Source organism: Vibrio harveyi NBRC 15634 = ATCC 14126 = KCTC 12724 (genome assembly GCF_001591145.1).
GTDB classification, from domain to species: domain Bacteria; phylum Pseudomonadota; class Gammaproteobacteria; order Enterobacterales; family Vibrionaceae; genus Vibrio; species Vibrio harveyi.
Genome location: NZ_BCUF01000009.1, coordinates 1 through 57359 on the forward strand (window position 1 = coordinate 1; position 57359 = coordinate 57359).

The window sequence follows — 57359 nt, forward strand, 5'->3', positions numbered from 1 at the left end:
GCATCTTGAAGTCACTTGGGTATATATCCCGTTAGCTTGCCACACAGTGAACTAAACTTAGCTAAGTTGCTCAAAGTTAAGGGTTCTCAAACAAGGAAGGGAGTGCAGCAGTTGTTAATCTCATTGGCGGTTATCTTGGCGGTTTGTGCCATAGTCATCACATGGAAAGCAGTCGGTCGAATATCAAGGCTCGAAGACGAAGTGTCTCTGCTTCATAAAGAACTGACAGAGCTGCGTGCGCGTTGGTTTGAGGGAGATACATCAACGACTCCACAGCCAGAGCATAAGGTTACAACAGCACTGCATGCGTCAACACCACCAGACAGTCCCGTACCACCTAATGATCCGAAGCCTAAATCAGAGCCAGAGCCAATAACTGCGTCTCTAGCAGCCAAAGAAGTGCCACAACCAATTGTTGAGCCGAGCCTCCCGTCACTCGACGAAGTGCACATTGGTGGTTTAGCCCATAGCAGTGAATCCGTTTTTGAGAAGCAAGCCAATAAACTGCTGACCAACATCCAAGAAAATTGGTTGGTTTGGGTTGGCGCGCTCGCCATGTTGATTGGTGGCGGTTACCTCGTGCAAGTGATTGGCAGTCATATCGAGTTCTCACCAATCATGCGCGTGACCATCGCATTCTCAATCTCCCTTGCTACCGTGATAGCAGGTGAATGGTTCCATCGCCGTGAGCAAAAATCCTCAGACCGAGCAGAACGAGCGAAAGGTTTTACTTACGTGCCTGCTGCCATTACCGGAACAGGGTTAACAGGGATTTACTGCACAGTGATCTTTGCGTTTGTCTTCTATCAGCTATTATCGCCTAGTGCATCGCTGCTGATCTTAGCGGGCGCCGCATTTTCGAGCTTAGCTCTCTCCCTGCGCCAGGGACCTTTAATGGCTGTACTTGGTTTGATCGGCGGCTACTCCGCGCCCCTGTGGATTGGCGGCGCAGAGCCCAACTATTACTTGCTCGCGGGCTATATCACTGCGATTTCAGTTGCCGCGACTTTGTTAATGCAAAAGATCCGACACGCTTGGATTTCACCATCGATGACCGTGCCGCATGTTTTGTGGATGCTTCTGCTGATCGAAAGCATACCAATAGAGCAACTATTCTCTTGGCTTACGCTCTTCCTTTCACTCAGTTTGTACCTGTTGTTTGTCGTACCAAGAATGGGCTGGATGCTCAAACCGCGTTACCGTCATTGCCAAGGTAAGTGGACACATCCGCCAACAGGCATTGCTCTGGCTGTCACGTTGTTAATGCTGTCGGCATTGGCTCGCATGTCTAGCGTTGATACCGCAGAGATGGTTTACTTCTATGTGTTCTTTATTGCCATGATTTGGCTACCAGCCGTTCGAAAGGCTTGGTCGTTAAGAATCTTTTTACCATCAATTTTGGTGGCTTCTACCGCAATCATGCTGCTTTCTATCGCGCTTGAGTCTATCTATATGGCAGAGGGGCAAACACCAGTATTGGTTGCGCTCGGTGTCAGTATTGCGTTGATTGCACTGCGAACATTATTCCAGACCCTAGCAGGTGATCACTCACGGCTGACGGGTATCCTCTTCCTTGTTCTTGCCCCAGCAATGACATTGATTACCCTGCTCTACGCGTACGAGTTTATGAGTCGTCATGTTTTTGCTTGGACACTCTTCACCGCAGTGATTGCGGTTTATTACGCCTTACTCGGACAGAAATTCAAAGCTCTGGCGCTGGAGTGCTCAGCTATCATGCACGCCATCATTGCAGGAACGGCTTTTGTTTGGCTCAATGACACATGGCTTACGACTGCCATTTCGATTCAAGTGGCAGTAATGGCATTACAGACTCAAGCCAACCTGTTCCGCCCTGCAAGTTGGGCAGTGAAAGTTACCATGGGGATCTTGGTCATGCGTCTGACTTTGCTACCATTCATTCCAGAGTGGCAACCCGTTAATGCTGGGCACTGGGCTTGGGTATTGATCAGTTACTTGCCGTCTTTGGCGATTCTTGCTTACGCTCGTACTGTATTACATCACTCAGATACAGAACTCGCCAATTGGTTTGAAGGTGCATTTTTACACGTGTTCTTGATGGCAGCGTTCACTCAGACCAACTACTGGCTGACGGGGCAATACAGCTACCTTGGCTACGTCGATTTCACTTCTGCCATTGTGTTTGCCAACCAAGCGTTAGTGATGGGATTGGTTTACAGCTATCGCAGCAAGTTCGCACAACAATTAGAACGTGTTTATCAAGCTTACAGCTACCTACTTTGGGGTGTCTTTGTTGTGTTGGTGTTGCTACTCAATAGCCTTGAATCACCGTTGATGGTCAATAATGTTTCCGCTGAGTCCATGCCTGTGTTTAACATGCTATCACTCGGCTGGCTACTGCCTGCAATTATTTTGCTAGTAACTACTTACAAACACTGGAACACATTGCAAATCTCACGTCCTATTGTTGCTAGCTTTGGTCTTATCTTAGCGGCAGCTTGGCTAGGTATGTCGATTCGCCAATTCTGGCAGCCTATCTCGATGACGCTAGCTCAACCAACGGGTATGGCAGAGCTGTTTACCTACTCGATTGCTGGTTTGATTGTCGGCGGCTTACTCACTTGGGTAGGCGCAACACGTAAAGCGATGACGATTCAACGCATTGGTTTGGCAGTGTTGGCGTGCGTCGCGCTTAAGGTATTCTTGTGGGATGTAAGCTCACTAGATGGCTTCTGGCGAGCGGTTAGCTTCTTGGGGTTGGGGGCGTCACTGATTGGACTTGGGTGGTTGTTCCAAAAACTCCATCGTTCGGTTGCAGGACCTGTTGAGCAAGCAGAATAGTGTTTGAACAAAGAAAGAGATTCCCGACGTCGCTCTCGGGAATGACCCAGAAGAGTATTGAGCGGTTGACGAATTCTAAAGCGGAATACGCGCCTAATGGTCGTCTTTTCAGAGTTGAGGAATTAAGTGTCTGGAATCTCTCTTTTAATCGCGAACTAGAAAGGCGATTCCCAACTCTTTTCTGGTTTTTGAAACCACATATAGAATCGAGAAGGGAATCTTGGAGTGTTCTTGAAAGGTTATTTCAGAAGCGCCACAACCGTATGGCGACGCACATTCGCTTGTGCATTAAGCGCTTGGAACGTTGAGGTAAATTGATCTGACGTTGCCATAAATCCATCGAGTTTCGAATTCACATCCTCGGCACTCATCTGGTTAGATTTACTTTGCACCGAACGCATCTGAGCACTCAACTCACCGTGAAAAGCTTTGGCTTCTTCCAAGCTGGTTTGCACTTGTCTTAAATGCTGATTCACCTTGGCAATAGTTTGTTTGATGCCATCTCGAGAACCTAGGTCAAAGCTTAACTCTGCAATACCGTCAGGTTCCGATTTTAGGTTCAGAACATTGGCGTGCCCCGCTGGGAATCGATGCCCTTCACCCGTCACCAATACCTTTTGCTGCATTTGCTGATAAGCAGTATCGCGCGCTTCAAATAAAATAGTGCCGTCTTCCGCCAGTGATGCGCGCATTCCCATCGCAATCAAACTGCGATCGAGCATTTTCACCGTACGCGCACCATCCGCCTGACCGTCAAACTGGATCATCACCGATTGACCCTGCGGAAAATCCAAGCGAATTTGCTCTGCTTTTTCACTCAAACGATGTACGTTCAAACCCGGGATAGAGAAGCGGCGAATATCGGCTTTATCCAGTTTTAGGTGCAGTTCGTTATCAATCACCTTTTGTCCATCAAAACGCGCCTGATCAACCACTTGCTGAATGGACGTTTTGGAGCGAACTAAACTGTCTTGCAAACCAGGGACGTTCTGTGTTCCTTGGCTAACGGCTTGAGTCAAACCTCGCTTAATTTGAGTCAGCTCTCTACCAATCACTTGCAGCGATTTTGATGCGATCTGCACAGCAGTTGCTTGTTGCTGACCTTGAGTAAGCTGAATACCGGAAACAGAATAGGCTGACGCGGTGTCAGCCTGAACTTGCCTAGGACGCGGTTTAATCGCACTGCTCGTATCCGCTGAGCGGGTCGGCATGATAGAGGCTTGTTCTTGCCCACCTAAGCGTATACTGTGGGGTCTTACCTCTACTGTGCTCATCACCATATAAAACTTCCTTAAATACGATCAAACAGGTTGAGATCGTTGATCTTAACGTAGCTAGCTTGCGTTGCTTGTAACGCTGCCATGTAGTTGCTCAAACGTACTGATGCTTCACCGTAATCGAGCGCAGACAAATCGTTCGTCACTTTATCAACAAACAGCTTGTTTTCGCCGTGAGCTCCATCCATCAGATCTAGGTTGTTGTGGCGTCCACCAATCTCTGTGATAGCACCTAATACGTTTGCAGAGGTATCATCAATGGCAGCAAGGCTAGCGTCCACTTCAGCTCGAAAATTCGGACTCGGCTTCTCAAATTCTGCAATTAAAGCATCAAGTTGGTTCAGCACATTGTCGCCACTGCCAAGCTCTAAAATGTCTTTAGCGGTCATGTTGGATTCCATGGTGACGCCTTTAGCAACCGTCACAACACGCTTATCGCTGTTGCCGTCTACTTGGTAAACACCGCCTCCGTTACTCACCGCTGGTTTGTCGGTTTGAGTGCCAGAAAACAAGTAATGACCTTCTTCGTCTTGTGCATTAAAGGACGACTGAATGGCGTCTCGGTAGCTTTTTAGTTCGGTAACCATGCCGCTGCGGTCATCATCGGTTAACGAGCCATTTGCCCCCCAAAGCACCAAATCGCGAACGCTTTTCAAGCTTTCATTCACAGAATCCAAATGTGTTTCTTGCGCAGAAAGCGTCGTTTTCAGATTGGCAATATTGCTTTGGTACTGACCGATTGCGCTGTTTTCACGCTCAAGGTTAAGTAGCTTAATGGACGCCATTGGATCGTCTGAAAGCTTCGTCAGTCGATTACCTGTCGACATTTGTTGTAGCACATTCCCCAAGCCTGCGTTGTTGGTTTGCAGACTTTGCAGCATCATTTGGCTAAATTGAGTGTCACTGATTCGCATATCGAGTTCCCTTTAGAAAAGCTGCAATACAGCATCGAAAAGTTGGTTAGCTGTGCTAATGACTTTCATATTGGCATTGTGTGCGTTAGCAAACGTCATCAAGTTCGCCGCTTCTTCATTACTGTTAACCGCACTAACATTATCGCGTGCCGCGTGAGCTTGCTTGTTCATTGCGGTTTTTGCTTCATAATCTGCCGCAGCTTGGCGCGCTTTAATCGCCGTTTCACCAACCATTGCGGTAAATGCATCGTTCAAGCTCAAAGAACCAAAACCTGTAATGGCGACCGGTTTGTTGCTCAACTTAATCAAGTTATTCAGTACGTCGGCATTACCTGGCGCACCATCACTTGAGAATGCCAATTCCTCTGCGCTGATTCCCGTAATTTTTAAGCTAGATGAAGGGTTTGCAGGGTCGTAACTGAACAAAGGTTTGCCCGGGTTACCTTTAAGGTCTTTACCCGTCGCAAGTACCGCGTTGTACTCGTCTGCCATCGCCTTCGCCATATCGTCTAGTGCCACTTGGTTTGGCATTAGGATTTCTGTTTGATAGTCGTTAATCGCTCCCAATTTGCCGCCGACAGATTGATCGAGACCAAAACTTTGAGAAGCAAACTCAACATTTAAATCAGCAAGATAAGGATCGGAAGGATTTGGCTTCGACGTTAGCTGGCCGTAATCAGTCCCCATCACCAAAGGCTGACCTGAAGCGAGTGTCACTTGCATGCTTCCATCAGCTTGATCCGTTGTCTTGATTTCAACGATCTGAGAGAGCTCACCAATCAAAACATCACGAGTATCCATTAGCTGAGCTGGGTTACCGCCCGTTCCCTGCATTTCGACAATCTGTTTGTTTATGTGAGCGATGTTCGTCATCAAGCTATTGGCATGATTTAACGCCGCATTACGTTGCTCACTCATGTCTTTATGCTGATTATGAAGCGACTCGGTTAACGTATTGAAGCGACGCGCTAACGCTTCTGATTCGTTGATAATTTGCTGACGGTATGGAATTGATTCTGGTTTTACTGTGGCATCATTCAAAGCTGCGTTAAGCGAATCCAAGCCCGCAGAAATACTAAAACCATCAGCGCCAAGCGTACTTTCAAGCTGGCTCATTGCGGTAGTGTAACCACTTGAGTATGACGCTAGGCTGTTTGTCGACCAAGTCTGTTTGACCAAAAACTGGTCTGTTACGCGGCGAATACTTGTGACTTCAACACCAATGCCCGGACTGAGCTTGTTGTACTTGCCATCCCCGACAGATGCCATAAGCGCTTGTTGACGGCTGTATCCTGGCGTATTGATGTTTGCCACGTTTTGCGCCGTCACTTCAAGTGCGACTTGGTTTGCGTTCAAGCCTGAAAGGCCGATATTAACAAGGTTCATTTACAGCTCCATTTTTCTGATCAGCGGCTGAGTAAACGCGGTCGTCATACCGGCTTCACCGAGCACTTGTTTAACAGAGGCGACCACTTGCTGCACGGAATTAACTGCATCAGTGACTGTGGCGATATCATCACTTTCAAGTTGTGACTTGCGTTCAAGCGAGGTCACTTTTCCATCATTCGCCGAAGAGATACTGCGTGATTGGTCGAATGCTACCTCACGCATTGATGGACTTAGCTGTTGAACCAGCATATTGGCAATGCCCGCATTTTGCTTTTTAGCAAGCTCCATTGCCAGTTGACCGTCATACATATCGCGAAACACACCTTGTTGTTGGCTAGCAAACGGACTGTCTTTGTCAGCCAACACGTCACTACTGCTGCGCATTTGACGAAGCACCATTTGCAGAAACATGGCTTCAAACTGACCTGCAACCACTTCCAAGGCACCTTCTTGATCACGGCTTCTCTTGATGTTCGCTAGCGCACTATTGTCGTGATACAACATGGAGCTCAGTTTGGCTTGATCGTTACTGGTATCTAATTTCATCTCAAACTCCTTAAATCACGACAAGCTCGGCATTCAACGCACCCGCTTCACTGAGTGCTTGCAGAATCGACATCAGATCCGTCGGTGTTGCACCTAAGCTATTCACTGCATTGACGATGGTGTTCAGCTCCGTTCCCGGCGGCCATATCACCATTTGCGCAAGCTCTTCATCAACGTTAATTTGCGTTTGATCTATGACTTTTGTATCACCACCAGCAAAGGCGTTCGGCTGGCTAACTTGCTGCGATTCCGATATACGGACAGTCAAGTTACCGTGGCTAACTGCCGCTTCGCCCACTTTGACATTTTTACCGATGACAACGGTGCCAGTACGAGAGTTGAAAACAATTCGAGCCGGTTTACGACCTTCTTCCACGCTCATCTCTTCTAGCATCGACATCATGGTTACACGCTGCTGGGTATCCATTGGTGCTCGCATTTCAACGCGTGCTTTGTTGATTGCTTTCGCTACATTTGGACCAAAGGTGTTGTTGATTTCGCGGGCGATGTTTTTTGCGGTAGTGAAACTTGGTTTACGAAGGTTTAACGTGATTTCACCACGCTGGTTAAAGTCTGTTTCGATTTCTCGCTCCAACGTTGCACCGTTTGGAACACGACCTGCAGTTGGTGTGTTCACTTCTACCTTGGAGCCGCTTTTGCCTTCTGCCGATAAGCCGCCAACTACCACACTACCTTGAGCGATGGCATAAACTTCACCATCAATACCGCGCAGTGGTGTAAGTAATAGCGTACCGCCACGTAAGCTTTTCGCGTCACCAATTGAAGAGACTACGACGTCGAGTGTTTGACCCGGTCCCGCCATTGGGTCTACCGATGCAGTAACACTCACCGATGCCACGTTACGTAGTTTCGGGTTCATGCTGTCATCAATTTGTACACCAAATTGGCGTAGCATGTTGGTAATCGATTGAGCAGTGAATTTAACTTGGTTTCGATCACCTTGACCTGCCAAGCCCACTACCAAACCGTAGCCGACCAATTGGTTTTCTCGGATGCCCTGAACATCCACCAAGTCCATGATCGGAATTTCCACTTCAGCTTGCGAAGTGGCAGGAAGTCCCAAGGTCAATGCCAATAGGAAAGAAGAAAAGAATGCGTTAATTGGCTTCATTAGAATGGTACCCATGGGCTGTTGAAGAACTGCGTCAGCCACCCAGCTGCATTGCTGTCAGCTAATGCGCCGCGACCTGCATAGGTGATACGAGCATCTGCAATACGCTGAGAAGAAACTTGGTTGCTACGGTTGATATCATCAACACGCACGATGCCAGTTAGGCGAATAAATTCATCGCCTTGATTAAGTCGCAACCACTTTTCACCGCTAATACGAAGCACACCATTTGGTAGCACTTCATGCACAGTAACCGTGATTGCACCCTGTAATTTGTTGCCCTGTGAACTAGAAGCGCTGCCATCAAAATTACGGCTACCGTCCACGCTTACACCCAATTCATCGATGGTTTTAGTGCCAATGGTTGGCGCAACAAAATTTACAGTTGAGCTTTTACCAAACTTAGTGCCTGCTTTTTTGCTAGATTCCGTCTCTTCCGATAGCTGCACCGTCAAGACATCACCAACACGGTAGGCACGTCGGTCTTGGAATAACGTCATGGTGTATTGGTGACGATAAAGGCTACCTGAGTTTGCTTCTGGCAAGGTGTAATCCAACACCGGCGGCGCGTATTCCTCTGCATTTGGTTCAGGCGGAATAAACTCCTGACGCCCAGCACATCCCACCAGCAACACGACGGCAACTGCCCAACTTTTCGAAAGCCATTTCATTGCTTTTTCCTTCATCATCACCAATTTCTTACCTACATTGCCTGTGCGACAAACTTCAGCATGTCATCCGCTGCAGAAACGACTTTTGCGTTCATTTCGTATGCGCGCTGAGTTGTGATCATGTCGACCATCTCTTCAACAACTTGCACGTTAGAGCCTTCTAAAGCCCCTTGCTTAATGCTGCCCGCGCCATCTTCACCTGCGATTAACTCGTCAGCTGGTCCGCTTGCTGCTGTTTCACGGAACAAGTTGCCACCCACTGCTTCTAAGCCCGCAGGGTTAATGAACTTAGCCAGAGTGATTTGCCCTAGTTGCTGCGGCGTCGGGTCATCTGCTGACGTAGTTGTTACCGTGCCATCCACACCAACAGAGAATGAAATGGCGTTATCTGGGATCTGAATTTGAGGTTCTAGTGGTAGACCTTGACTGTTCACCATCAAACCTTCTGAGTTGATATGGAACTGACCATTTCGGGTGTACATGATCTGACCGTCAGAGTTTTCGATTTGGAAAAAGCCCTGCCCCATTACCGCCAAGTCAAACTCACCAGTCGTATTTTGCGTGTTACCTTGTGTGAAGACTTTTTGCGTCCCCACAACACGAACACCAGAACCCAACTGAACACCGGTTGGTAGCTCGTTAACTTGGTCAACTTGCGCGCCTGGCTGACGCTGAATGCTGTAGAACAGGTCTTCAAACACTACTCGGTCACGCTTAAAGCCGACCGTGTTGACGTTTGCTAGGTTGTTCGAGATGGCAGTCATTTTCGTATCTTGAGCTGCCATGCCCGTTTTACTTACCCATAATGCTGAATGCATTGGTTATCTCCTTTGTGGCAGGAATTATCTAGAAGCACGATTTACGTTGAGCAAAAAGTGTTATCTCGCTGCCATCAATTTGTTTCCGGCTTGCGCCAAGGTTTCTGCGGTTTTCATCATGCGAACTTGCATCTCGAAGTTGCGCGTCAGTGACATCACGCTGAGTAGTTCATCGATGGCTGAAACGTTACTACCTTCGATATGCTCTGGTGCCAATTGCACCGTTTCATCAGCGACAAAAGGCACACCATCAACACTGTGCAGTAAGCTGTCGCTTTCTTTCTGAAGTTGGTTAATGGCAGGTTTCACCATTTTTAAAGTGCCAACTTCAACTTCTGCACCACCGCCCGGTGGGATCACAGACACGCGACCGCGCTCACTGATCTCAATCTTTTGAAAATCAGGCACGATCATTGGTCCGTTTTCACCCACAACGGGAAATCCATTGATACTCATGGCACCAAACGTATCGATTTTGATGTTACCCGCACGCGTGTAAGCCTCATTTCCAGCCGGTGTTTCTACTGTTAGGTAGCCTTCACCCATGATCGCAACGTCTAAAGGACGTCCCGTTTTCATGATGTCGCCAGAATCAAAACGCGTCGATGCAGAGTTCGTCACCACCATGGTGCGACCATCAAAGCCCGCACCTTGCAATTCAACGCTTCGAACACGTTCCATATCCGCACGGAAACCAGCGGTGTCTGCGTTCGATAAGTTGTTAGAACGAACGTGCTGAGCCTTAAGAACTCGGCTCGCACCAGACGTTGCAGTAAATAACAAGCTATCCATGCAATACTCCCATTACACTGCGTTGAACAGAGCTTGAGTTAGCTTGTCGTTGGTTGAGATGGTTTTGGCGTTCGCTTGGTAGTTACGCTGCGCCGTCATTAGCGCGACAAGCTCACTGGTTAAGTCAACGTTAGAGCCTTCCAATGCACCCGGAGTAAGGTCACCCAGTGTACCTGTACCCGGAACGCCCATGATCGGCGCACCAGAGCTAAAGCTTTGTGTCCAAGCGGTACCGCTCACTTTCGATAGACCTTGCGTGTTAGCAAAGTCCGCAAGCACTACTTGACCTTGAAGTTGAGATTGACCATTGGTGTACGTCGCGTAAACCATGCCGTTGTCTTCCACTCGAACGCCAGCAAGTTCACCCGATGTGTAACCATTTGGATTATTGGTGCTCACGCCAAATGCAGCACCAAACTGAGTACTACCTGAAAGGCTAATATCAACGCTCATTGCGTTTGCACCCGCGGCTGGGAATGCCACATTAAATGCGCCAGCAGGAGAAGCTAGCGTACCATCGGTATTGAATTGAACGGTTTGAGCTGTTGCAGGAGTCGTAGGCGCGCCATCCACTTCTACATTCACTTGCCATTCGTTATCTGACGTTTTAGTGAAGTACTGAGTCACCGTATGGGAATTGCCTAGCGAGTCGAAAACCTTGGTGGTGTAAGAAGAGTTGAATGATTTAGGGTCCGAAGAATTAAATGGATAAACCGCTTGATCAATCTTGGTCGCACTTGCATCGAAGTTAGCAACAAATTCTAAGCTGCTTGTTGCTTTAGCACTCAGAGAAGAAGTGGATACCTTGATATCGCCGACTGAACCTGTTTGCAGGTTATTATTGTTGTCAACGCTGTAGCCTTGTAGTTTGGTTCCGTTGTTCGCGGTAACGAAATTGTTCTTATCTGTGCTAAATACACCAGCACGGGTGTAGAGCATTTGACCCATAGAGTCTTTGGTCACAAAGAAACCGTTGCCGTTAATTGCTAGGTCCATTGCTCTGCCAGTACCCGTTACAGAACCGTTTTTTTCGAAGTTCTGAGAGATTGACGCCACTTCTACGCCGCCTGGCTGCATGCCGTTGTAAACCGCCGCGAATTCAGTACGACCGCCTTTGAAACCATACGTCGAAGCGTTAGCAATGTTATGACTGATGGTGTTCAATTCTGTATTGGTCGCGTCCAGACCACTAAGTGCGATGTTAAAACTCATAAATAACCTCTGATTTCCTTATTTGGTTAAGCACCAAACTGAGTAATTTGATAGAAAGGAACGTTGCCAACGCCTTGAACATTGACCAGTGCTGAACCACCTGAGCTTGGAATACGAACCTGCTCAACCGTGCCTGCCAGCAAAACTTTAGGGCTTTTCTGCCCATCTTGAACTTCCACCGCAACGGTGTACTTACCCGGTTTCAAACCGAGCTCTTCAGGATTAATGGAGAATTCCAAATCACCAGCAGCGTGCGCGCCAAGAGGCACTTTCGTTGATTGACCAAACTGGTCTTTCACCACTAACGTTACTTGGTTAGAACCATGCTCTAGTTCTATCTTACCGTTTTGCGCGCCTTCACCGAGTTCAAACTCATTCGATGAAACGTACACGGTTTGACCAACCAAACCAGCGGTCGAAAGCACTTGCATGTTGTCGAGTAACACCATGCTGTTTTGCATTAACTTCGACATGTTTTCGGTACTCTGCACCTGAGAAAACTGCGCAAGTTGACCAACGTACTCGGTTCCGTCTAACGGGTTTAGTGGGTCTTGGTTTTGAATTTGTGCCACCATCAACGAGATAAACTCATTTTGCAGTGAGCTGGCACTGTTCATATCTGACGGGTTAGCAGAGACACTTGCGTCACTGCCAGATTTGGTTGCTACCGGTTTATCGGAAGACAGTGGGGTGTATTGTGCGATACTCATTAGCTACCCTGCCCTAATCGAAGCAGACCTTGCTGCATGCTTTTCACATTCGCCAATACCTCGACATTGGTCTCGAAGCTGCGTGTCGCTGACATCATGTCTGCCATTTCTGACACCACATCAATATCCGGGTAGTACACATAACCTTCATCGTTTGCCAATGGGTTATTAGGTTCGAAGCGCTTCTCTGCCTGCCCTGCATTTTTCACAACATCCACAATGCGAACTTCTGCATTTGGATAAGCACTGTTCTCTGTTGCCATTTGCGTTTTTTGATACACAGTTGCAAACACAGGTTTAAGTGCCTTGTAGGCATCATCTGGGTTGGCAGACACCGCATCGGCGTTTGCAAGGTTACTGGCTACCGTGTTCAGACGAACGGTTTGCGCCGTCATCGCTGAGCCAGTGATCGAATAGATATCAGTAAATGACATGTTTAACGTCCCTCAATCGCTTTCGCCAAGCCACTGAATTTCATGTTGAGAAACGTCAGGCTGGTTTGAAAGTCCATGTTGTTTTGTGTGAATTTGGCTTGTTCAACACCAAGTTCCACGGTGTTGCCGTCTTTGCTGTTTTGGTAAGGCACTGAATATTGCGCCTCTACCTGAAACTTCGGCACTGATTTGCTCACACTTCCCGTCGACATATTGTTCATCACGGTGGTGAAGCTCAGGTCCTTTGCCAAGTACCCTGGGGTATCAACATTTGCTAGGTTACTGGCGAGGACTTTGGTACGCTGAACGCGAAAATTAAGTGCCTCTGGATGTACACCTAACGCATTTTCGAATGTGATCGCCATGCATCTTTCCTTCAAGTCGGCTCGAATACGCCAAGAATGAAACAAGATGCGTGCCATAAAAATTACTTATAAAAATCAATGAATTACAAACAAGGAAGGAAGCCTCGCTTCCGGTTTACGGAAACCACTCAAAACAAGGGGAAAGGTCGATTTCCCCAAATTATGCTGCTTTGTGGTTTGGTTTTGAGTGCCAGTTCGATAAGTGCCGCTGCCGCAGAGAAAACCCTCACGGCGAACGAACTAAAAGTCACCGTCAGTGAACAATTTGAGCAAGAAGTCGCACAAATCGCGCGTTCACACCATTGGGGAACCTATCAGCTCGAATATCGTATTTGGGTTCCGGGTTCTGCCAATCACTTGCCCGCCTGTACGTCGCCTTTGGTCATCGCAGGACGAGATAATCGCCCACTGCCTGTTGGCAATTTGAAGCGCGCGGTCAGTTGTGAGGACATCACCTCTCCTTGGCGAATCAACGTTACAATCAAATCTGCAGTGACACTCCCAGTCCTCGTAGCGACCAGCACAATTGGGCGTAACGAAACGATCTCCGCGACTCATTTAAAATCTGAAACGCGCACGATTTCGCGCCAAGACGACTTCTACACACAAGTGAGCCAAGCGGTAGGATTGGAGACCTCTCGCCGTATTCGCGCCGGACAAATTATTGATCCTTCAAACCTAAGCTCCCCTGCTCTGGTTGAGAAAGGCAACGAGGTGATTATTGTTGCGAGCAAAGATGGATTTAGCGCCAGTACCAAAGGCGTCGCCCTAGAACAGGGAAAGAAAGGTCAGCAGATCGATGTAGAAAACATCAGCTCTGGCAAAGTGATACGAGCAGTCGTGACAGGGTTAAATCAAGTACATACTCAGTTCTGATTTTGGACTCAGGTTATCATTTTTTGATTTTTACACTCGTCAGCACAGGTGAACTTCGAGTACAAAAAATAAATATTTAATGTTCATCACACCCTAGTCGCCTATTCGATTTAGAACATGATGATTGAGGACAACAGCATGAAAATCGACAAAGTCGCGGGCGGTCATGTCCCACAAACGAAATTCCAGCAAGCAAGCAAGAAGCCTGTCGAAACCATCGCACAGAGCAAAACTCGCGAGCCAGCATTCCAAGCTAACACTGCCGCCATCGATCGCGCTCAAGCAGAAATGAAATCACTGCCAGACGTAGATATGGCAAAGGTTGAAGAGATCCGCAACGCATTAGCACGTGGTGAACTGAATCTGGATACCAAAGCACTATCCAAAGCAGTAATGCAGTTCCACACTGGTCACGAGTAACGCAGCGCACTAGGAGTCATGCATGGCAACGGCCGCATCGCAGCACATTCAACAATTTGTTCGTTCCCTAGCGGAAGACATTAAACTCTACCAGCAATTGCTAGAGCTTATTCAGCAACAAAAAATGCTGTATTTGAAGTTTGATGGGGAATCGCTTAGCGAGAACATTCAAAAGCAAACGCCAATTTTGAATCGACTTAGTCGCTCGGCGAGTGAAAGAAGTCAGTTGATGCGCTCGCTTGGACTCCCTTGCAACGAAACCAGTGTGAATCGAATTTTCAATGCTCTGCCTGCTAAAATTGGCACGCAAGCAAGAAAACAATGGGCGCTGTTGGAAACCTTAGTAAAACAATGCCAAACGGACAATCAGAGCAACGGTCAAAGCTCTGCGGCGTTCCAAGAGTTGGTCAGTCAACTCAAGCAACCTGTGCAACACACTTATGAAGAGCGTTCGTTCTAAACAATTCTCGCCTTGCCTACATAATCTTCCTCCATCCAGGTCGATTACTGTGGGCTTTTTTGCGTTTTGGCTCACCTGCTTTTCTTCTCTCTCAATAGCCAAACCCAACGAAGAAACCATTACCCAACAATATCAAGTACTCGCGCCCTACCAGAGCCAAATTGCCAAACGTCTCGATTCTGTTCGCCCATTGCTCGATCATATTTTCAAACAGCTTAAGCAGCAGTCGTTACCGCCCACATTCGTTTTGTTGCCCATGTTGGAATCGTCTTATAACCCTCAAGCCGTCTCACATGCGAATGCTGCCGGTCTATGGCAATTAATCCCTGCCACAGCGACACGATTTGGTTTACAAGTATCAGACACCGATGATGAACGGTTTGATACCAAAGCCAGCACTCAAGCGGCGTTGAAATACTTGGCGTTCCTGTATGAGAAGTTTGATCAAGACTTGGCACTGACTCTAGCAGCTTACAACGCGGGCGAGGGACGCGTATCAAGGGCGATGAAAAATGCGGGTAGTCGACATTTTGATGCGCTCACTTTACCCAATGAAACACAAGAGTACGTCAACCGCTTCTACGCACTAGAGCGCTTGGTTGATGTACAACAACTTCGTACGGATTCTTTTCAGCCTTTGCTGTTATTTTCCGAGCAGTCATCTATCTACACCAAACCGCTTATAGACCTTAGTCGATTACCACCTCTGGTCGAATTGTGACACCTATCACTAAAACTCGACAATGTCAGGTGTTCGTAAAAATACAAGATCCTGTACTGCCAATTTGCAAACTCGTGATCTCGATGCAAACGCGTGCATAAAAGTTAAGGTAATGTATCTCAAAGATAAGAAAGAGCAGTGGTTTGCTGATAATTCACCAATTTGTGCTTGTGTATTGAGTAGAGATGCATCACATTACGGGTGCAAATTCAGTGAAAAACAATGGTTAGACCTATTAATTATTTACACAACAAATATAAAACCGCTATTGTTTTTACAGATTGAAACAAAATACAGAATATCGAGATGACGCTTCGCTTGCGCGTCTGGAATAAGTCCGGGTTCCGGGGGGGAGCTCGGACTTTTTTATTGGCTGGAAGTTACAACTTTGATCGAAGGGTGATTACAACAACTCTTTTGCGATTAGTTGGAGCAAGAAGGTTTCGCGTTCAATGCTCATTCCTTTCTTTGGGCTTTCTGCCATCGTCTTTTCATTATGCGCAATCGCATCATGCACATTCATCCAAACTGGACGCATGCCGTTTTTCACTTCGTAATCTTCATAAGACGTTTCACCTAGCTCACGGTCAATCTTGCACGTGTAGCAGTATGACGTCATGTGCATCACATCCGCATCGTCTTTGTACCAAGGACGAAACTCTTCAAAGATACCAAATGGCTTAATGTTGTGAATGTTTTTCGCACCAGTTTCTTCTTCGAGTTCACGAACCAAACCTGCAATCACGTCTTCGCCTTCATCAATACCACCACCCGGCAGAGTGTAGTCGTGGTAACGTTCAGTGTAGAGGAGAAGAACATCTTCACCATCAAGCACAATGGCACGTGCTGCATTACGCTGAAAGATGATTTTGTCATCCAAATGTTCGATGTCTGGGTGCGTAGTTGTTTTTAAGTGTCTCATCGCAGGATCCGCTGTGAATGTTTTGCGCGCATACTACCGAAATTCATAACTATTCCCAAGTTTCAATTTGCGCAAGCCTACAACAATGCCACCCAAGATAACCTTGAGATACTTGGATATACAGACGAACAGTGAGCAAATTCTAAAATTACACAGAATTCCCTTTCAAGCGTCGTGCTTTTAACAAACATAAGACAGTATTTTTCTTAAACTCTCCTATAATCAACACACTACTCGTAATTCCCACGCGGAGATCAAGAATGAAAAAGACGGCTTTAGTAACGGCAGTGGCGGCAGCAATGGTGTTGGCAGGTTGTTCTACTTATGAAGGTGCAACTCGCTCAAACGAATACACATCAGCAGCAAACCCAGCAGCAGTATACTGCGTGCAGCAAGGTGGTGAACTAGATACAGTGACAGAAAACGGTGAACGCGTAACTTACTGCCTACTGTCTGAAAATGAGCGTGTTGAGCAGTGGGAATATTACCGTAAAAACCACAAAGAAGACGCTGAGTCGTAATGGTTAACATTTACGCAATCTAAGATTGCACAATCCACAACAAAGGAGCTTCATGCTCCTTTTTATTTTATCTAAACATTCCAGATTTCTGACACTTAGTCCTTTATTTACCAGCCTTACCGCATAGCGATACCATATCGAACGCCGTTTTATTCCTGACATTCCTCTGACATTACTTTCCACTTGGGCAATAAAATTTCTCGCGCACATCACGAAATTTCACGTTTTTTCCACATTTTTATTGGAGCGGGTGGTCAGGATGAAAATAGATACTGTCAAACAAGTCGAATCGGCACAATCCAACCTTGTTGAAGACTCAAAAATTACTGAAGAATCAAAGCGCGTTATCTACAAAGCGATGTTGAGTGCATTGACCATCATCGCGATTAGTATTTTAGTGAACCTGAGTATTCGCGTAGATTACGTTCTACTGGGCTCAAGCTTGGGTGAAACATCCATCACTGAAACGCTACAACTGATCATGTTAGCCGTCGCTTCTTGGTCGTTCTATCGCGTTTCCAAGCAAGAAGCTCACTTATCGCACGCCGCGATCCTTATCTCTGGCTTTTTTGCGGTATTGATGATCCGCGAAATGGATTACTGGTTTGATATGATTCACCATGGCTCTTGGGTATTCCCAGCCTTAGCAGTAACAGCACTCGCATGTGCAAAAGCTTACCAAGGTGGTAAAGGTACCGTGAATCAGATGGCGGTTATACTTCAGTCGCCATACATGAAACTGCTCATTGGCTCTGTTGTTTTATTGGTGGTATTTTCTCGCTTATACGGAATGGGAAGTTTCTGGCAACACGTTATGGGTGAGCACTACGTGCGTGATGTGAAAAACATCTCTGAAGAAGGCATCGAGCTATTGTGCTACAGCCTTATTGCACTAAGCGCAGTTCGTACTCGTCGTGAACTTAAACGCCAGTAAACCTGAGTTTCATTCCGATACACTCGCTTCTGGGTCAAGGCGTTGATTTAACGCCGTGAGTATCGGATGAAATACAGCCAACGCTTGTTGCGCTGCAAAAACTGAATCATCAAAGGCCGTCATTTCGATGGCCTTTTTCATCTCTGCGATTTGGTTTTTAACGTCTTGTGTTAAAGGCAAAGTTTGGAGTTTTTCTATTGCTTTTAAAGCTATCGCTAATGGTTTCGCTTGTACTTGAGCCAAGTCTCGCTTAAATGCCTTGTTTTTCACCCCTTCCAAATAAACACGATAAGTCGTCAGTTCATCAAATAAAAGAAACGCATCTGCCTGAGTGCCTGAGTTTGGATATGGCACACTGATATGCTCAGCGATATCTAGTGAAACAGTGAGCTCTATTCCCATGTCTGCACAACGCGATTTCAATACTCGTAATAAGCCTTGTTCATCCATCAAGGTTTGGATCTCAATAATGCGCTCTAAATGGTAGTCATTGGAAAGCAGTATGACTTCGATAGCTTGTCCCATTGGACATAACCCACTTTTCAGTAGCTCTTTTGCCGCATTTTGCATGTTCTGCACGGTATTCAGGGAACGATTCTCGATGATGACTTGCTGATCAGGAAAGTCGATTCCCCTAACCTTGGCTAGCTGACCAAAATACTGATACATCGCATCCGCTTCAGAGATCGTTTGACCATGAGTGACCCCTCCACAAAAAACCAATGCCGTCGACTCAAAATCCCATTGGTTTAAAACGGAAACTAAAGCTTCCACACGTGAGCGCCCTTCAGCACTGAGCTGATCATGCGCCAAACGCTTACCTAGAATGATCACTACCTTGTTTAACTTCATTACCGAGATCTCAATTACTCATACTTTCGCGAACAATTTGTATACAAAAATTTGCTTTGCCAATACTCTTTCAGGCATTAACATCTAATTAACAATGTCGTTCTAGAGACCTTGACAAAGGTCCGCAAAGAAAGGAAGTCAATTATGCTGTCGATTTTCGATATTTTTAAGGTCGGTGTCGGTCCTTCTAGCTCCCACACCAATGGTCCTATGCTCGCAGGTTACCATTTCACTCAATTGCTTAGCGACTCTATGGCGAAAGTGCACAAGGTGCAAGTCGACCTTTACGGCTCTTTATCGCTCACCGGTAAAGGACACCACACGGATCGTGCTACCGTCTTAGGGCTAATGGGTAATAAACCCGACACTATCAAGATGACGAGCGCGAAAAGCGCGCTACAACATACCATTGAACACGGCACGCTCTCTGTCGCAGGTGTTCATGAAATCGTGTTTAGTTATGAGCACGATATCGTCTTCCACAGCGATAACCTTCCTCTTCATGAAAACGGCATGACCATCACGGCTTTTGATGCTGCTGGTGAGCAAGTGGCGTTTGAAACTTACTATTCCATCGGTGGTGGCTTTATTGCCACTGCAGCCGAGCTAGAAAACGGTGGCAATGAGGCAGAAATCCAAGTTGCTTATCCTTTCACGTCTGCTGACGAGATGTTAGAAAAAGCAGAGCAAAACGGCTTTAGCTTAGGGGGGATGATCCTTCAAAACGAATTGGCTTTCCGTGAGCAAGAAGAGATCGACCAAAAAGCAGAACAGATCTGGAAAGTAATGTCGTTGTGTATGCAACGTGGCTTTGACACCGAAGGCATTCTTGAAGGTGGGTTAAACGTCACACGCCGAGCGCCTAACCTACTCAAAAAGCTTGAAGCTAACGCAGCAGTAGAGAACGATCCAATGGAGATCATGGATTGGATAAACCTATTTGCTTTCGCAGTAAGTGAAGAAAACGCGGCTGGCGGTCAGGTGGTCACATCACCAACCAACGGCGCTGCTGGCGTCATCCCCGCGGTGCTCATGTACTACCATCGTTTCATCAAAGAGCTCGACAACAAACAACTGAAAGACTTCTTAGCTGTGGCTGGGGCGATTGGTATCTTGTACAAAACCAACGCTTCGATTTCTGGTGCAGAAGTCGGATGCCAGGGAGAAGTCGGCGTTTCTTCTTCTATGGCAGCAGCAGGTTTAACCGCACTGCGTGGTGGCAGCAACGAGCAAATCTGCATTGCTGCTGAGATTGCTATGGAGCATTCACTTGGCATGACTTGTGATCCAATTGGCGGTTTGGTTCAAGTTCCGTGCATCGAGCGAAACGCGATGGGCGCAATGAAAGCCATCAATGCATCACGCATGGCGTTAAAACGCACTAGCAAATGTCTTATTTCATTAGATAAAGTTATCGAAACCATGTACCAGACAGGTAAAGACATGAACAAGAAATATCGTGAGACGTCACTCGGCGGTCTGGCAGTGATTCACATGGCACCACCTTGCGAATAGCATACTTTATTTCAGCGTTTGCTAATTAATATTTTTCATTGTTGGCGGATGAAATTCCGCCAACGTCTTTATTCCTGCATAAAAATCACGCTATCTCCCACCTCACTCTCGACTGCTTATTATTTCAACGTCTTTTCAAAACCTTAAAAATCACTAAAGAATAATAGTCTTATAAAATGTTATTTTTTAGTCATTTATTCACATAATTCCTAGTTGATCTAGAACAATACATTAGCAAGGCAAACGTTTCGCATTAGAAAATTTAGTGCATTAAATTCGTTTTATGCGACAATTGTTTCAATATGTAACATAGCGTTTAAGTAACATTTAACAGAAATAATAACTACCTTTCTCGCAATAGTGAGTATTTAATTATGTGGAATAAACTAAATAAATCTATGATGTTCTGCCAAATGATGTTTGGCTTATCATTCTACGGCGTGTTAGTCAGTCTAACGCGTTTTTTCTTAGAGGATCTGAATTACAACGAAGCTGATACCATGATGATCGTGGGTGCCTTTTCTGCGATTGGTCCCCTATTTGCGATTGCTGGCGGTTTCATCGCTGACAAATTTTTAGGAGCTTACCGTTCTCTATCGATTGCCTTCCTAGCATTCGCATCTGGTTACGCGCTGCTTGTTCTTGGTGCTTCGGCTACCAACGTACCACTGTCTATGTGTGGTATCGCACTAGCAAGCTACGGTCGTGGTTTGATGTCACCTTCCTACCCTAGCTTGTACAAACGTACCTTTAAGTCTCAAGAAGACTTTGAGAAAGGCTATCCAATCAACTACTCAGTGAACAACGTAGGCGCCTTCCTAGGTCAATACCTGTTCCCAATGATTGTATTGGTGATTGGCTTTAATGGCGGTTTCACCATCTCTGCAGTAATGGCAGGCGCAGCACTGGTTATGCTACTTGTGTTCCGCAAAGGCTTGGTTGGTGTCGCATCAGATCTAGACAAACAAACCGTTAGCATCAAAAACTGGATCTTCTTTGCTCTTATTTCTGTGGCGATGATTGCGTTGGTATTCTTCATGTTCTCAAACATGGATATCGGTCAAAACATCGTTTACGCCATTGGTGGTGCAGCAATTCTTTACTTTGTTTCTTTGATGTTGAAAGCAAGCAAAGCGGAATCATTGAAGATGGGTACCATCCTTATCGTAACCTTCCTAACCACGTGTTTCTTCGTTTACTACGGTCAAATGATGACTTCAATGAACATGGTGGCGATCAACACACTAAAAGGTTCCCTATTTGGCTTTATTCCACTAGAACCTGAAGCTGCAATGGCGATGAACCCGCTATGGTGCATGGTTGGTGGTCCTATCGTAGCTGGCTTCTTTGGTGTGCTAGAAAAACGCGATATTCACCTATCTACAGCAACTAAAATTGCGTTGGCATTCGTGCTAACAGCGATTGCTTTCGGCATCCTAACCTTCGCTGTAACCACAGTGGGCGAAGACGTAATCATCATGCCTGAGATCTTCCTAGCGATTCACTTCTTCCAAGCAATTGCAGAAGTGATTGTAGGATCAATGGTCGTTGCATTTATCCTATCGGTTGCACCGAAGCACATTGAAAACTTCTCAGTAAGCTTGTTCTCTGTTGCTATCGCGCTGAGTGGTATTGTTGGTGCTGCATTCTCGACTTCTATCGCTCTAGAAAAAGGGCAAGAAATCACCCAAGAAATCGTACAACACGTCTACGGTGATTACTTCCAATTGCTAACCGTGCTCGCTGTTGTAATGGTTGCTATCGCACTAGGTGCTTCTTTCATCATCCGCAAAATGCTTGAAGCTGCCAAACGCAGTGAAGCTGAATTGGAAATGGTTGAGGCTAACGCACAAAACTAATATTCCTCTTCACCTAAATGCAAAAACGGAAGCCAATTGGCTTCCGTTTTTTTATCGACAGAGGTTTGTCGCTTAGCGAGCGTTGGCTATGCAGCAAGCGTAAACATCAAATACGCGTTCAATGCCAGTACAAGAGTGACGATAACCACACCCGAATAAGATACCCATTTGTTGTTTTTGAACTCGCCCATCAAGCGCTCGCTGTTGGTAAAGATAAGCAGTGGAATAATCGCCAGCGCAATACCGAAGCTTAATACCACTTGGCTCATCACCAAAATATCAGTGGTGTTCATACCCAAACCAATCACCACAAATGATGGCGCCATGGTAATGAAGCGGCGCAACCACATTGGAATAGAGAAGCGTACAAAGCCTTGCATCACGACTTGTCCTGCCATGGTTCCCACTACTGTGGAAGATAAACCCGAAGCAATCAGAGACACACCAAATAGCACAGAGGCAGCTTTACCTACGAGTGGGGTCAGCGTCATGTACGCGGTTTCAATTTCTGCTACATGCTGGTTACCAGAGTAATGGAAAACAGCTGCTGCCATCGCCACAATAGCGATATTCACAAAGCCCGCTATTACCATCGCAATCAACACGTCAAAACGAGTAGTACGAAGACGTGTTTTCGTACTTTCACCATAGTTGTTTTTGAACAATGCCGAGTGAAGGTATATCACGTGAGGCATCACAGTTGCGCCTAAAATGCCTGCCGCAAGGTAGATTTGGTGCGAGTTAGTAAATGTTGGGGTTAACAAACCTTTTGCCATCTCACCGCCAGCGGGGTGAGCGAAGAACAATTCCGCAATGTAGATAACCGCAACCAGCATCAGAAGCGAACCAATCACCACCTCTAGCGGCTTTTGACCTTTCTGGTTAAGCGTCAGAATCATCACTGTCGCAACGGCAGTGATCAACGCCCCTTCCATCAAACTGATACCAAAGACAAGCTGAAAGCCGACTGCTGCACCAATAAATTCCGCTAGGTCAGTTGCTATCGCTATGATTTCAGCCTGAATCCAATAGAAACTCACTGCCCATTTATTAGGTAGATGGTCGCGTAAGTGTTCTGCGAGGTTTTTGCCTGTAACAATGCCAAGTTTAGCGGACAAATACTGAATCAACATCGCCATGAGGTTTGCCCAAAGCACAACCCAAAGCAGTTGATAGCCGAATGAAGATCCCGATTCAATATTCGTTGCAAAGTTACCTGGGTCAATGTAACCAATTGCAGCAATAAACGCTGGACCTAACATGAGTAACTTGCGTTTTATTTTGTTAAAGGCTGACGCGTTTTGTGCCGCCGTTGTTTGTATCGCTGTCGCGTGTAAATTATTGGACGTACCATTCATGAGCGTATTCCCCTCTCGTCGATAGAGAAAATCATACGCCAACCTAAATGAGAATCAATATCATTTGGGTGCACAAAAATGGTAATTAAGATTTCAACAATTAATTTTCAATTATCGATAAACAAAAGCTATCAGAATAACTTTAAATCTAGAAGTGTCATAAACAACAATGCCGCGTTAAACGCGGCATTGAAAGTAAGGAGATTTCGACCATTTAGTCGCGGCGACCGCGAAGTTGGATCGGTTGAGTAGAAGCGTCTGTTTGAATCATAACACCACCATAAGCAGCATCATTTCGACCTTTTAGAGTCAGGTTAGAATCTGCGCGTTCCACATCAACTTGGTTAGCTTGGCTTGTTGTCATATCAATGGTACCTGTGTATGACCCATCGCCAGCGAATGCCACATTTACTGAACAAACCATTAAGCCTAGTGCGATTAGTTTTTTCATACGTCACCTCTGTTGTTTGTGGTACATCATTTCGATATAGAAACTTTAGCAACGCCACCCAAGTAGCACGAGGAAAACCCGAATTTACCAAATGGAAATCCCTGTTGGAAAAAGGCTTTTTTGCCATAAACTTAGAATTGACCATTCCCTGTCTTTCCGCTGTTGAGGCAGCGCTATGATGCCGTAGCAAACGTTGGCTGGAGTAAAAGAATGACAATCAATCTAGATATGCAGAACGTCTTGGTAATAAAGCGCATGTACGATCTGCGCAACGTTCGCTTGGTCGCGGAATCAATGGGAAAAACCTCCGGCGCCATCAGCAAAAACCTCACTAAAATGAAAGCGCAACTGGACGATCCTCTGTTCATTCAAACCAAAAATGGATTTGAACCAACCTCATTTGTGGAAGCCAATATGCCTCATTTCGAGCAAATCTTGGCGAGCGCAGATGCAATCAAACCCCAAGAGTTTTCCCCGCCGCTTTATACTGGCGATGTTGCAATCTACGCCAACACACTTTTTTGGGATCGTTTTGGCGATAAACTTTACCTAGAGTTGCTCAAGCAAGCGCCGCATGCCAATTATGCATTTTTAAGGTGGGGGGCTGATGCTCGCAATCGCATCATTGACGGTGAGAACGCCATTGCTATTCATTACTTTGATGAAGATCTACCTCAATCCATCGCACAAAAAGAATTGGGAAAAGGCAAAGCGGTATTCTTTGTACGCAAAGATCATCCTGCCAAGGACTTCCAATCATTGGGCGATTATACCTTTGTTTTGTTCAAGACGCCTGGTTGGAACGATCATAAATACCCACTTTTGGATCGCTTAAAAAACATCGGCTTTCATGTTGATCCAAAAGTTGAGATTGAACATCCTGCCATGATTCACAGCATCATCATGAACACCGACCATTTCGGTATTACGATGAGTGGTAACGTTCCTGAATCATGTCGTAGCATCGAACTTCCAAATGGTTTAGAGCTCGGCGTGAGCTTTGTGATGAGCTGCCGACGTTCTCAGCAGCACGACCCACAAAACCAATGGCTGTTTAGTGTGATTCAATCCATCATCAAAAGGCACACCAAGCCAGACTAAAATTTGATTTCTCCCAATACGCCCAAAGTAATCGCTTGGTGGTGTTTATTGAGGTATTCAATATCTTGTAAATAAGCCGTATGGTGACAATCTTCCATATTGGCTTGAAACTGGGCATCACCATTGGCTGCCAACGTGCGCATGTGATCAACTAACGCCGTTAAGCGCAACGTCATTACCTCCACCAACTCTTCGCGTTCTAATCGGGAGCAGCCATAGGCATCACAAAAGATTTTGGCTCGTCGAATTTGTTCTTCTAACGTACCCATCTTGTCATCTTCATCAGTCTTAAATGGCGCCCAACCGTATATAGAAAAAGCAATATCCCAAATTCGCGGCGCAGGATGAGCGGTATCGAAATCAAACACGCCGATCACGACATCCCCATCTAAAGCCACGTTATAAGGCATGAAATCACCGTGACAAATCACTTCTTGCGGCGAGCGAGCTGGCAACATCCAATGATGAACATCTTGATCATGCTGTTTAAGGAAACTCTCCGACGCATCATGATAACAACGGAGCAGATTTGCGGCAGATTTCAACGCAGTGAGCGAAGCAATCGGTCCTTCTAACGGGTAGTTATAGCTGTCACCCTCAACAAAGGTCAGCAACTCTTTCCCGCCCTCAATCGACACTGCTTTTGGACATGCAGTAAAACCATGTTGATGAAGATGTTGGAGTAATTGATGGACGGTCATCGTCCAGTAGCTAGCAGGCCTACTGACCAAATTACCTTTACGATAAATGGCATTATCCCTGCCCCCTTCTAACGCTTCCATTACTGCTCCTTGATAACCAGAGCGCATGCTCTGTGAGTGATGACGACATGAAACGTACTCTGTCATCTTAGCACCCGAACTTTGGTCATGACGGTTGATAATGTTTCAGATTGTTAGCTCTATCTCAGTTCGTGCTCATCTTGTCATTTTGCCCCCCGATAGCCTGAAAATCGCTTGGACATCTGGTTACGCCTGTAAGCTTTTTACTAGCCATTGAGTAAAGGCTTTGACATGCGGCTTCTCGCCACAACGAACGATCATATGATGCGCGCCTCGGCTTGGCATTGACCAATGACCTACTTGGACCAAAGTACCTTGTTGAAGATGATCTTCTACTAACAAGTCGCGCACTAATAAGACACCGAGCTGATTCACCGCTGCCTCAATAGCCAACAAAGAATGTTCAAATTCTCCCGCTAACTTTACGCTCCCTCCTTCGTGCCCTTGGTACGCAAACCAACCTTGCCATGTTTCCTGATAGCCACCAGTCGCAAGTTTCGGCAAACGGACAAGATCAACCAGATCAGAAACGGGATTTAGTAAAAGAAACCCCGGACTTGCTACCAAAATCCAGTTCTCTTGCGTGAGTTGCGTTGCGTGTTGCGAAGACCAATCACCATAACCATTAATGATTTCCACATCCGCGATGTCGCTATTACTCGGCACTGCATTTGCGGTAGTAGAAACTTTAAAACTCACTTCAGGATACTGGCGATGAAAATCAGCGAGTCGAGGTATCAACCATTGGGAGCAAAAGCTGTGCGCCACGTGTAACGTTAACTGGGTCTGTTTTTGGCGAGAGAAAAGATGTTGAGTTGCGACGAACAAACTCTGAAATACATTGCTAACCACGGGCAAGTAATCGCGTGCTGCTTGGGTCAAAATGAGTTGTGCGCCATTGCGTTCAAACAAAGTGGCATCTAGATACATTTCCAGAGATTTCACTTGTTGGCTAACCGCTGCACGGGTGACATTGAGCTCTTCAGCCGCTTTAGTAAAGCTGTGCAATCTTGCCGTCGCTTCAAATGCTTTTAAAGAATTGAGTGGGGGTAAGTTCTGCATCTGTAGCTCCAAACAAAAGAACACGAAAAGTGTAAGTCAGAGCTGTGACATTTCGATGAAAACAAAAAAGCCAGCGACAAACGCTGGCTTTTAGAATCATTAAGCTAATGGTGGATTATTTAGCTTCTTCAGTTGTTTGGTATTGGAACGCAGGAACAACAACTTCTACACGACGGTTTTGTTCACGACCTTCACGAGTTTCGTTGCTCGCTACTGGGTTAGCTTCGCCCATGCCTTTAACAGTCATACGGTCTGCAGCAATACCTTCAGCTTGGAAGTGATCAGCAACTGCTTGTGCACGCTTCTCAGTTAGCTGTTGGTTGTAAGCTTCAGAACCTGTTGTGTCACTGTAGCCGTTGATTTCAACTTGAGCTTGTGGGTAAGTGTTCATTAGCTCAACAGTACCGTTGAACGCAGAAGCGTCTTGTAGTTCAGCACTTTCTAGACCAAATTGTACTGTTGCAGTTTGAGCTGGGTATTCGTGCTCAACGATGCGAGTTACAGGACGAGTTTCAACCACTTCTTCTTGAACTACTGGCTCAGAACCAAACTTGTAGTTGAAGCCGATACCGAAGAAGTCAGAATCCATGTCGTCGATGATGTCATCAGACATGTCTTGGTAACGTTGGTACTCAGCGCGTAGGCTCCAGTTGTAGTTGATTTGGTATTCAGCACCTAGAGAGCCCGTTGGTACGAAATCTTTCTCATCGCCAGCCATCATGTAAGCAGCACCTACTTTAGCAAATAGGTTCCATGAGTCTGTTAGAGGTAGGTTGAACTTAGGAGCTAGAGTCAGTGCCCATAGGTCGCCATCAACAGTGTTTTTGCCAGCTTTGTTGAAGTTAGCAGTAAAGTTACCTAGGTAGTCAACGCCGTATTCAGCTGCAACGTATTCGTTAAAGTTGTAGCCAAGGTGCATACCTGCTGCAAAGCTATCGTCATCACATGGTGCGTCTAAGTAACATGCGTCGTTTAGTGCGTTGTAACCAAGTTTGCCACCGATGTATGCATCAGCAAGAGCAACATTTGACATTACGCCACCAGCAAGAACGGTAGCCACTGCAAGAGCAATCTTTTTCATTATTTTTTCCTTTATGCGAAGGCGACCCGATTACTTTCCCCAGCATACGCTGTCATCAAGAAAGTCAGAACCTGCACTGTTTTTAGTGATTAAAACTACGCCAACAATCTCTATTAACGCATCATCGCATGACGCTCTAATTGGGATATTTCCATTAGGAGCGCTGGTTGGAATTTTGATACACCTATCTGCCACGTCTTGTCCCAAGCGTTTAAACCTGAACGATTGGAGTGATAGATAACGATGAGCAAACCTCTGTAGGTACAAGATTCCGCGAGAAAATTATCCGGCTTCCATCTTGTAATTACATAGCAACTTAAAACTAATTTAACTGGCTGTGCCTACTTTCAACCTCACACTCAAGGCTGTTACCCCTATGAGATGTTATGATTTTTGTGACGAGAATCTCGAAATGGACTTTAACAGAATAAGTATCGCTAAATTAAATTAGATTTTTTATCGACACGATAAATCCAACTTATCGAGACTCACATAAGCATCAGAAATTGCAGATTTTTTGTCTTAACTGCGGAGAAAGTAGCTCATTAATAGAGAACGCGGAGAGAATAATGGCAGGAAAGACAGCCCGCAAAGTACGGGCTGTGAACGAATTGCGTTAAATTTTGTCAGATACGGCTAGCGTCGCTGCTAAAATATCTTGCCCAAACAACACACTACGCTCTGGAGACCAACCGTAAAGTGGGTCGGGGTGGTTGTTGTTGTCTTTGAATGGCATTTCAATGGTGTAAGACAGACATTTAAATTGCTCTGCTACCCAGTTAGAGCCAACGGTTAGGTTCGCTTTACCTGGTTCATCTTTGTCGTAACCAATCTCGTCTTGGAACTCTGGTGTAATCGTCAGAAGTGCTTGTTTAAACGCGTTTTCCAACTCAGCCATGCCTTCGTCATAAGAAGGAATGCCTTCAGATCCCGCTACAAAATTGTAAGGGATAGCTTCATCACCATGAATATCTAGGAACATATCCACGCCAGTTTCTAGCATACGTTCACGAACCAAGAAGACTTCTGGGCTCTTTTCCATTGATGGCGTTTGCCACTCTCGGTTGAGGTTCACACCCACTGCGTTAGTACGCAAGTGACCACGAACACCGCCGTCTGGGTTCATGTTTGGTACAACGTAAAGTACTGCTTTTTCTAGCAATGCACGCGCAACCGTGTCGTTTTCATCCAACAGACGTTGAATCATGCCTTCCATGAACCATTCTGCCATCGTCTCGCCTGGATGCTGACGTGCAATCATCCAGATTTTCTTTTTACCTTCTTCTGGCTCACCGAAAGTAAGCAAGCTCATGTCATTGCCATCTAGCGTGTGACCCAAAGTTTCCAACTGGCAGTGGTGTGCACTTTGTGCCATGTGTAATAGGTCTAGATGACGATCGTACGTGTATGGTGCAAAGTACGCGAAGTAGATTGAGCTGCGCTCAGGGATAACAGTGAAAGTCAGCGTATCACCATCGAACTCTGCTGGCACGCGGAACCACTCTTCACGATCGTAAGACGCAACAACGTCGTAGCCTTGCCAACCTTCTGGGTAAGCCGACTTCGCAAGATCAAGTAGTTTGATGGTGTGCGATTGCTCAGCTTCGGTCTCAAGACGGAAGTGGAACCACTGGTAGAATTCCGACATGTTGTCGTTAGGGATTTTAAGTTGGATGTCGTTTTTGTCGTCTGCTTTCACTACGTGAATGCTGCCGCTGTCGAAGTTGCTGAATACTTTCATTCTATTACTCACCTTTTGCATCTGAGCTTGAAAGACTGAGGCTAACACAAAGGGAAGAGGTGCCTCTAACGATTTCACTTCTTCCCTATCCGTTTGCGATCAAAATATTCAGTTTAGTCGAGCTTATCCGCTTTGCCTGCTGGTCCCGCAAGTTTTGCTAGCCACTTATCCCAGATAAATGGTGTTTGCTCATTATCTTCTGCTTCCTCTTTTCGGCGTACGGCATTACGCACCATCATTGCCCCTGTCCAACGAAAAGGCTCTGGTGGGAATTGTCCTAATGGTCCTCTGGCTAAACCGCTTCGCGTCCAGTCATTATCTAACCCCAATACGAATGAAGATAAGATCTTTCCGCCCATTCGAGTCTGAGCCACACCGTTACCCGAATAGCCAAAGCCGTAAAAGACATTGTTCTGTTTATCTAGCTCGCCAAAGAATGGGAAACCGGTAGCAGAGCGATCCGAACCACCCGTCCATGAATAAGCGAATTCTGTTCCTTTTAAACGCGGAAACAGCTTATCGAACGACTTACGCAGCAGATTTTGATAGCGCGTTGGTTTATTAAACATCACGTCGACGCGGTTATTGTAAGAGAATTGATTGCCGCCCTTACCCAACATCAAACGACCATCTGGCGTATCTCGATAATAATGGACGAAGATACGTGAATCCAACACGCTAGAGCCCGTTTGCCATCCTGATTGAGGCAAAGCGTCACCCAGAGGTTTTGTAATCACCATATCTGAAGAGACAACAACGATGCTGTTGTTAAATTGCTTAAAGTGTTCCACCATCCAAGCATTTAATGCCAACACTACTTGCTTCGCTTTGATGCTCGCATTAGGCGTACTAACGGTTGCAGGTTGACCATAATCTAAACGCGTCATTGGCGTATTTTCATAAACCTCAACACCCAGTTCGATAGCTACACGACGTAGCCCTCTAGCCAACAAAGCCGGCTGGACGCTTGCGGCAATAGGAGAGTGAAAACCGTCCACATGCCTTGGCGAGCCAGCATTCTCTCGCAGTTCTTCAGTCTGACAATGTCGCCAACTATTCACGTTTAGCCGCTTAAGTTCATCCACGACCGGCTGCATACTTCCGGTTTGCGCATGGTTTGTCGCCGTGTAGTAAACGCCTTTCAAGGATAACTGTGCATCGATATTATGCTGCTGACAAAACGCCTCAATTTCCAAGACTGCTTGCTCCGATTCTTTTACTAACCATGCCGCTTGTTGTTCACCAAACAAGCGCTTCAATGTTGGAAACTTTGTTGACCAAGTCAGCATACAACCACCATTTGCGCCCGATGCCCCGCTGCCACACAAGCCTTTTTCAATCACAACCACTTGTTTTTCCGGCGATTGCTGCTTAATCATGATCGCAGTCCAAAGACCTGTATAACCACCGCCGACAATCGCCACATCCGTCGCTATATCTTGTTGGAGTGACAATGGCGGCGTTGGCTGTTCCATTTCCAGAGCTTGCTTGAACCAGTAAGAGAGATGAGTCATTCCGTATCCTTTGTAAAGTGGCACACAATCTTGCTTTAGTACCACTTTACAAACGAACATGAGAATCAACGAGCGAGAAAACCTGACGCTGAGCGTTAGAAAATATTGCCTATTAATAATAAATATAAATTAAGCAATAAAAAAAGGGGAGCAAAGCCCCCCAACATTCCTATAAATAACACACAGCAAGGATAAAGCAGAAATTAATAAATATTAGCTAGCGAGAATATAAATTAACGGTTACCTAGCTCTCTCAAACGATATTCGTATTTCACGTTTAAAATTGGTTGGTAGGCAATTTGTCCGTTATCTTGTAGAAACTCATCCACCGTAACTTTACTATCGGTGATTGAGAAAGAATTTTTGTCTACTTTCGCAAAAGAGCCATACAGTTCTTTGCTTAGTTGTAGAGATGTTTTACCTTGATATTCTTTAATCATTTCAAAGCCCATCTCGTAAGCAGCTTGCTTGCTGTCGACGACATTACCTTGAATCGATTTGCTGTTATTTGTCCATTGATACCCACCAGCGAATGCAGCAATTGGTGAAGCGGTTAGTGCAATGAGACCAACAAGAGTGATTAAACGTTTCATAATATGCTCCTTACTTACCTTTAAAATATCGAGTTCCAAGTGCTCGATGAATGTAGCGTACATATAGAGACCTATAGCGAATAAAATTAATTTCAAAAAAGATTAAAATTAATTCATTTTATTTATCGGCTTTCTTTAAACGTCTTTGACTCTAAAAAATAAACATTAGAAAAATCCATAGATTACGTTTTATACCTAACTCACTTCGAGATACTTGCTTCCGAAAAAATGGTTTGATTCGCACTCAAAACAACGATGTGTATCGCTTGTTTGCCTTCAAAGCTCATTCAGTCCCCCTAGATAGTGACAATGACTATTGGTTACTGAAGAAACGAACCCACTCATTAGCTCACTCAACGGGTTTGTCTGAGCACAACAACACGCTCTGACAATTTCATACTAAACCATACAAACCTCGCTTCTTTTTTCTCTTAAAATCTTCGCCAAAAGAACACCGTTCAAAACCAGCTCCCGTCAATGCTTGAGCGAAATAAGACAACTCTCTTTTATCGCCCTATTTTCGCGTTTTATATCAAGCGCTCACGCCTCTTTGACAGAGCCGAACAACTGGAAATGAGTTTGGAGTGAAATGACCATGAATAAATCCATCCTTGATCACAGCAGAACCATTTATTCTGATGAGTACGCTGACATTTATCGTCCAATTTGGACCTACCGCGTAAAATTCATCGCACGCGCTTTATTCTACAGAAAGTCGTTTAAGTACCTTGCGGACAACATTGAAGCATCACTGCTCGAACTGCTTTGCACTCGTACACACCGATTCTTAGAGAAGCCATTTCGTCCTTACATTATTAAGAATGGGCCTGCTTTCGACCGTTCTGCGCTTGTTGTCGATCACTACAACTCGGTAGCAGACCTGATCTCGCCTGAACTGATTCAAGAGATCTACACCGATGCGGAAGGTCTAACTCTGACTTCATTTGAAATTGACGACATCTTGTATTCGGTCCGCTTGGTTTACGAAGCGCGTTACCAAAAAGAAGGTGATATGAGCTTGGTGCTGCATAGCCAAGAAGATGGCAACTTCTACACCCTTTCTTTCAGCTTGGGTCATGAGAATGGCGAACGATGCATCATGATTGGTGGTTTACAAGGACCACGCAGCTGTGAAGAAAACAACGCAAAAATCAAAAAGCTGACGCGTAAGCTATACGGTCAACGTCCGAAAAGCTTGATGGTTGGATTGCTGGCTATCGTTGCGCAGGTTTGGGGCATAGAAACACTGTTGGCTGTAAAAACTCAATCGCACACTTACGCAGCTAAGCGTTACAGCAAAGGCAGAATCAAAACCGATTACGATGCGTTGTGGCTAGAGCTTGGTGGCACAGAATACGACCGCAACTTCTACTCTATCGACGTGAATGCACCTCGTCGTGATATTGAAGGTATGTCTCGTTCAAAACGTTCTATGTACCGTCGTCGTTACGAATGGCTAGACAACACCAAAGTCACTTTCGAACAAGTCCTAAGAAAGTAAAAGGCTAAAAGCTAAGGGGAAACGTTTATGCGTTATTCATTCGTTACTGCTTTGGTGTTGTCGACACTTTCTTTGTCTGCCAACGCAACCACCAGCGAACACATCATAGGTACAAACATTGGCTATGGCGGTGTGAACTACGACGCACCGACGAGCGAAGAATCAGGCGACATGTTCTTAGGTGAGATTTATTACCGCTACATGCCAACGCATAACTTTGGTATCGAAGCGGGTTATAAAGGCGCGTTTGACGGTATTGGTTCGATACTCGTGAGTCCGATTTCAGAAGTCACCGATACGAGCTTCTCCGGACCTCGCTTAAGTGGCTATGCTAGCTATCCACTGGGTTCAGGCTTCGAGCTTTACGGCAAGGCAGGTGTCACTCTCTACACTCTCGAATACACCTATAAAGTAAACGGTCAGAGCAAAAACATCGAACACTCAAGTGTTGGTGGTGAAGCGGCTGGCGGTATTGGCTGGAGCTATAAACACTTTGGTTTGAATGCAGAATATGTGTATTCAAAAAACAGCGATTTTGACTCTAGCGGCGTGATGTTTGGTGCGCAATTGCGTTTCTAAACAAGGCTTACAGGTTAATACAAAAGGCAGCGAGAGGCTCATTCGCTGCCTTTTCTTTTTTGTATTACGGGCGCATATCCCGCACATTAGTTAATGCGTTAATGCCAAAATAATCCCCACCAGAATCGAAGTAACCCCAATACCCCGAGTGAGATACCATTTCTCAGACAGAAACCAAATCCCCATAAACAATCCAAACACGATGCTGATTTGCCTTAGTGCCACCACCAAACTTACGTTGTCTGTCATAGTCATCGCAAACAACACCAAGCCGTAGGTGGATGCCATCATTACCCCTGCCATGCTGGCTGTTTTGCGGATCTGCCACGCTGTCTTAATCTCATCTGGCTTCCCCATAACTAAGCACCATACAAGGGCTGGAATACCAATCGCCCAAAACTGCACGCCCAAGTAGAAGATTGCACTGTACTGATCATTCAAGATCTCTGATGCTTGTCCTGTGAGTAAACTCAGCGCTTCTTTATCGACTACCGAGTAACCCGTTGTGCCTATTGCGGCAATCAATGCCCAGAACACACCAACGTTCAAATAAGAGCCCAATGTCATCTGACGAAAATTCGTCAGTGGTACCAGCATACAACCAAGAGTAATTAGTAAGAATCCAAGCCACTGCTGACTAGATAATTCATGTCCCAATGCAACACTGATTGCGCCGACCATCATCACAGGCAGTGCCCGAGCAATCGGATAAACCACCCCCACATCAGCGTGCTTATAAGCGACAATCAAACCAACCAGATAAACCATTTGTGAAATGCCGCTAATGAACAGCAATCCCCAAAACTCACTCGGTAATGATGTCCAGCCAATGGTTGCCAAATACCAAATCAAATAAGGGGTAAGAATGAAACATGCAGAAAAGCTGGCGGCCATGGTAAACGCGAGTCCAGAGCCTGAGTTGCTTTTGCCAAGGATATTCCAGCCCGCATGGAGAACAGCAGAGAAAACGACGAGACCAATCGCCAACAAATCCATTTCAACGTTCCTGTCTGAATAAAAGAAAGGCCCCGAGATGGAGCCTTAGATAATGAGAAAATCCACTTAACGATTGAGTTCCGCCAGAGATTCAATGCTGATGGCATCGTGTCGCCAATACTCGATATCGCAATCAATCAACTCACCGTGCTGGTTGTAGTTGATGCGCTCCACTACCATCGCTGGCGTACCGGCTGTCGCGCGCAGTGCCTGAGCCATTTCACCCAACAAAGTGCTGGTTGAAATGCGATAGCGAATCTTTTGATACATCACGCCATAATGCTCGCGGTAAATGTCCGTCAGTGAGTTTGACAAATCATAGTCCAGCAGATTCGGAAACAGCTCTGGGCGAATATAGTTTGTTACGAATACTACAGGTCTATCTTCAAGGTATCGCACACGGTCGACTCGATACACGTCCGAGAAAGGTTGCAAGTCCAGCAAGCGTGCCGCTTGTTTGTTTGCCAACGTTCCTTTTGCTGCGACCAACTCCGTTTTTGGCACGCGATTTTGCGCTTTCGCCATGTTCGGGAAGTTCAGAGTTTGGGTTGGGTCGTAACGCAATGGCTCGGGTGAGATAAACCAACCTCGGCGATCTTCGCGATAGATTCGACCTTCTGCTTCCAGCAGTGATAAAGCTTCACGCAGAGTCACGCGTGTAGTATCGAACGACTCCGCCAACTTACGCTCTGCTGGCAGTTTTTGACGCGGCGATAGCATGCCCGCTTCAATCTGTTCAACAATCGAATCTTTAATTTTTACGTATTGCACGAAGTGTCCTTATCTTTTGCGCCAAGCTTGTGTGCGATTCTCTAACAATTTACCCAAAGTCATCTGAACAATCTTCGCAATTGCGGCAGCCATCATGATCATCACAGCCATCGCTGCTGCAGCGCCAGTTTGACCTGCATCGTCCATATTCAGAATCGAGACCGAAGCCGGAATCGTATCGGTTGAGTAAAGGAATACTACCGCAGAAGTGGTGGTCAATGCATTAACAAACAAGTAAGTCGCAATGTCCAAAATCGCAGGTAAGCACACAGGTAATGTCACTTTAAAGAACAACTTGTATTGAGGAAGCTTCACCGATGCCGCCGTGGCTTCAATCTCCGATGGCAACTGCTTTAGCGCTGTCAGGGCGGTCATGTGCCCCACGGTGTAGTAATGCACTACCGTGTTAATCACCAAGAATGCCATGGTGCCATAAAGCACATTCAGAGGATTGTTCGCATCATTGAAGTAAAAGATGTAACCCAAGCCAAGCACCATACCCGGAACCGCCATTGGCACCACGCTGAGCATTTGCATCACTTGACGAATTGGACCAAACGCACGCCCTTTCTCAATGCAGTAAGCACCGACAAAGATGATGGCTGTACCAATAACCGCTGCCCAACCTGCCAGTGTTAGTGAGTTGAAGAATGGGCTCCAACCGTAAGTGCTCATTTCAGCAAAGTTGTAGTTGTTTAGCGTAAGCGCTTTGTTCCAAGGCCAGAACGTAACTAACGAGCCATACACCGCCATGCCAAGCACAGCCAGCACTGCAATAGAAATGATGCTGCAGTAAACCAAACAGATGCTGTCGCGCGCTTTGTTAGGTTCTGGCTGATAAGGCACCGAGCGAGTGTCAAATAAGCTCTTTTGCTTTTTCTGAACCCAGCGGTCTGCGCCGAATGCCATTACCGCAGGAAATAGCAGCATAATGCTGGTCACCGCACCCATGGCAAAGTTTTGCTGTCCCACAACTTGCTTGAAGATGTCAGTCGCCAGAACGTTATAGCTGCCACCAATCACTTTCGGCACACCAAAGTCCGTAATAACTAACGTAAAGACGACGATAAGCGTACTGATCAAACCGTATTTCGCCGCAGGTAGCGTCACCATAAAGAAGGTTTTGATGGGTGAAGTTTTCAGTGCGCGGGCTGCTTCATACAAGCGGGCATCTGAAGTGCGCAGCGAAGTGGTCAAAATCATCAATGCATGAGGGAAGGTCCAGAAAATCAAACCCATCGAGATACCAATCACGCCGTACACCGAGTTTCCTAACAGCATCTCTTTGGCAATGCCTTGATTACCGAAAAGGAAGATCAAACTGATCGCTGGTAACAACGAAGGCGCGAGAATCGGCGCAGTACCTAGGATTTGAAACAAACCTTTAAACGGCATACAGGAACGAGTCAGCGCGTAGGCATAACCAAACGCAAGCACACCCACTACCGAGGTCACAATCACGCCCAAAGTGAAGGTGTTGCCCACCGACCCCCACAAGCTTGAAGAGGAAAAGTACGTCGCAAAGTTTGCCAGGCCGACAAATTCGCCATTGGCATTTTGCACACTCTTGGTCAACATTGCCCAAAGCGGCATTAAGATGAACAGCACCATCATGGTCGACAAACCAGCAAGCAAACCAAACAACACAAGGTTGTCGCGGCTGACACGTCCGAGTAGTGATTTTGCTTTGTCTTGTGTGGTCAGGCTATTCATCGTCATTGTCTTCGCATCCATGTTTACACCTACGCTGCTAGCGCTTTATCAACCGAGGGCACGGCGTAACCATGCAACCCTTCTTCAGCAAACTGGATGCAACGTACATCGCCCGCCTTAATATTGAGTTTTTGAACCGTTTCCACAGGCACATCCACGACGATGGTTTTCGTTGAGCTGTCGTTTTGCAATACGCAATCAATGCGGAAAAACGCCCCCAGAAACTCGGTTGCCGTAACTCGCACAGGTAAAGAGTTGTTGTAGTTTTCAACGAACTTGATGCTTTCAGGGCGCACCGCAAGGTCGAAGCGGTCACCTCGTTGAATCTTACGATTGGTCAAGCTTGGCGCTGGCATCAAGGTTTCCGCAATGCGCACTTGGGAATCCGTTGCGACTGAGGTTTCAATAAAGTTCATGCTGCCGACGAACTCAGCGACAAAGCGCGTGGCTGGTTGTTGGTAGATTTCTTGAGGTGTGCCAACTTGCTCAATCACGCCATGGTTCATCACCACGATCCGATCCGCCATCGACAGCGCTTCGTCCTGATCGTGCGTAACCATGATGGTGGTGATGCCAAGCTTGCGTTGCAGCTTACAAATCTCATCACGTAAGTGAACACGCACTTTTGCATCCAGCGCTGACAGCGGCTCATCAAGTAACAGTAAGCCCGGAGACAACGCCAATGCACGAGCCAACGCAACACGCTGCTGCTGACCACCAGAAAGTTGGTTGGGGAATTTCTCACCAGAGGTTGGAAGACCAATGGTTTCTAACCAGTAGTCCACCTTCTCTAGCGCTTCTTTGGTCGACATACCTTGGTTTTTCAAACCCACCGCAATGTTCTCTTGCACAGTTAGGTTTGGAAACAGCGCGTAAGATTGGAATACGATACCGAAATCGCGCTTCTCTGGTGGTAGGAATGTGGTCTCTTGACCGTTTTGAAAGATTGCACCAGACGTTGGCAAGTCTAGACCTGCAATGGCACGTAGCAGAGTGGTTTTACCGCAGCCAGAAGGACCAAGAAAACAAACGAACTCGCCCTTTTCAATCGCTAGCGAGATTTTCTTTAATGCAGTGAACTGTCCGAATTGCTTCACTACATTTTCAATATTTAGGTAATGTTGGTTAGTTGACATAACACACGCTCCAAATGGTATATACCAACTTTAGTTTTGGAGTGTTACGTTCCAATGACAAATTTATAGCCAGAAGATGACAAATAGATGAAGGGTGATGAGGTTTGTTCAAGTGGTAATTAGAGATTCCCGACTCACTCCTTCGTCGCTCTCGAGAATGACGTTGTGAGTGCGGATAGAAGCTCCCAACTTTCTTAAGTCCGTCATTCCAGCGAACCTAGGTGAGACTAGGAATCTACTTGCAGCAAACTCTGAAATAACAGAGAAAACAAAAAATCCACCTCAACCGAGGTGGATTTCAGCATTCAAATCAAAGCAAATTTAATTAAGACTTTGGCTCTGATTTCGCGTCAAACTTCTCAGACCATGCCGCTAGAATTTCTGCACGCTTGCTGCCCATTTGCGCAAAGTCCATCTTCGCCATGTTCTCTTGAACGTTCGGGAAGTTAGATACTGTCGCTTTCACTTCTTTATGTGCAACCACTGGGTACATTTCTACGTATAGCTCGTTCGCCGCTTTAGAGATTGACCAGTCGACAACACGCTTCGCTGCATCAGACTCTTTTACTAGACCAACGGCTTCAGATTCCCAGCCAATGCCTTTAGGTGTGATAACCGCAAGTGGTGCACCCTGTGTTTTCAGCTTCGCGCCGCGGCTTGCCATCGAAATACCGATAGCCACTTCACCCATGCCCGCTTGAACACATGGCTTAGAGCCAGAGTGCGTGTAGTGTGCAATGTTCTTGTCTAGGTCACGCATGTAGTTCCATGCCTGATCTTCACCCATATTTTGTAGCCAAGCAGAAACCTGCATGTAGCCAGTGCCTGACGAAGCTGGGTTAGGCATTGCAATGTGACCTTTGTAAACCGGCTTCGTTAGGTCCTCCCAAGACGTTGGTTTAGGCAGGTTAAGTTGTTTCGCTACCGCTTCGTTGAAACAGACTGCGTTAAAGAACGCATCGTTACCGAACCAAGCTTGGTTTGATTGAGGGTCGTTTAGATTCGCGTGCAGCTCTTCCAAACCTTTTGGTGTGTAAGGCTTAAGAAGACCTTCATCTTTAAGCAGTGCCATTGACGAGCCAGCAAGACCCCAAACCACTTCCGCTTGAGGGTTGTTCTTTTCTGCCAGCAATTTCGCCGTCATGATACCGGTGGAATCGCGAACCCACTTAATCTTGATATCTGGGTTATCTTTCTCAAACGCAGACTTGTATTTCGCAAGAATGTCAGTTTCGAAAGCGGTGTAAACCGTGACTTCCTGTGCTGCCATTGCATTCGTAGCTAGCAGAGAGACAAGTGCAGCCAGCGATCCTTTCATCAAACGGTTTTTCATCATTTTCTCCAGTTAATTTGGCTAAGTTTTCATTTGGTCTGTACCAGTTGACGATATACACCCTACTGAGCCTTTGTGACGAATTCATGACCATTAAATGGCAGTTTTACGAAAATTATCGATGAATAATCGTTCAATTGATCCGCCATTTTCTGGATATTAAAGTTTTATGAAATTGGAGATTCGCCTATTTACTGCCCTTTTCTTCCTCGCTAGAGTGAACTTGAAATTTGGTGTAGACCAATTAGCCTATTCTGATGGAAATCGAGATGAAAAACGAATACCTACTACTGACTCCAGGTCCTCTATCTACTTCTGAAACAGTACGTGAAGCTATGCTAAAAGACTGGTGTACTTGGGATGATGAATACAACAAAGACATTGTAGAAGTGATCCGCACTAAGCTTGTAAAACTGGCGACGGAGCAAGACGGCTACACCAGCGTACTAATGCAAGGTAGCGGCACCGCATCAGTAGAAGCGACGATTGGCAGCGCCATTGGCAAAAATGGAAAATTGTTGGTTGTCGACAACGGTGCTTACGGTGCACGTATCGCTCAGATCGCTGATTACCTAAATATTCCATGTCATGTAGTTTCCCCAGGCGAAACATCACAGCCACACTTGAACGAGGTGGAAACTGCATTGGCATCGGATCCTGCGATCACACACGTGGCGATTGTTCACTGCGAGACAACCACTGGCATGCTTAACCCAATTGAGACATTTGCTTCTGCAGCGAAAGCACACGGTAAAGTGGTGATTCTCGATGCCATGTCGAGCTTTGGTGGCATTCCTATCGATATTGCTGAGCTAGGCATCGATTTTATGATCAGCTCTGCAAACAAATGTATTCAAGGCGTACCGGGCTTTGGCTTTGTGATTGCGAAACAAACTGAGCTAGAAAAGTGCCAAGGTCAGGCACGTTCTTTGAGCCTTGATCTGTACGACCAATGGCAGTGCATGGAAGTGAACCACGGCAAATGGCGTTTCACATCTCCAACGCACACGGTTCGCGCTTTCTACCAAGCCTTGTTAGAACTGGAACAAGAGGGCGGCATTGAAGCGCGTCATCACCGTTACCAAACTAACCAGAAAACACTGGTTGCAGGAATGCGTTCTCTGGGTTTCGAACCACTACTGAGTGATGACCTTCATTCGCCAATCATCACTTCTTTCTACTCTCCGACGCACAGTGATTACCAGTTCAAAGCGTTCTACACACGTTTAAAAGAGCAAGGTTTTGTGATTTATCCGGGTAAGGTATCGAACGCAGATTGCTTCCGTATCGGCAACATTGGCGAAGTTTACCCAGCAGATATCGAGCGCTTAATCGGTGCAATTGAAAAAGCAATGTACTGGCAAGTTGCGTAAAGCAGCCTTCTGATTGAGAGAGCGTTATGACTCAGAATATCAAACCCACCCATTTCCGCAGCGAAGGCGATGTCAACACAACACCAGCGCGCCAAGCTTGGAATGCATCGATGGACGACGAACGCACGCAAGCCTTGTTGAAGCGTGATTCGGAAGTCTTTCTTCATCAAGCCATGTCGACGCCTTGCTTAGATACCTTGGAAGCAGCAGAAGGCATCTACATCCAAGATGCCACGGGCAAAAAGTACATGGACTTCCATGGCAATAACGTCCATCAGTTGGGCTATGCTCACCCGCATGTGATCAAACGCGTGCAAGAGCAAATTGCCAAACTGCCGTTTTCACCACGTCGTTTTACCAATGAAACCGCGATTGAATGTGCCGAAAAGCTCACCCAAATCTGTGGCGGCGAATTGAACCGCGTGCTGTTTGCTCCGGGAGGCACATCTGCGGTTGGTATGGCACTTAAACTAGCGCGCCACATCACGGGCAACTACAAGGTGGTGTCTCTGTGGGATTCCTTCCACGGCGCATCGTTGGATGCCATCTCAGTGGGCGGCGAAGCGTGTTTCCGCCAAGGTATGGGACCATTAATGGCAGGTGTTGAGCGCATCCCACCAGCCGTATCTTACCGTGGTGCTTTCCCAGTCGCGGACGGCAGCGATGTGCATTACGCCGATTACCTCGAGTACGTGATTGAGAAAGAAGGCGGCGTGGGCGCGTTTATCGCAGAAGCAGTTCGTAATACCGACGTACAAGTGCCGAGCAAAGCCTACTGGAAACGCATCCGTGAAATCTGTGACAAACACAATGTCATGTTGATCATCGACGACATCCCGAATGGCATGGGTCGCAGCGGAGAATGGTTTACCTACCAAGCCTACGACATCGAGCCAGATATGCTCTGCATCGGTAAAGGCTTGGGCGGAGGCTTAGTGCCTATCGCAGCCATGGTAACCAAAGACAAATACAACACCGCCGAGCAAATCTCAATGGGTCATTACACTCATGAGAAAAGCCCTATCGGTTGTGCTGCCGCGCTGGCAACCATGGAAGCCATTGAGCAAGAGGGCTTGCTAGATAAAGCCAAAGCCGACAGCCAGTTCATGCGTGAAAAGCTGCTAGAGATGAAAGCCAAGTACCCTGTGATTGGCGATGTTCGTGGCATCGGCATGTTGTGGGGCATTGAACTGGTCACCGACCACGAAAGCAAGGCACGCGCGTATGACGAAGCGGAAGCTGTGCTTTACCAATGCCTCAACAACGGAGTGAGCTTCAAGGTATCGCAAGGCAATGTGATTCAACTCAGCCCACCGCTGATCATCACCCGCGAACAACTAACAGAAGCGTTGGCGATCTTCGAAGAAGCCATCGCCAAAGTGTGTAAAGACTTTAATTACATTTAGGGTCAATAGACCTCAACAAAAACCAATTGATTCAGAGTGCAGTTCAAACGTGTAGGCAAGCGCTCTGGCAAGCAAGAAAGAAAAAGGATTGAACATGAGCAACTCACCAATTCAAGCAGTGATCTTTGACTGGGCTGGCACTATCGTCGATTTCGGCTCTTTTGCGCCAACCAGCATCTTTGTAGAAGCATTCAAACAAGGTTTTGATTTTGATATCTACCTTGAAGAAGCTCGCGAACCAATGGGGCTTGGTAAATGGGATCACATCCAAGCTGTGGGTCGCATTCCTGCGGTTGATAAGCGTTGGAATGATAAGTTTGGTCGCTCAATGACCAGCGAAGACATCGACGCTATCTACGCAGCATTCATGCCGCTGCAAAAAGCAAAAGTGGCTGACCACGCAGAGCCAATCCTTAATGCGATTGAAGTTGTGAACGGTCTGAAAGACAAAGGCATCAAGATCGGTTCTTGTTCTGGTTACCCTCGCGAAGTGATGGATGTGCTGATTCCTGTGGCTGCGGATTACGGCTACAAACCGGATTACGTAGTAGCAACGGATGACCTGCCTCAAGGTGGTCGCCCTGCGCCATTTATGGCACTGAAGAACGTGATTGAGCTGAATGTAACCGACGTTAATGCGTGTATCAAAGTGGATGACGCCGCACCGGGCATCGATGAAGGTCACAACGCAGGTATGTGGACCGTTGGTTTGCTGCTTTCTGGTAACGAAGCAGGTCTAACGTTTGAAGAATACCAAGCCGCGGACGAAGCAACGCTTAATGCTGCTCGTGAAAAAGCGCGTGCAAAATTGCTCAAGAGCTCGCCGCATTACCTCATCGACACCATTGCTGACTTCCCAGAAGTGGTGGCAGATATCGAACGTCGCCTAGCAGCAGGTGAGCGTCCGTAGTCGAGAATCATTATTCTCACGCATAAAAAACCTCTCAGCATTGAGAGGTTTTTTTGTATCGAGTTTTATCGCCAATCAAATTAGTTGATCGCAGTACTCGCTCGGCGTTTTAGCTTAAAGCCCATGTCCGTTGCGTGCTCTACGGGCTCACCTTTAATGGCTTGCAGTAACTTGTCTGCAGCTTTCGTCCCCATGCGTTCGTAGTCGAATTCCGCACAGGTCAAACTTGGATAGGCGTGCTCACCCATGGAAGAGCCTTCCAAACAAATAATCGCAATGTCGGTCGGGACTTTCAGCACGCGGCGATGACACTCAAACAATGCGCCAATCGCAATCTCTTCATGGCTACATACCAGAGCATTCAAACTTGAATCGCGCAGCAATAGTTTTGCCAATCCTTCCGCACCTAATTGTGAAGATGGCGCTTCGTGCGTGGTTAAGAAATGGTCCGGCGCAAGGTAGTTCTCAATCATCGCGCTTTGCCAGCCGTGTAGCTTACGTTGCAAAGTGGAGTGATCCCCACGTGCCCCAATGAAGCCCACGTTCTTGAAGCCTTGTTCAATCACATGCTTGGTACAGGCTTTACCCACCTCAAAATGGTCAACACCGATATTGAGGTAACTGGCTTTCGAACTTAACTCAGCAATTTCCAATACTGGCGTGTTCGAGGCTTCCAAAAGCTGATTAGTACGTTGGCTGTGTTCATTACCAAACAGCACCACTCCGGCTGGGCGGCTCTCAAGAAATGTCGAAAGCAGTTTCTCTTCTTGCTCTACCGAGTAGTCGCTGTAGCCAAGCAGCAACTGATAACCTGCTTTGTTCAACGCTTGTTGAAAGCTCGGTAAGAAAAGCGCGCACGCTTTTTCAAACAGGGAAGGAATGATAAGAGCGATGGAGTAACTTTCAGCAGACGCCAAAGCCCCTGCTGCTTTATTCGGGATATAGCCGAGCTCATCAACCACTTGTTGAATCTTTTCTCTCAGCTTGTCAGATACTAGCTCGGGCGTTCGTAATGCTCTCGACACCGTCATGGTGCCTACGCCAGCTTTTTTAGCGACGTCCGCCAAGGTGACATTGCCAGTACTTCTTCGTTTGCGAGGTTCGCTCATTGTTCTTATTTAGTGTTCTCTATTTTCTGCCGCGACATCTTACCACAGCGTTTTAGTGGTTTTGATATTAGCGCATTAGAAGTCGATCACAAGCATATGAAACTCGGATGACTGATAAAAATGGTAGCGCTATCACAATTTATGATAGCGCTATCAGATAGCGCTACCATTTGTGATCATTCTCAGGTTTTTCTGACAAATTGATCGATAAAGTACCCATCAACAAAACAACAAACCGGAAAGATCCAATGCTACGTGAACTGATTACCTCTGATGTGATTCGCATCCATTCTGATGCTACTGACTGGAAAGATGCGGTGAGCAAATCCTGTGAAGCACTGATTGAAAATGGCGCGATTGAGCCAAGCTACGTGGACGCTATTTACCGCTCACATGAAGAGCTCGGTCCTTACTACGTGGTAGGTCCTGGTATGGCAATGCCACACGCTCGCCCTGAAGATGGCGTTAACCGTTTGTCTCTTGCAATCACAGTGATTCAAAGCGGCGTGAACTTCGATTCTGAAGGTAACGATCCAGTAAAAATGCTGGTTACGTTAGCCGCGACAGACAGTAACTCACACGTGGATGCGATTTCTAAACTGGCTGAGTTGTTTATGAATGAAGAGCATGTAGAAGCCATCTGCACCGCTCAAAACACACAAGATGTTCTCGCGATCATCGAAAAATACTAACTCCTGATGTGCCCTTCAAAATGGGCATACACCCCTATAAAAAGAAAAGGTCTGAATTATGAAAATTATGGTTGTTTGCGGTCACGGTCTTGGTACTAGCCTAATGATGGAAATGAGCATCAAAGGCATCGTGAAAGAATTGAATGTAAACGCAGAAGTGGATCATATCGATCTAGGCTCTGCAAAAGGTACGGATTGTGACATCTTCATCGGTACTAACGACATCGTTGAACAGTTGAACGCACTTGGCGTTGAACCTCGCATCGTTGCGCTTGATAACATGGTCGACAAAGTGGCAATGAAAGAGCGTCTATCTGTGGCACTTCAAGAGCTTGGCGCTCTATAAGGTGGCGTTATGGAATTTTTCAGTTTCTTAATGAACGATGTTCTATCAGAGCCTGCGGTTCTGGTAGGTCTTATCGCCCTAATCGGCTTAATTGCCCAGAAAAAACCGGTCACCGAGTGTATTAAAGGTACAGTAAAAACCATTCTTGGTTTCATCGTGCTTGGCGCGGGTGCAGGTCTGGTTGTGACTTCTCTGGGTGACTTTGCGACGATTTTCCAACACGCATTTGGCATCACAGGCGTGGTTCCAAACAACGAAGCTATCGTCTCTATCGCGCAAGAAGCGTTTGGTAAAGAGATGGCGATGATTATGTTCTTCGGTATGTTAGTGAACATCTTGATCGCTCGCTTCACGCCATGGAAATTCATCTTCCTAACGGGTCATCACACGCTATTTATGTCGATGATGGTAGCAGCGATCCTTGCTTCTAGCGGCATGAAAGGTGTTCCACTGATCGCGCTTGGCTCTCTGGTTGTAGGCTCTGTGATGGTGTTCTTCCCTGCGATTGCTCACAAGTACATGAAGCAAGTAACAGGTTCTGACGACGTTGCGATTGGTCACTTCTCTACCCTTTCTTACGTACTAGCGGGCTTTATTGGCAGCAAGTTCGGTAACAAAGAACACTCTACTGAAGAGATGAACGTACCTAAGAGCTTGTTGTTCCTACGTGATACGCCAGTAGCAATCTCGTTCACCATGGGCATCATCTTTATGGTGACGTGTATCTTTGCTGGCGGTGACTTTGTACGCGAAGTTAGCGGTGGTAAGCACTGGTTCATGTTCGCGCTGATGCAATCCATCACATTCGCCGGTGGTGTGTACGTCATCCTTCAAGGTGTACGTATGGTTATCGCAGAAATCGTTCCAGCGTTTAAAGGTATCTCAGACAAACTAGTGCCAAACGCAAAACCTGCGCTTGATTGTCCGGTTGTATTCCCATACGCACCAAACGCAGTATTGGTTGGCTTCCTATCGAGCTTTGCGGCGGGTCTTTTGGGTATGTTCCTACTTTACGTGATGGGGCTTACTGTGATTATTCCTGGTGTTGTTCCACACTTCTTTGTGGGTGCTGCTGCAGGTGTATTTGGTAACGCTACAGGTGGTCGTCGCGGTGCAATCTTGGGGGCTTTTGCACAAGGTCTACTGATTACCTTCCTACCAGTATTCCTAATGCCAGTACTTGGTGACCTAGGTTTTGCTAACACGACCTTTAGTGACGCAGACTTCGGCGCTGTTGGTATCTTACTGGGTCTGATTGTTCGCTAAGTAGTCTGAATATGACTAGCTGATAACTGACTTGATTGATGCGGGAATAGGCTCATCGGCATCAATCCTAGAAAATCTATAGTCATAGCAAATGACTGACTTTAGAAGAAACCAGTTATAGAAAGTAATCATAGAAAGCAATCGTAGAAAGAAAGCAAACGCCCCTCACGTGAGGGGCGTTTTTCTTTTTGGCACTATCTTAAGGAGGTTTGGTTTATTGAAACGTACTTCCGTTAGATAGCAGCTTTCTTGTCGGCTCTTGCTCGGTGTATTCGACCGCATCGTGATCCGCGAGCTTATCGACTTCCGCCTGTTCACCCACCACAACCAACACGTGTTGTTTCACCAGAGCGTCGACCACTTCAATGTTGTGCTGACGAAGAAGCGCTCTCACTTCGCTCTCTTTCCCTTCATGATACTTAACAAAGTAACGTGCAGGTTGCTGCTCGGCTTGATCTTGGCGTTCATCCACGAGAGGAAATCCTTGATTGTTTGCCAAGCTGCTTGAGCTCAGTCCGATTGCCAATAGTGCGGTAGCGCCTACCGCAGACAAAGAAAGTAAGGTCAACTTCTTCATAGTCACTCCTTATTGAAAGGTCAGAGTCCAACTGTTGATGGTGCCTGTGTCTCTTCTGGCATTGTCCACCGCTTTAAGTTCCCATGTGCCTTGTGATTCAAAACCAGAGAAGTCCGCTTGGAAACTGGTTTTAATGTCGTTCGCACCACCACCCGCATTGTCGTGCAGTACTACTTGACCACCATCTGGTGAAGTTAGCGTGACACGAAGATCGCCAATGTAGGTGTGAGTGATATCCAAGTCGATCGTCACTGAACCTGCATCGCCAGAGCGAGCCACATCTAATGGGCTTACAATACCTGCAGAGCTGTTGTCAGGAATTGCTACTGCATTCGAGTTGGTGTAGCTAGAAGGTGCAGAACCGTCACCTGATGAATCGCCCGAGCCGTTATGCGCTGCTACAAGAGAAACACCAGAGTACGCGCTGTAGCCGTAAACCAATACTTCATATTGCCCTGCGCCAGATACGTTCAAGCTACAGCTTTCGCCATTACCGCCCGCCCATGAACGACAGTCGTAAGTGCTGGTACTTGGTGTGCCATTAAAGCGTACGTAAAGATCAGCATCACCAGAGCCACCACTCATATTGAATGTCGCTTGCGTTGCATCCGCTGGGACGTCAAACACAAATACTGTGCTTGATTTGCTGCCGCCAGAAAGCTGCGTTTTCGCCACACCATTTTCTAGAACGTTGTCGTTGCCAGAACCACCGCCATCTGGACCATTACAGCCAGCGTCTAGGTATTGTTTCGCTGCTTCAGCATTCACAAGACCATGACCTGTGCGGTTATCACGACCTGTTACGTCGATGTCCGTTGCTGTCTTGATCAGTGCGTTACGTACCTGCTCAGCGGTACAAGTTGGATGGTAACTCCACACTAAGCCTGCAACACCCGTTACGTGCGGCGTCGCCATCGAAGTACCGTTGTAGTACTCGTAGTCTTCACCTTTGGTGGTCGATACCGTAATGTCTTGACCAACATAGCCCAACAGCTCCTGACCGAAGGCACGATCAACGGTTACTGACACAATACGCGCCGCGTTGTTTTGATCGACAAGGAAAGGATTCTGCAAGCCCGGAAGCTCAGAGTTACTGTACACAATCGCCGCACTTGCGCCTGCGTTGTAACACGCTTGAACTGCATCGATTTCTGGGTAGTTGCCTGATGATTGGTTGCCCACACGCTCGGTCAGACAGATTTTGCCCGACATATCGCCACAGCTGAAGCTGCTACCAGATACATCACAGCTTGCCAGTGTCGCCGTGATAGAACCGGCTACTGGATCAGGACCGTAACTGCCACCCGATTGGATCAAGCGGTTGTGAGGAACGATACCACGATCGAACTGGCTAACACCGTTCAAACGAATGTCTGAAAGCTTACCCTCGCCCACTGTCACCGTAGATAGAATCGCTACGCCCGGACCTGCGATTTCAACTTGGTCTGTCGCTTGAGAGAACGCCGCGTGATCACGCTTATCATCTACCGCCGCAACCGACATAACTGAATCGTAAGATGCTGGGTAACTGTGCGCAGTATTACCATCGTTACCCGCAGCGGCAATCAGCAACACGCCTTGGTCGTAAATGGTTTGCAACGCGTTTTTCTCTGTCACACTCGACTGGCTACCACCAAGGCTCATGTTGACCACGTTCGCGCCGTTGTCAGCACAAGTTTGTACCGCTTTCACCAAGCTGGATGAGTAGCCCCAACCCGCTTCATTGAACACCTTAACAATGTGCAAATTCACGTTTTGGTTTGGCATAACGCCTTTGATGCCTTCCGTGTTGGCAATCGCGGCAATCGTACCCGCTACGTGTGTACCGTGAGCGTTGTTATTACCCGGAACACTCCAAGAGCCGGTACCGCTATCATTTGTACCCGACACTCGGTTACCACTCAGATCGTTGTGCGCCAAATCGTAACCCGAGTCGATGATACACACGGTGCGATTCCCTGCATTTGAGTCATTCAGAAGCTGAGCATTCACCGCCTCATAGCCCCAAGGGATAGTCTCGCTTAACAGATAACGCGGTGGGTCAATTTCAACGTATTCCACGTCGCTGCGGTTACGCAGTTGCCCCAACTCCGAGTCTTCCATTTCCACGCTGTAAATCGCGCGATTTCCTAGCTTTTCCACTTTACGCGCTTTGAGCTGATCTAAGACCGACTCTTGCGCGATACGTGGTCCCCAGAATGAGTTCCCACCCAATGCTGAAGGACTGGACGTATCTTCTTTAAATTTGACGATGTATTTGGTCGGCAAGTTAGATTCGTCGAACCCCGTCAGAGGAGCCGCATGCGCTGACATCGAAAATGTCAGTGCCACTGCAACGGCAGACAATGAAAACAAGCCATTTAATTTAGTTGTTGTGTGATGCATTTGCTCTATTCCTTTTTGAGCTGATTTTTATTCACTTTACGCTCATGAAAAATCATTCACTTATCATTAACATGAGCTACTCAGCTATAGATTATTTGTAAAAAAATCCAAACAATTGATTTTGTGAATGCATAATTGTTAATAAAGGATCATTTAATCAACAGATAAAGTGAACATCAAAAAGGAACCAATTTTCTTATAAAGCAATTACTTATTAACGCCAAAAGTGCATGTTAAATTAATGTTAGTGAGTAATTATTCTAGATTTTATAAAATTATGCTATTTACTAAATCTATTGAAAGTTGAACGCGGTACCAGAATTGACAAAATGAATAATTAGATATTTGACTAAGTAGGGTATTTACTCAGAATGAGGACGTTTGGTGAGATAAATTCTCACCTAAATCATGACGATAATCATCACAGAGAGTGAATCATGAATAAAACTATTACGTTACTTAGTGCATTATTACTACCACTAAGTTTTGCTCACGCTGCCGAGCCAACATTGTCTCCAGAGATGGTCAGTGCCTCTCAAGTAAGAAGCGCGCAAGCGAAACAAACTTACACTTATGTCCGCTGCTGGTACCGCACCAGTTATTCAAAAGATGAACCTGCGACCGATTGGGAATGGGCAGAAAATCCAGACGGCAGTTACTTCACGCTTGATGGCTACTGGTGGAGTTCGGTTTCTTTCAAGAACATGTTCTACACAGACACACCGCAAAGTGTTATCAAGCAACGTTGTGAGCAAACTCTGGACCTAGCAAATGAAAACGCTGACATCACCTTCTTTGCAGCCGATAACCGTTTCTCCTACAACCATACTATCTGGAGCAACGACCCTGTCATGCAGCCAGACCAAATCAACAAGGTCGTAGCATTGGGTGACAGCTTGTCTGATACAGGCAACATCTTTAATGCATCACAATGGCGATTCCCGAATCCAAATAGCTGGTTCTTGGGACACTTCTCAAACGGTTTTGTGTGGACTGAGTACATTGCTCAAGCGAAAAACTTACCGCTATACAACTGGGCTGTGGGTGGCGCGGCAGGCGAAAACCAATACATCGCTCTGACTGGTGTAGGTGAGCAAGTTTCCTCTTACTTGGCATATGCGAAATTAGCGAAAAACTACAAGCCTGCTAATACCCTGTTTACCCTTGAGTTTGGTCTAAATGACTTCATGAACTACAACCGTAGCGTGCCAGAAGTGAAATCAGACTACGCGGAAGCCTTGATTAAACTGACCGATGCAGGTGCGAAGAACTTGTTGTTGATGACACTACCAGATGCAACACGTGCACCACAGTTTACCTACTCGACTCAAGAAGAAATCAACAAGATCCGCGCGAAGATCGTGGAAATGAATGAGTTCATCAAAGCACAAGCGGCGTATTACACTGCACAAGGCTACAACGTTACCTTGTACGATACGCATGCACTGTTTGAAAGCTTAACAGCAAATCCAGAGCAACACGGTTTTGTAAACGCGAGCCAAGCTTGCCAAGACATCAACCGCTCTTCATCGGTGGATTACCTATACCATCATGCATTGCGTTCTGAGTGTGCGTCTTCTGGCTCTGATAAGTTTGTATTCTGGGACGTAACGCACCCGACCACAGCAACACACCACTACGTGGCAGAAAAAATGCTAGAAAGTACGAATCAATTGTCAAACCATCCTTTCTAAGCTAACGAAACTCATAGAACCTCTCTGTAGTCGAGAGGTTCTAATTGCCTTATTCCCATTCATAAGCCAGAGATTGTATTCGTCGTTCGAACTCGATAAGTTGAAAGAAAACTCTGAGGTCAACGTCATGCTCGAACATCCTTTAACTCAACGCGCTCTTGAAATCATTCGCTCGAAATCTGTTGGAGCACCTCAATCACATCCATTTTCGGTCACAATTAACTTCCATCCCGATCGTTTGACCTCTCAAGGCATACCTCTTCTCAAAGCAATTGTGCAAGACGGAAAGCTCAAATCTCAGTTTGAAACCGGTACAAGCAATGGCGGATTAACAGCTTATAAAGGCGGAGAGCGTTGGCGTTGGGAGCAACGCGTGTTTGATGGTGTGTACGACAATAGCCAACCAAATCAACGCCCAAAGTATGGCGCGTTAAACTTCTCAGGTTCAGAAGTTGGCGCTTCACCAAGATTTGGGTCGAGCTACTTCTTATTGAAACCAGAAATCACTAAGCGAGCGACATTTTGTTATCCAGATAGCTTCTTCGAGCCAGAGCACTTCGCCACCATTGAACGTGTTCAAGCCTTGTTGGATGAGTTAAACGCACAAGCGCCAGACAGGTTGGACGCCTATATCGAAACTCAAATCCACGGCGATTTGCGCTTGGAGGAAGATATTCGAGCCTTGGTGCTCGATCCTTCATTTAAAGGCACAGAGGTAGAAGATTACGCTCGCGAGTTACCAGTTGAAATTCGTTGGCACAGTGGCTTTTGTGTCTCAATAGAAGACATCAATCTTTATCCAGACTACCGAGGACAAACCATTTTAGACATCGCAAATCAAGTTGCAGAAAATGGCATGCTAACACCACGCATTATTGGTGAAGCGGTAAAAGCAAAAGCGTTTGACGAGCAAGATTTGAAGAAAGTCTGGCACTACTTAGCGCGATTTGGGTTTGATTATCGATAAGCTAACGATTAAAAGCCACCAGCCCAGCTATCGAATTCATCAATCACATCTAGCTCTTTTTGAGTTCGAGGACGAGGATAATAAGGTAGAGCAAGTAGCTTTTCTGACGGCATTAGCAGCCAATCCGGTGACATCTTCATACGCACCAATTCTTGCTCCCCTTCACGACGCACAAACATATAATAACCATCAACGTGAGTATTGGCATAACTTGCGATTTGAACGATTTCTCCACTTGGCAGCTTTACTTTGCGTCCCAAAGGATAGAGACGATGCAACGCAAAACTCACATGCGCATCTTCAAGATAGCCCTTTTTGAATCGAGAGATGCCAATCGCAGTCGATGTTGTTCGATGAGACCAACCCGCCAATATCAACCCTTTGAGAGAATCTTTGAATGGCTGCCCTTTTGGCTCACCTTCATTGGAGATGAATTGCACCGTTAACGTGTCACCTTGCTCATCTAAAATTTGCAAAAATTGTTCACCAGTTTTATCTGCCAATAATTTCACGCTACTGCTCCGCCAAAGGTTTATGAATGAAATACTATATACAACTTGGCAAGAGCTAGCTATTACGCTGCATTGTTTTCCTTGAACTCGACTCAATGACAACGCTCTGAACCCTGCATCTTGAAACCACTTGGGTATAAAGCCCCTAACGCAAAGTTCAAGGTCGTTTTTCGTCAATCTTGCTATGATAATTTGGTCACTTTTTAAGGAACAAAGAATGAATCTAAAACACTATATTGTATTGCCTATGATGGCAGCGGTGCTGTTTGGTTGTGCTCAGCGCAATTCTGATGACACCATGAACACAATGACAATTCATGTCGCTCCTGAGCGTGTAGACTGCGTGGGTGTGGCTCCAATGAAGTGCATGGTCGTGGACGGTAACTACTTCTATGATCAAATTGACGGTTTTGAATTTGAACCCGGCTATGAGTACACCTTAAAAGTCAAACGCATCCAGCAATTTACTCCAGAGAATGCGCCAGCAGATACAAGTTTGTACCGATATGAACTCATTGAAGTACTAGAGAGACGATAGCCCAAGATTAACCGCCTGTTGAAAGGAAATCATTATGTTTGGAAGTTGGAAACGAAACCGCCAAATTCGAGAAATCGCAAAAGACATTACACCTAAACTCGTGCTCAAGTATGGTGAGAAAACGGATTACGCGAAGAAAGAGATCGATTGGGCACTCAAAGAAAATGGAAAAACAGACGACGCTTTCGCCCTTCTCGCATACGGCATGTTCATTAACCAAACCACTTACGTGTCGATAGGGCTAAGCCAAGAGCTGGGTGAGCATGTTGAATTTCAATCAGAAGTCTCACTTGCCTTGTTTGACCAAGCGACAGATCTTGTAAGCGTCAGTGCTTTACTGACTTACGCAGAAATTCAGGACTGCAACAAACAACAACCCGCCACCGATTCTAATGATTTCGATGCTGACAGCGGAGACTTCGGGGGAGACGGCGGCGGTGGTGAGTAGCATTACGCCAAACTGCAATGGTAACAACATGCGGCGATGATTCATCTCAAAACTTACCGTTAAAAGGCTCATCACGAGCCTTTTACACCAACGAAACTTCGGCTCGCTCTATTACTTACACTAAGCCTTTCAATTTTGCTAAACCATAAGCGGCAATGGTCACGCAGTCTTTGATTTCGCCGTCTATCATCATGCGCTCAAACGCTTCGACAGAAAACGAACGAGTGATCAAATCTTCTTCTTCGCTGTCTAGCTGATTGCCCACTTCAGACAACTCACTCGCGAAGTACACGTGGCAAGTCTGGTTTAAGAACCCGTAAGCGATGAACTGCGCACCAACGTACTCCATCTTATTAGCCTGCATGCCGGTCTCTTCACGAAGTTCACCTTTTGCTAGCTCAAGATGATCCGCATCTGGATTTGATTCCCACGCCCCTTGCGGGATTTCCCAACAACGTTGCCCTACGGTGTAACGAAACTGCTGTACTAAATGAATCACACCGTTATCGATAGCCAGAATCGCCGCACAGTCTGGCTTATCGACCACACCGTAAATGCCTTCGGCTCCGCTAGGGCGTTGGATTTTATCTTCACGTACCGTCATCCATTTATTTTGATACACCACTTTGCTGTCGAGCTGCTTGATGTCTGCCATGAGAGTCCTTACTGCTTGATTCTTCGAAATTACTTATTGGATTAAGCGCCATTCTAACGCTGTTTGCGTGTCAGTTTGTAGACGGTTTTCAAATTCAACGCGCTTATTGGTATTCAATATATCCAATCAAAACAATCATTCATCGCAATGGTTAGGATGGCGCGAAATGGCAAGTTTTCAATTCGAGGAACTCATATAGTTAACCCATCGACGCAAGGCATGGCTTTGCAAACTTGTTCATTATTGATTGAGGGTTCTTATGAGCGCATCGGATAAAGTCTACGGTTTCAACACTCCACAGCGTCTGTTTGTTGGTTACACCTTGGCGGTATTGGTAGACCTTACGGTACTGAACTTCTATGACGAATACTGGGACTTTGTAACGATTGATTCGTTTACGATTTCTTTCGCCGCGGCATTGCTGCTTCAGTTGCTTTTGAAGCTGTCGATCAAAGCGGAACACAAAATTGCAGAGTACTTTAAATCGAAACCGGGCACGGCACCTAAGATTTATCGCGGTCTTTCGACTTACGTTATTTTGGTCGGTTCGAAGTTCGTGATGCTAGAAGCAATTAACATCCTATTTGGTGAAAAGGTTGACTTTAGTGGTCCTTGGAACGGTGTTGTAGCCTTCTTTGCGGTGGTGTTTACCATCCTGATTTCAGAGGTCATCGTCGGCAAGATTTACTTCAAGCTTGGTGAGAAAGAACGACAAGTACAAGGCGAATTGACTGAAAAAAACGCAAACCAATAAGCAAGATCGATTGACACAAAACAGTATCGATAAAAACAAAAAAGCGCTGAGAAATCAGCGCTTTTTCCGTTTATTTGTTTACTTAAGCTTAAGCGATGAGAATGCTCTTAAGCTCATTCAATGATTCAACCGTGTAGCTTGGTGCAATGCGCTCATCCACACTTGCACCTGTGGTGTTCAGCCAGCATGTTTCAATACCGAAGTTGTTACCACCCAAGATATCAGAATGCAGGTTGTCACCCACCATCAAGACACGCGTCTTACACGGGTTACCCATTTGTGTCATCGCGTACTCAAAGATGCCTAGATCCGGCTTGGCAATGCCGACTTGTTCAGAAATCACCACGTGCTCGAAGTAATCGCTCATACCTGTGCGTTCTAGACGAATCGCTTGCAGCTCGGTAAAGCCATTGGTGATGATGCCCATTTTGGCTTTACCTTGCAGCGCTTCCATCAACTCTTTCGCACCCGGCAACAAAGTGCAGATGTCTGCCATCGCTTCTAAGAATGCCGTGTTGAGATCCGCCGTCGTGGTATTGAGCTTTTCTGCCCACTCAGTAAAGCGTTTGTGCTTGAGCTCATCTGCTGTCACTTTACCATCTTGGTAATCTACCCAAAGTGGCTTGTTGACCGTTTGGTAGTGGGCAAAATCTTGCTCGGTGAAGTCTACGCCTTTGCGAGAAAACATTAGCTGCAAACCTTTGAAGGCATCAAAGTGAAACAAGGTTTCGTCAGCATCAAACAAGATCCAATCGTATTTCATTTTCTTCTTTCCAATATCCAGGTCGTTTTCTGCCACATAGTCTAATTGTTTTCTTCTTGAAGATAATCTCTATAATTGGAAAATGATTGTATCGTTTTTCTCAACAATATGACTAATAATAGATAACCCCAATAACCTAGGAGCACACCGTGAATGCCATTGCGTCACTGCCAGTATTTGTCGCTGTCGTAGAATGCGGCAGCTTTTCCCTTGCAGCCAAGCAGTTGAACCTCACCAAATCGGCGATCAGCAAACGCATTAATCAACTCGAAGATGACCTCGGTATTCGCTTGCTTAATCGCACCACAAGAAAGCTCAGCTTAACCGAAGCTGGACGTCGATACTTCGAGTACGCTTCACAAGCAGTGAACCTTGCTCAACAAGGTGTCGATGCCGTTTCCGAGTTGCAAGGCTCACCGCAAGGTAGGCTCAAAATCACAGCCCCGATGTCTTTTGGCGTTTTGCACGTTGCGCCACTTATCAGCGAATTTCTTGCACGTTACCCGAAAATTGAGGTGGATTTACAGCTCGAAGACGCCTTAGTGGATTTGGTCGAACAAGGATTTGATTTGGGGATTCGCATTGGTGAACTTGCGACTTCTAACCTTGTAGCTAAGCGCCTTGCTCCGTGTAAAAGCGTACTGTGCGCCTCTCCCGAATACCTAAAAGAATTTGGCGTGCCAACCAAACCAAGCGATTTGGTGACGCACAACTGTTTGCGTTATTCGTATTTCCGAGGCGGTGTCGAGTGGATGTTCATCAACAGCGGTAACGAATACAAAGTTCTGCCGAAGGGTAACTTTGTAGTCAACAACAGTGAAGCGATTCGCCAATTGCTATTAAGAGGCTCAGGTATTGCGCAGTTACCGACCTTTATTGCAGCCAAAGACTTTGCAGCCGGTAACTTAAAACCGCTTATGGAAGAGTTCTCTCTCCCTGAGCATGCCATCTATGCGGTGTTTCCAGAGCGCAAACACATGCCATTGAAAGTGCGAGTGTTCATTGACTTCATCAGCGAAAAACTCGGCACTGATACACCGTACTGGGATCGTTATTGATCGATTCGAATACCCACTGACGAATACACATGTT

General features: G+C 46.3%; 57 protein-coding genes. 24 read left to right on the top strand and 33 right to left on the bottom strand.

Annotation, left to right across the window (positions count from 1 at the left end; genetic code table 11):
• Positions 1 to 102: 102 nt before the first annotated feature.
• Positions 103 to 2820, top strand: coding sequence for a DUF2339 domain-containing protein (locus VHA02S_RS06700; RefSeq protein ID WP_038898206.1), 2718 nt, complete (start codon positions 103 to 105; stop codon positions 2818 to 2820).
• Positions 2821 to 3059: 239 nt separating this feature from the next.
• On the opposite strand, the gene VHA02S_RS06705 is transcribed toward VHA02S_RS06700, so the two are convergent.
• Genes VHA02S_RS06705 through flgB form a run of 12 tightly spaced genes read right to left on the bottom strand, consistent with a single transcriptional unit; the run spans position 3060 to position 13080 of the window.
• Positions 3060 to 4100: a hypothetical protein gene (locus VHA02S_RS06705; RefSeq protein WP_005445367.1), complete on the bottom strand. Its 1041-nt coding sequence runs from the start codon at positions 4098 to 4100 to the stop codon at positions 3060 to 3062.
• 11 nt (positions 4101 to 4111) lie between these two features.
• Entirely contained in the window at positions 4112 to 5011 is a 900-nt protein-coding gene (gene flgL, locus VHA02S_RS06710) for a flagellar hook-associated protein FlgL (RefSeq protein ID WP_005445368.1), read from the bottom strand.
• Between the two features lie 12 nt (positions 5012 to 5023).
• Positions 5024 to 6397 (bottom strand): flagellar hook-associated protein FlgK, encoded by a 1374-nt coding sequence (flgK, locus tag VHA02S_RS06715; protein ID WP_005445369.1) that lies wholly within the window; start codon positions 6395 to 6397, stop codon positions 5024 to 5026.
• Positions 6398 to 6946, bottom strand: a complete 549-nt coding sequence (locus tag VHA02S_RS06720; RefSeq protein ID WP_005445370.1) for a rod-binding protein — start codon at positions 6944 to 6946, stop codon at positions 6398 to 6400. It abuts the gene before it with no gap.
• A gap of 10 nt (positions 6947 to 6956) precedes the next feature.
• Positions 6957 to 8078 (bottom strand): flagellar basal body P-ring protein FlgI, encoded by a 1122-nt coding sequence (locus VHA02S_RS06725; protein ID WP_005445371.1) that lies wholly within the window; start codon positions 8076 to 8078, stop codon positions 6957 to 6959.
• Positions 8078 to 8749, bottom strand: coding sequence for a flagellar basal body L-ring protein FlgH (flgH, locus tag VHA02S_RS06730; RefSeq protein WP_009696916.1), 672 nt, complete (start codon positions 8747 to 8749; stop codon positions 8078 to 8080). Before flgH ends, VHA02S_RS06725 begins: the two co-directional genes overlap by 1 nt.
• Positions 8750 to 8781: 32 nt before the next feature.
• On the bottom strand, positions 8782 to 9567 hold the full coding sequence (gene flgG, locus VHA02S_RS06735; RefSeq protein ID WP_005445374.1) for a flagellar basal-body rod protein FlgG: 786 nt from the start codon (positions 9565 to 9567) through the stop codon (positions 8782 to 8784).
• Positions 9568 to 9627: 60 nt separating this feature from the next.
• Positions 9628 to 10359: a flagellar basal-body rod protein FlgF gene (gene flgF, locus VHA02S_RS06740; RefSeq protein ID WP_029789141.1), complete on the bottom strand. Its 732-nt coding sequence runs from the start codon at positions 10357 to 10359 to the stop codon at positions 9628 to 9630.
• 12 nt (positions 10360 to 10371) lie between these two features.
• The gene (gene flgE / locus VHA02S_RS06745) at positions 10372 to 11571 is read right to left on the bottom strand and encodes a flagellar hook protein FlgE (RefSeq protein ID WP_005445376.1); all 1200 of its coding nucleotides are present in this window, start codon (positions 11569 to 11571) and stop codon (positions 10372 to 10374) included.
• A 26-nt stretch (positions 11572 to 11597) separates the two neighbouring features.
• A complete protein-coding gene (gene flgD / locus VHA02S_RS06750; protein WP_009696914.1) occupies positions 11598 to 12281 on the bottom strand; it encodes a flagellar hook assembly protein FlgD in 684 nt (227 codons plus the stop codon).
• Complete coding sequence (gene flgC, locus VHA02S_RS06755; protein WP_005445378.1) at positions 12281 to 12715, bottom strand: flagellar basal body rod protein FlgC; 435 nt, start codon at positions 12713 to 12715, stop codon at positions 12281 to 12283. The genes flgD and flgC overlap by 1 nt, the downstream gene beginning before the upstream one ends.
• Positions 12716 to 12717: 2 nt before the next feature.
• Entirely contained in the window at positions 12718 to 13080 is a 363-nt protein-coding gene (flgB, locus tag VHA02S_RS06760) for a flagellar basal body rod protein FlgB (RefSeq protein ID WP_005445380.1), read from the bottom strand.
• Between the two features lie 78 nt (positions 13081 to 13158).
• Here flgB and flgA point away from each other — a divergent pair, with 78 nt between their 5' ends.
• The 4 genes from flgA to VHA02S_RS06780 all read left to right on the top strand — a co-directional run bounded on the left by flgA (position 13159) and on the right by VHA02S_RS06780 (position 15557).
• Complete coding sequence (gene flgA / locus VHA02S_RS06765; protein WP_009699465.1) at positions 13159 to 13956, top strand: flagellar basal body P-ring formation chaperone FlgA; 798 nt, start codon at positions 13159 to 13161, stop codon at positions 13954 to 13956.
• 138 nt (positions 13957 to 14094) lie between these two features.
• Positions 14095 to 14376, top strand: coding sequence for a flagellar biosynthesis anti-sigma factor FlgM (gene flgM, locus VHA02S_RS06770; protein ID WP_009696912.1), 282 nt, complete (start codon positions 14095 to 14097; stop codon positions 14374 to 14376).
• Between the two features lie 22 nt (positions 14377 to 14398).
• Positions 14399 to 14836: a flagellar export chaperone FlgN gene (flgN, locus tag VHA02S_RS06775; protein ID WP_038898204.1), complete on the top strand. Its 438-nt coding sequence runs from the start codon at positions 14399 to 14401 to the stop codon at positions 14834 to 14836.
• A 43-nt stretch (positions 14837 to 14879) separates the two neighbouring features.
• A complete protein-coding gene (locus VHA02S_RS06780) occupies positions 14880 to 15557 on the top strand; it encodes a lytic transglycosylase domain-containing protein (protein WP_033008241.1) in 678 nt (225 codons plus the stop codon).
• Positions 15558 to 15960: 403 nt separating this feature from the next.
• Here VHA02S_RS06780 and VHA02S_RS06785 read toward each other — a convergent pair whose 3' ends face one another.
• The gene (locus VHA02S_RS06785) at positions 15961 to 16479 is read right to left on the bottom strand and encodes an NUDIX hydrolase (protein ID WP_005445385.1); all 519 of its coding nucleotides are present in this window, start codon (positions 16477 to 16479) and stop codon (positions 15961 to 15963) included.
• Between the two features lie 260 nt (positions 16480 to 16739).
• On the opposite strand from VHA02S_RS06785, the gene VHA02S_RS06790 reads away from it, so the two are divergent.
• Both VHA02S_RS06790 and VHA02S_RS06795 read left to right on the top strand, forming a co-directional pair.
• Positions 16740 to 17000: a putative hemolysin gene (locus VHA02S_RS06790; RefSeq protein ID WP_005445386.1), complete on the top strand. Its 261-nt coding sequence runs from the start codon at positions 16740 to 16742 to the stop codon at positions 16998 to 17000.
• 259 nt (positions 17001 to 17259) lie between these two features.
• A complete protein-coding gene (locus VHA02S_RS06795; RefSeq protein WP_009696910.1) occupies positions 17260 to 17934 on the top strand; it encodes a hypothetical protein in 675 nt (224 codons plus the stop codon).
• A 9-nt stretch (positions 17935 to 17943) separates the two neighbouring features.
• On the opposite strand, the gene VHA02S_RS06800 is transcribed toward VHA02S_RS06795, so the two are convergent.
• Positions 17944 to 18786 carry a YdcF family protein gene (locus tag VHA02S_RS06800; protein ID WP_038898203.1) on the bottom strand — a complete coding sequence of 281 codons (843 nt, stop codon included), beginning with the start codon at positions 18784 to 18786 and terminating at the stop codon, positions 17944 to 17946.
• A gap of 144 nt (positions 18787 to 18930) precedes the next feature.
• On the opposite strand from VHA02S_RS06800, the gene VHA02S_RS06805 reads away from it, so the two are divergent.
• Together VHA02S_RS06805 and VHA02S_RS06810 are read left to right on the top strand one after the other, a co-directional pair.
• A complete protein-coding gene (locus VHA02S_RS06805) occupies positions 18931 to 20301 on the top strand; it encodes an L-serine ammonia-lyase (RefSeq protein WP_017817330.1) in 1371 nt (456 codons plus the stop codon).
• A gap of 374 nt (positions 20302 to 20675) precedes the next feature.
• The gene (locus VHA02S_RS06810; protein ID WP_009696908.1) at positions 20676 to 22160 is read left to right on the top strand and encodes a peptide MFS transporter; all 1485 of its coding nucleotides are present in this window, start codon (positions 20676 to 20678) and stop codon (positions 22158 to 22160) included.
• 86 nt (positions 22161 to 22246) lie between these two features.
• On the opposite strand, the gene VHA02S_RS06815 is transcribed toward VHA02S_RS06810, so the two are convergent.
• Together VHA02S_RS06815 and VHA02S_RS06820 are read right to left on the bottom strand one after the other, a co-directional pair.
• The gene (locus VHA02S_RS06815) at positions 22247 to 23518 is read right to left on the bottom strand and encodes an Nramp family divalent metal transporter (protein WP_038898202.1); all 1272 of its coding nucleotides are present in this window, start codon (positions 23516 to 23518) and stop codon (positions 22247 to 22249) included.
• 214 nt (positions 23519 to 23732) lie between these two features.
• On the bottom strand, positions 23733 to 23969 hold the full coding sequence (locus tag VHA02S_RS06820; RefSeq protein WP_005445393.1) for a VPA0252 family protein: 237 nt from the start codon (positions 23967 to 23969) through the stop codon (positions 23733 to 23735).
• 210 nt (positions 23970 to 24179) lie between these two features.
• Here VHA02S_RS06820 and VHA02S_RS06825 point away from each other — a divergent pair, with 210 nt between their 5' ends.
• On the top strand, positions 24180 to 25070 hold the full coding sequence (locus VHA02S_RS06825) for a LysR family transcriptional regulator (RefSeq protein WP_005445394.1): 891 nt from the start codon (positions 24180 to 24182) through the stop codon (positions 25068 to 25070).
• On the opposite strand, the gene VHA02S_RS06830 is transcribed toward VHA02S_RS06825, so the two are convergent.
• From VHA02S_RS06830 to VHA02S_RS06855, 6 genes are all read right to left on the bottom strand, one after another.
• Positions 25067 to 25852, bottom strand: coding sequence for a phosphotransferase enzyme family protein (locus VHA02S_RS06830; protein WP_038898201.1), 786 nt, complete (start codon positions 25850 to 25852; stop codon positions 25067 to 25069). The genes VHA02S_RS06825 and VHA02S_RS06830 overlap by 4 nt on opposite strands.
• A gap of 186 nt (positions 25853 to 26038) precedes the next feature.
• Positions 26039 to 26914 (bottom strand): LysR substrate-binding domain-containing protein, encoded by an 876-nt coding sequence (locus VHA02S_RS06835; protein ID WP_038898200.1) that lies wholly within the window; start codon positions 26912 to 26914, stop codon positions 26039 to 26041.
• 115 nt (positions 26915 to 27029) lie between these two features.
• Entirely contained in the window at positions 27030 to 27995 is a 966-nt protein-coding gene (locus VHA02S_RS06840; protein WP_038898199.1) for an OmpA family protein, read from the bottom strand.
• Positions 27996 to 28611: 616 nt separating this feature from the next.
• Positions 28612 to 29736, bottom strand: a complete 1125-nt coding sequence (locus tag VHA02S_RS06845) for a M14 family metallopeptidase (RefSeq protein ID WP_005445399.1) — start codon at positions 29734 to 29736, stop codon at positions 28612 to 28614.
• A 113-nt stretch (positions 29737 to 29849) separates the two neighbouring features.
• Positions 29850 to 31250 carry an FAD-dependent oxidoreductase gene (locus VHA02S_RS06850; RefSeq protein ID WP_038898198.1) on the bottom strand — a complete coding sequence of 467 codons (1401 nt, stop codon included), beginning with the start codon at positions 31248 to 31250 and terminating at the stop codon, positions 29850 to 29852.
• 233 nt (positions 31251 to 31483) lie between these two features.
• On the bottom strand, positions 31484 to 31843 hold the full coding sequence (locus VHA02S_RS06855) for a DUF3316 domain-containing protein (protein ID WP_009696903.1): 360 nt from the start codon (positions 31841 to 31843) through the stop codon (positions 31484 to 31486).
• 589 nt (positions 31844 to 32432) lie between these two features.
• Between VHA02S_RS06855 and VHA02S_RS06860 the strand changes: the two genes are divergently transcribed.
• Both VHA02S_RS06860 and VHA02S_RS06865 read left to right on the top strand, forming a co-directional pair.
• A complete protein-coding gene (locus VHA02S_RS06860; protein WP_038898196.1) occupies positions 32433 to 33344 on the top strand; it encodes a VirK/YbjX family protein in 912 nt (303 codons plus the stop codon).
• A 27-nt stretch (positions 33345 to 33371) separates the two neighbouring features.
• A complete protein-coding gene (locus tag VHA02S_RS06865) occupies positions 33372 to 33923 on the top strand; it encodes an outer membrane beta-barrel protein (RefSeq protein ID WP_005445404.1) in 552 nt (183 codons plus the stop codon).
• 90 nt (positions 33924 to 34013) lie between these two features.
• Here VHA02S_RS06865 and VHA02S_RS06870 read toward each other — a convergent pair whose 3' ends face one another.
• The 5 genes from VHA02S_RS06870 to VHA02S_RS06890 all read right to left on the bottom strand — a co-directional run bounded on the left by VHA02S_RS06870 (position 34014) and on the right by VHA02S_RS06890 (position 39875).
• A complete protein-coding gene (locus VHA02S_RS06870) occupies positions 34014 to 34919 on the bottom strand; it encodes an EamA family transporter (protein ID WP_009696899.1) in 906 nt (301 codons plus the stop codon).
• A 66-nt stretch (positions 34920 to 34985) separates the two neighbouring features.
• Positions 34986 to 35690, bottom strand: a complete 705-nt coding sequence (phnR, locus tag VHA02S_RS06875; RefSeq protein ID WP_038898195.1) for a phosphonate utilization transcriptional regulator PhnR — start codon at positions 35688 to 35690, stop codon at positions 34986 to 34988.
• Between the two features lie 9 nt (positions 35691 to 35699).
• Positions 35700 to 37424, bottom strand: coding sequence for a putative 2-aminoethylphosphonate ABC transporter permease subunit (locus tag VHA02S_RS06880; RefSeq protein ID WP_038898194.1), 1725 nt, complete (start codon positions 37422 to 37424; stop codon positions 35700 to 35702).
• An 8-nt stretch (positions 37425 to 37432) separates the two neighbouring features.
• Complete coding sequence (locus VHA02S_RS06885; protein ID WP_038898193.1) at positions 37433 to 38539, bottom strand: putative 2-aminoethylphosphonate ABC transporter ATP-binding protein; 1107 nt, start codon at positions 38537 to 38539, stop codon at positions 37433 to 37435.
• Positions 38540 to 38864: 325 nt separating this feature from the next.
• Entirely contained in the window at positions 38865 to 39875 is a 1011-nt protein-coding gene (locus VHA02S_RS06890) for a putative 2-aminoethylphosphonate ABC transporter substrate-binding protein (protein WP_005384363.1), read from the bottom strand.
• A gap of 266 nt (positions 39876 to 40141) precedes the next feature.
• On the opposite strand from VHA02S_RS06890, the gene phnW reads away from it, so the two are divergent.
• From phnW to phnX, 3 genes are all read left to right on the top strand, one after another.
• Positions 40142 to 41245, top strand: coding sequence for a 2-aminoethylphosphonate--pyruvate transaminase (phnW, locus tag VHA02S_RS06895; RefSeq protein WP_038898192.1), 1104 nt, complete (start codon positions 40142 to 40144; stop codon positions 41243 to 41245).
• Between the two features lie 26 nt (positions 41246 to 41271).
• Complete coding sequence (locus VHA02S_RS06900; RefSeq protein WP_038898191.1) at positions 41272 to 42651, top strand: aspartate aminotransferase family protein; 1380 nt, start codon at positions 41272 to 41274, stop codon at positions 42649 to 42651.
• 94 nt (positions 42652 to 42745) lie between these two features.
• Positions 42746 to 43561, top strand: a complete 816-nt coding sequence (gene phnX / locus VHA02S_RS06905; protein WP_038898190.1) for a phosphonoacetaldehyde hydrolase — start codon at positions 42746 to 42748, stop codon at positions 43559 to 43561.
• 80 nt (positions 43562 to 43641) lie between these two features.
• Here the strand turns inward: phnX and VHA02S_RS06910 are convergent, their stop codons facing one another.
• Positions 43642 to 44670, bottom strand: coding sequence for a LacI family DNA-binding transcriptional regulator (locus tag VHA02S_RS06910; RefSeq protein WP_005442357.1), 1029 nt, complete (start codon positions 44668 to 44670; stop codon positions 43642 to 43644).
• Positions 44671 to 44918: 248 nt separating this feature from the next.
• Between VHA02S_RS06910 and VHA02S_RS06915 the strand changes: the two genes are divergently transcribed.
• Genes VHA02S_RS06915 through ulaA form a run of 3 tightly spaced genes read left to right on the top strand, consistent with a single transcriptional unit; the run spans position 44919 to position 46974 of the window.
• Positions 44919 to 45362, top strand: coding sequence for a PTS sugar transporter subunit IIA (locus VHA02S_RS06915; RefSeq protein ID WP_038898189.1), 444 nt, complete (start codon positions 44919 to 44921; stop codon positions 45360 to 45362).
• Positions 45363 to 45420: 58 nt separating this feature from the next.
• A complete protein-coding gene (locus VHA02S_RS06920) occupies positions 45421 to 45708 on the top strand; it encodes a PTS sugar transporter subunit IIB (protein WP_005374080.1) in 288 nt (95 codons plus the stop codon).
• A gap of 9 nt (positions 45709 to 45717) precedes the next feature.
• Positions 45718 to 46974 carry a PTS ascorbate transporter subunit IIC gene (ulaA, locus tag VHA02S_RS06925; RefSeq protein WP_005384349.1) on the top strand — a complete coding sequence of 419 codons (1257 nt, stop codon included), beginning with the start codon at positions 45718 to 45720 and terminating at the stop codon, positions 46972 to 46974.
• Positions 46975 to 47188: 214 nt separating this feature from the next.
• Here ulaA and VHA02S_RS06930 read toward each other — a convergent pair whose 3' ends face one another.
• Positions 47189 to 47551, bottom strand: a complete 363-nt coding sequence (locus VHA02S_RS06930) for an ATPase (protein ID WP_038895857.1) — start codon at positions 47549 to 47551, stop codon at positions 47189 to 47191.
• 9 nt (positions 47552 to 47560) lie between these two features.
• On the bottom strand, positions 47561 to 49936 hold the full coding sequence (locus tag VHA02S_RS06935) for a S8 family serine peptidase (protein ID WP_038898188.1): 2376 nt from the start codon (positions 49934 to 49936) through the stop codon (positions 47561 to 47563).
• A 434-nt stretch (positions 49937 to 50370) separates the two neighbouring features.
• On the opposite strand from VHA02S_RS06935, the gene VHA02S_RS06940 reads away from it, so the two are divergent.
• Together VHA02S_RS06940 and VHA02S_RS06945 are read left to right on the top strand one after the other, a co-directional pair.
• Positions 50371 to 51630: an SGNH/GDSL hydrolase family protein gene (locus tag VHA02S_RS06940; protein WP_086028060.1), complete on the top strand. Its 1260-nt coding sequence runs from the start codon at positions 50371 to 50373 to the stop codon at positions 51628 to 51630.
• 127 nt (positions 51631 to 51757) lie between these two features.
• Complete coding sequence (locus VHA02S_RS06945; RefSeq protein ID WP_038898187.1) at positions 51758 to 52597, top strand: DUF3626 domain-containing protein; 840 nt, start codon at positions 51758 to 51760, stop codon at positions 52595 to 52597.
• Positions 52598 to 52605: 8 nt separating this feature from the next.
• Here VHA02S_RS06945 and VHA02S_RS06950 read toward each other — a convergent pair whose 3' ends face one another.
• On the bottom strand, positions 52606 to 53109 hold the full coding sequence (locus tag VHA02S_RS06950) for a hypothetical protein (protein ID WP_005445419.1): 504 nt from the start codon (positions 53107 to 53109) through the stop codon (positions 52606 to 52608).
• 217 nt (positions 53110 to 53326) lie between these two features.
• Between VHA02S_RS06950 and VHA02S_RS06955 the strand changes: the two genes are divergently transcribed.
• Both VHA02S_RS06955 and VHA02S_RS06960 read left to right on the top strand, forming a co-directional pair.
• Positions 53327 to 53647 (top strand): DUF4377 domain-containing protein, encoded by a 321-nt coding sequence (locus tag VHA02S_RS06955; RefSeq protein ID WP_005445420.1) that lies wholly within the window; start codon positions 53327 to 53329, stop codon positions 53645 to 53647.
• Between the two features lie 34 nt (positions 53648 to 53681).
• Positions 53682 to 54095 carry a DUF6559 family protein gene (locus VHA02S_RS06960; RefSeq protein WP_005445421.1) on the top strand — a complete coding sequence of 138 codons (414 nt, stop codon included), beginning with the start codon at positions 53682 to 53684 and terminating at the stop codon, positions 54093 to 54095.
• Between the two features lie 115 nt (positions 54096 to 54210).
• Here VHA02S_RS06960 and VHA02S_RS06965 read toward each other — a convergent pair whose 3' ends face one another.
• A complete protein-coding gene (locus VHA02S_RS06965) occupies positions 54211 to 54750 on the bottom strand; it encodes an NUDIX domain-containing protein (protein ID WP_005445422.1) in 540 nt (179 codons plus the stop codon).
• 259 nt (positions 54751 to 55009) lie between these two features.
• Here VHA02S_RS06965 and VHA02S_RS06970 point away from each other — a divergent pair, with 259 nt between their 5' ends.
• Entirely contained in the window at positions 55010 to 55504 is a 495-nt protein-coding gene (locus tag VHA02S_RS06970; protein WP_038898185.1) for a hypothetical protein, read from the top strand.
• An 88-nt stretch (positions 55505 to 55592) separates the two neighbouring features.
• Here the strand turns inward: VHA02S_RS06970 and yjjG are convergent, their stop codons facing one another.
• Positions 55593 to 56267: a pyrimidine 5'-nucleotidase gene (gene yjjG / locus VHA02S_RS06975; protein WP_005445424.1), complete on the bottom strand. Its 675-nt coding sequence runs from the start codon at positions 56265 to 56267 to the stop codon at positions 55593 to 55595.
• A 149-nt stretch (positions 56268 to 56416) separates the two neighbouring features.
• Between yjjG and VHA02S_RS06980 the strand changes: the two genes are divergently transcribed.
• On the top strand, positions 56417 to 57325 hold the full coding sequence (locus tag VHA02S_RS06980; RefSeq protein ID WP_038898184.1) for a LysR family transcriptional regulator: 909 nt from the start codon (positions 56417 to 56419) through the stop codon (positions 57323 to 57325).
• Positions 57326 to 57359 lie beyond the last annotated feature (34 nt).

Coding starts and splice junctions, on each gene's coding strand:
- flgF (WP_029789141.1), bottom strand. CDS start 10,359: ATGGATAGCTTGTTATTTACTGCAACGTCTGGTGCGAGCCGAGTTCTT.
- VHA02S_RS06805 (WP_017817330.1), top strand. CDS start 18,931: ATGCTGTCGATTTTCGATATTTTTAAGGTCGGTGTCGGTCCTTCTAGC.
- VHA02S_RS06720 (WP_005445370.1), bottom strand. CDS start 6,946: ATGAAATTAGATACCAGTAACGATCAAGCCAAACTGAGCTCCATGTTG.
- VHA02S_RS06930 (WP_038895857.1), bottom strand. CDS start 47,551: ATGAAGAAGTTGACCTTACTTTCTTTGTCTGCGGTAGGCGCTACCGCA.
- VHA02S_RS06860 (WP_038898196.1), top strand. CDS start 32,433: ATGACCATGAATAAATCCATCCTTGATCACAGCAGAACCATTTATTCT.
- VHA02S_RS06855 (WP_009696903.1), bottom strand. CDS start 31,843: ATGAAACGTTTAATCACTCTTGTTGGTCTCATTGCACTAACCGCTTCA.
- phnX (WP_038898190.1), top strand. CDS start 42,746: ATGAGCAACTCACCAATTCAAGCAGTGATCTTTGACTGGGCTGGCACT.
- VHA02S_RS06970 (WP_038898185.1), top strand. CDS start 55,010: ATGAGCGCATCGGATAAAGTCTACGGTTTCAACACTCCACAGCGTCTG.
- phnW (WP_038898192.1), top strand. CDS start 40,142: ATGAAAAACGAATACCTACTACTGACTCCAGGTCCTCTATCTACTTCT.
- VHA02S_RS06865 (WP_005445404.1), top strand. CDS start 33,372: ATGCGTTATTCATTCGTTACTGCTTTGGTGTTGTCGACACTTTCTTTG.
- VHA02S_RS06845 (WP_005445399.1), bottom strand. CDS start 29,736: ATGAAAGTATTCAGCAACTTCGACAGCGGCAGCATTCACGTAGTGAAA.
- VHA02S_RS06835 (WP_038898200.1), bottom strand. CDS start 26,914: ATGCAGAACTTACCCCCACTCAATTCTTTAAAAGCATTTGAAGCGACG.
- VHA02S_RS06725 (WP_005445371.1), bottom strand. CDS start 8,078: ATGAAGCCAATTAACGCATTCTTTTCTTCTTTCCTATTGGCATTGACC.
- VHA02S_RS06840 (WP_038898199.1), bottom strand. CDS start 27,995: ATGAAAAAGATTGCTCTTGCAGTGGCTACCGTTCTTGCTGGTGGCGTA.
- flgB (WP_005445380.1), bottom strand. CDS start 13,080: ATGGCGATCACATTCGAAAATGCGTTAGGTGTACATCCAGAGGCACTT.
- flgG (WP_005445374.1), bottom strand. CDS start 9,567: ATGCATTCAGCATTATGGGTAAGTAAAACGGGCATGGCAGCTCAAGAT.
- VHA02S_RS06955 (WP_005445420.1), top strand. CDS start 53,327: ATGAATCTAAAACACTATATTGTATTGCCTATGATGGCAGCGGTGCTG.
- VHA02S_RS06910 (WP_005442357.1), bottom strand. CDS start 44,670: ATGAGCGAACCTCGCAAACGAAGAAGTACTGGCAATGTCACCTTGGCG.
- flgE (WP_005445376.1), bottom strand. CDS start 11,571: ATGAGTTTTAACATCGCACTTAGTGGTCTGGACGCGACCAATACAGAA.
- VHA02S_RS06885 (WP_038898193.1), bottom strand. CDS start 38,539: ATGTCAACTAACCAACATTACCTAAATATTGAAAATGTAGTGAAGCAA.
- flgH (WP_009696916.1), bottom strand. CDS start 8,749: ATGAAATGGCTTTCGAAAAGTTGGGCAGTTGCCGTCGTGTTGCTGGTG.
- flgM (WP_009696912.1), top strand. CDS start 14,095: ATGAAAATCGACAAAGTCGCGGGCGGTCATGTCCCACAAACGAAATTC.
- VHA02S_RS06800 (WP_038898203.1), bottom strand. CDS start 18,786: ATGAAGTTAAACAAGGTAGTGATCATTCTAGGTAAGCGTTTGGCGCAT.
- VHA02S_RS06830 (WP_038898201.1), bottom strand. CDS start 25,852: ATGGAAGCGTTAGAAGGGGGCAGGGATAATGCCATTTATCGTAAAGGT.
- VHA02S_RS06880 (WP_038898194.1), bottom strand. CDS start 37,424: ATGGATGCGAAGACAATGACGATGAATAGCCTGACCACACAAGACAAA.
- VHA02S_RS06945 (WP_038898187.1), top strand. CDS start 51,758: ATGCTCGAACATCCTTTAACTCAACGCGCTCTTGAAATCATTCGCTCG.
- VHA02S_RS06850 (WP_038898198.1), bottom strand. CDS start 31,250: ATGACTCATCTCTCTTACTGGTTCAAGCAAGCTCTGGAAATGGAACAG.
- VHA02S_RS06815 (WP_038898202.1), bottom strand. CDS start 23,518: ATGAATGGTACGTCCAATAATTTACACGCGACAGCGATACAAACAACG.
- VHA02S_RS06935 (WP_038898188.1), bottom strand. CDS start 49,936: ATGCATCACACAACAACTAAATTAAATGGCTTGTTTTCATTGTCTGCC.
- VHA02S_RS06890 (WP_005384363.1), bottom strand. CDS start 39,875: ATGATGAAAAACCGTTTGATGAAAGGATCGCTGGCTGCACTTGTCTCT.
- flgN (WP_038898204.1), top strand. CDS start 14,399: ATGGCAACGGCCGCATCGCAGCACATTCAACAATTTGTTCGTTCCCTA.
- ulaA (WP_005384349.1), top strand. CDS start 45,718: ATGGAATTTTTCAGTTTCTTAATGAACGATGTTCTATCAGAGCCTGCG.
- VHA02S_RS06960 (WP_005445421.1), top strand. CDS start 53,682: ATGTTTGGAAGTTGGAAACGAAACCGCCAAATTCGAGAAATCGCAAAA.
- VHA02S_RS06705 (WP_005445367.1), bottom strand. CDS start 4,100: ATGGTGATGAGCACAGTAGAGGTAAGACCCCACAGTATACGCTTAGGT.
- flgL (WP_005445368.1), bottom strand. CDS start 5,011: ATGCGAATCAGTGACACTCAATTTAGCCAAATGATGCTGCAAAGTCTG.
- VHA02S_RS06920 (WP_005374080.1), top strand. CDS start 45,421: ATGAAAATTATGGTTGTTTGCGGTCACGGTCTTGGTACTAGCCTAATG.
- VHA02S_RS06825 (WP_005445394.1), top strand. CDS start 24,180: ATGACAATCAATCTAGATATGCAGAACGTCTTGGTAATAAAGCGCATG.
- VHA02S_RS06795 (WP_009696910.1), top strand. CDS start 17,260: ATGAAAATAGATACTGTCAAACAAGTCGAATCGGCACAATCCAACCTT.
- yjjG (WP_005445424.1), bottom strand. CDS start 56,267: ATGAAATACGATTGGATCTTGTTTGATGCTGACGAAACCTTGTTTCAC.
- VHA02S_RS06965 (WP_005445422.1), bottom strand. CDS start 54,750: ATGGCAGACATCAAGCAGCTCGACAGCAAAGTGGTGTATCAAAATAAA.
- VHA02S_RS06900 (WP_038898191.1), top strand. CDS start 41,272: ATGACTCAGAATATCAAACCCACCCATTTCCGCAGCGAAGGCGATGTC.
- VHA02S_RS06870 (WP_009696899.1), bottom strand. CDS start 34,919: ATGGATTTGTTGGCGATTGGTCTCGTCGTTTTCTCTGCTGTTCTCCAT.
- VHA02S_RS06810 (WP_009696908.1), top strand. CDS start 20,676: ATGTGGAATAAACTAAATAAATCTATGATGTTCTGCCAAATGATGTTT.
- flgK (WP_005445369.1), bottom strand. CDS start 6,397: ATGAACCTTGTTAATATCGGCCTTTCAGGCTTGAACGCAAACCAAGTC.
- VHA02S_RS06790 (WP_005445386.1), top strand. CDS start 16,740: ATGAAAAAGACGGCTTTAGTAACGGCAGTGGCGGCAGCAATGGTGTTG.
- flgD (WP_009696914.1), bottom strand. CDS start 12,281: ATGAGTATCGCACAATACACCCCACTGTCTTCCGATAAACCGGTAGCA.
- VHA02S_RS06785 (WP_005445385.1), bottom strand. CDS start 16,479: ATGAGACACTTAAAAACAACTACGCACCCAGACATCGAACATTTGGAT.
- flgA (WP_009699465.1), top strand. CDS start 13,159: ATGAATTACAAACAAGGAAGGAAGCCTCGCTTCCGGTTTACGGAAACC.
- VHA02S_RS06820 (WP_005445393.1), bottom strand. CDS start 23,969: ATGAAAAAACTAATCGCACTAGGCTTAATGGTTTGTTCAGTAAATGTG.
- flgC (WP_005445378.1), bottom strand. CDS start 12,715: ATGTCATTTACTGATATCTATTCGATCACTGGCTCAGCGATGACGGCG.
- VHA02S_RS06915 (WP_038898189.1), top strand. CDS start 44,919: ATGCTACGTGAACTGATTACCTCTGATGTGATTCGCATCCATTCTGAT.